At 71.0% G+C, this 57,671-nt stretch carries 47 protein-coding genes (1 of these 47 running past the window's edge); 39 read left to right on the forward strand and 8 right to left on the reverse strand.

Translation table 11 applies throughout. The features are described 5' to 3' along the window. Positions 1-2,338, forward strand: partial view of an amino acid adenylation domain-containing protein gene (locus VLK66_RS14580; RefSeq protein WP_325310168.1) — the 3' portion only. It extends 1,688 nt beyond the left edge of the window; only the last 2,338 of its 4,026 coding nucleotides appear in the window; the start codon falls outside the window, past its left edge; it ends in the stop codon at positions 2,336-2,338. A 506-nt stretch (positions 2,339-2,844) separates the two neighbouring features. Here VLK66_RS14580 and VLK66_RS14585 read toward each other — a convergent pair. The 3 genes from VLK66_RS14585 to VLK66_RS14595 form a co-directional block, all read right to left on the reverse strand. Then, on the reverse strand, positions 2,845-3,564 hold the full coding sequence (locus VLK66_RS14585; protein ID WP_325310169.1) for a hypothetical protein: 720 nt from the start codon (positions 3,562-3,564) through the stop codon (positions 2,845-2,847). 536 nt (positions 3,565-4,100) lie between these two features. Continuing rightward, complete coding sequence (locus tag VLK66_RS14590; RefSeq protein ID WP_325310170.1) at positions 4,101-5,831, reverse strand: lamin tail domain-containing protein; 1,731 nt, start codon at positions 5,829-5,831, stop codon at positions 4,101-4,103. 282 nt (positions 5,832-6,113) lie between these two features. Beyond that, positions 6,114-7,166, reverse strand: coding sequence for a porin (locus tag VLK66_RS14595; RefSeq protein ID WP_325310171.1), 1,053 nt, complete (start codon positions 7,164-7,166; stop codon positions 6,114-6,116). A 129-nt stretch (positions 7,167-7,295) separates the two neighbouring features. Between VLK66_RS14595 and VLK66_RS14600 the strand changes: the two genes are divergently transcribed. Next, positions 7,296-7,850 (forward strand): GNAT family N-acetyltransferase, encoded by a 555-nt coding sequence (locus VLK66_RS14600; RefSeq protein WP_325310172.1) that lies wholly within the window; start codon positions 7,296-7,298, stop codon positions 7,848-7,850. Between the two features lie 140 nt (positions 7,851-7,990). Here VLK66_RS14600 and VLK66_RS14605 read toward each other — a convergent pair whose 3' ends face one another. After that, the gene (locus VLK66_RS14605) at positions 7,991-8,998 is read right to left on the reverse strand and encodes a hypothetical protein (RefSeq protein ID WP_325310173.1); all 1,008 of its coding nucleotides are present in this window, start codon (positions 8,996-8,998) and stop codon (positions 7,991-7,993) included. A gap of 184 nt (positions 8,999-9,182) precedes the next feature. Between VLK66_RS14605 and VLK66_RS14610 the strand changes: the two genes are divergently transcribed. From VLK66_RS14610 to VLK66_RS14645, 8 genes are all read left to right on the forward strand, one after another. Continuing rightward, positions 9,183-11,573: a TonB-dependent receptor gene (locus tag VLK66_RS14610; RefSeq protein ID WP_325310174.1), complete on the forward strand. Its 2,391-nt coding sequence runs from the start codon at positions 9,183-9,185 to the stop codon at positions 11,571-11,573. 156 nt (positions 11,574-11,729) lie between these two features. Next, a complete protein-coding gene (locus VLK66_RS14615; RefSeq protein WP_325310175.1) occupies positions 11,730-13,304 on the forward strand; it encodes an N-6 DNA methylase in 1,575 nt (524 codons plus the stop codon). Positions 13,305-13,315: 11 nt separating this feature from the next. Then, positions 13,316-14,215 (forward strand): XamI family restriction endonuclease, encoded by a 900-nt coding sequence (locus VLK66_RS14620; RefSeq protein ID WP_325310176.1) that lies wholly within the window; start codon positions 13,316-13,318, stop codon positions 14,213-14,215. A gap of 106 nt (positions 14,216-14,321) precedes the next feature. After that, complete coding sequence (locus tag VLK66_RS14625; protein ID WP_325310177.1) at positions 14,322-14,501, forward strand: hypothetical protein; 180 nt, start codon at positions 14,322-14,324, stop codon at positions 14,499-14,501. Positions 14,502-14,657: 156 nt separating this feature from the next. Beyond that, on the forward strand, positions 14,658-15,392 hold the full coding sequence (locus VLK66_RS14630) for a helix-turn-helix transcriptional regulator (protein WP_325310178.1): 735 nt from the start codon (positions 14,658-14,660) through the stop codon (positions 15,390-15,392). 332 nt (positions 15,393-15,724) lie between these two features. Further along, the gene (locus tag VLK66_RS14635) at positions 15,725-18,391 is read left to right on the forward strand and encodes an ATP-binding protein (RefSeq protein ID WP_325310179.1); all 2,667 of its coding nucleotides are present in this window, start codon (positions 15,725-15,727) and stop codon (positions 18,389-18,391) included. 327 nt (positions 18,392-18,718) lie between these two features. Continuing rightward, complete coding sequence (gene ppk1 / locus VLK66_RS14640) at positions 18,719-20,995, forward strand: polyphosphate kinase 1 (protein WP_325310180.1); 2,277 nt, start codon at positions 18,719-18,721, stop codon at positions 20,993-20,995. 440 nt (positions 20,996-21,435) lie between these two features. Beyond that, positions 21,436-23,571: a S9 family peptidase gene (locus VLK66_RS14645; RefSeq protein WP_325310181.1), complete on the forward strand. Its 2,136-nt coding sequence runs from the start codon at positions 21,436-21,438 to the stop codon at positions 23,569-23,571. Positions 23,572-23,899: 328 nt separating this feature from the next. On the opposite strand, the gene VLK66_RS14650 is transcribed toward VLK66_RS14645, so the two are convergent. Continuing rightward, complete coding sequence (locus VLK66_RS14650; protein WP_325310182.1) at positions 23,900-24,259, reverse strand: DUF5655 domain-containing protein; 360 nt, start codon at positions 24,257-24,259, stop codon at positions 23,900-23,902. A 281-nt stretch (positions 24,260-24,540) separates the two neighbouring features. Here VLK66_RS14650 and VLK66_RS14655 point away from each other — a divergent pair, with 281 nt between their 5' ends. The 21 genes from VLK66_RS14655 to VLK66_RS14755 all read left to right on the forward strand — a co-directional run bounded on the left by VLK66_RS14655 (position 24,541) and on the right by VLK66_RS14755 (position 47,446). Next, positions 24,541-26,688 carry a xanthine dehydrogenase family protein molybdopterin-binding subunit gene (locus tag VLK66_RS14655; RefSeq protein WP_325310183.1) on the forward strand — a complete coding sequence of 716 codons (2,148 nt, stop codon included), beginning with the start codon at positions 24,541-24,543 and terminating at the stop codon, positions 26,686-26,688. A 342-nt stretch (positions 26,689-27,030) separates the two neighbouring features. After that, positions 27,031-27,489 (forward strand): (2Fe-2S)-binding protein, encoded by a 459-nt coding sequence (locus VLK66_RS14660; protein ID WP_325310184.1) that lies wholly within the window; start codon positions 27,031-27,033, stop codon positions 27,487-27,489. Further along, a complete protein-coding gene (locus VLK66_RS14665; RefSeq protein WP_325310185.1) occupies positions 27,486-28,310 on the forward strand; it encodes an FAD binding domain-containing protein in 825 nt (274 codons plus the stop codon). The genes VLK66_RS14660 and VLK66_RS14665 overlap by 4 nt, the downstream gene beginning before the upstream one ends. Positions 28,311-28,405: 95 nt before the next feature. Then, complete coding sequence (locus VLK66_RS14670) at positions 28,406-30,646, forward strand: pentapeptide repeat-containing protein (RefSeq protein ID WP_325310186.1); 2,241 nt, start codon at positions 28,406-28,408, stop codon at positions 30,644-30,646. A 79-nt stretch (positions 30,647-30,725) separates the two neighbouring features. Next, a complete protein-coding gene (locus VLK66_RS14675; protein ID WP_325310187.1) occupies positions 30,726-31,421 on the forward strand; it encodes a hypothetical protein in 696 nt (231 codons plus the stop codon). A gap of 199 nt (positions 31,422-31,620) precedes the next feature. Beyond that, positions 31,621-32,436: an SDR family oxidoreductase gene (locus tag VLK66_RS14680; RefSeq protein ID WP_325310188.1), complete on the forward strand. Its 816-nt coding sequence runs from the start codon at positions 31,621-31,623 to the stop codon at positions 32,434-32,436. A gap of 180 nt (positions 32,437-32,616) precedes the next feature. Beyond that, complete coding sequence (locus VLK66_RS14685; RefSeq protein WP_325310189.1) at positions 32,617-32,994, forward strand: Rid family detoxifying hydrolase; 378 nt, start codon at positions 32,617-32,619, stop codon at positions 32,992-32,994. A 26-nt stretch (positions 32,995-33,020) separates the two neighbouring features. Beyond that, a complete protein-coding gene (locus VLK66_RS14690; protein ID WP_325310190.1) occupies positions 33,021-33,560 on the forward strand; it encodes a PhzF family phenazine biosynthesis isomerase in 540 nt (179 codons plus the stop codon). A gap of 117 nt (positions 33,561-33,677) precedes the next feature. Next, positions 33,678-35,048, forward strand: coding sequence for an allantoinase AllB (allB, locus tag VLK66_RS14695; RefSeq protein WP_325310191.1), 1,371 nt, complete (start codon positions 33,678-33,680; stop codon positions 35,046-35,048). A gap of 151 nt (positions 35,049-35,199) precedes the next feature. Continuing rightward, on the forward strand, positions 35,200-35,514 hold the full coding sequence (locus VLK66_RS14700; protein ID WP_325310192.1) for an EthD family reductase: 315 nt from the start codon (positions 35,200-35,202) through the stop codon (positions 35,512-35,514). 90 nt (positions 35,515-35,604) lie between these two features. Beyond that, a complete protein-coding gene (alc, locus tag VLK66_RS14705) occupies positions 35,605-36,612 on the forward strand; it encodes an allantoicase (protein WP_325310193.1) in 1,008 nt (335 codons plus the stop codon). After that, entirely contained in the window at positions 36,609-37,115 is a 507-nt protein-coding gene (uraD, locus tag VLK66_RS14710; protein ID WP_325310194.1) for a 2-oxo-4-hydroxy-4-carboxy-5-ureidoimidazoline decarboxylase, read from the forward strand. Before alc ends, uraD begins: the two co-directional genes overlap by 4 nt. Positions 37,116-37,377: 262 nt before the next feature. Beyond that, positions 37,378-37,722: a hydroxyisourate hydrolase gene (gene uraH, locus VLK66_RS14715; protein ID WP_325310195.1), complete on the forward strand. Its 345-nt coding sequence runs from the start codon at positions 37,378-37,380 to the stop codon at positions 37,720-37,722. A 3-nt stretch (positions 37,723-37,725) separates the two neighbouring features. Then, positions 37,726-38,574, forward strand: coding sequence for a factor-independent urate hydroxylase (gene pucL / locus VLK66_RS14720; protein WP_325310196.1), 849 nt, complete (start codon positions 37,726-37,728; stop codon positions 38,572-38,574). Positions 38,575-38,983: 409 nt separating this feature from the next. Continuing rightward, entirely contained in the window at positions 38,984-39,703 is a 720-nt protein-coding gene (locus VLK66_RS14725; RefSeq protein WP_325310197.1) for an esterase family protein, read from the forward strand. Positions 39,704-40,036: 333 nt separating this feature from the next. Continuing rightward, positions 40,037-41,449, forward strand: a complete 1,413-nt coding sequence (locus tag VLK66_RS14730) for a hypothetical protein (RefSeq protein ID WP_325310198.1) — start codon at positions 40,037-40,039, stop codon at positions 41,447-41,449. Continuing rightward, the gene (locus tag VLK66_RS14735; protein ID WP_325310199.1) at positions 41,446-42,810 is read left to right on the forward strand and encodes a circularly permuted type 2 ATP-grasp protein; all 1,365 of its coding nucleotides are present in this window, start codon (positions 41,446-41,448) and stop codon (positions 42,808-42,810) included. Before VLK66_RS14730 ends, VLK66_RS14735 begins: the two co-directional genes overlap by 4 nt. Positions 42,811-43,183: 373 nt before the next feature. Further along, the gene (locus VLK66_RS14740) at positions 43,184-44,326 is read left to right on the forward strand and encodes a carboxylate-amine ligase (RefSeq protein WP_325310200.1); all 1,143 of its coding nucleotides are present in this window, start codon (positions 43,184-43,186) and stop codon (positions 44,324-44,326) included. A gap of 591 nt (positions 44,327-44,917) precedes the next feature. Then, complete coding sequence (locus tag VLK66_RS14745) at positions 44,918-45,373, forward strand: polyhydroxyalkanoate synthesis regulator DNA-binding domain-containing protein (RefSeq protein WP_325310201.1); 456 nt, start codon at positions 44,918-44,920, stop codon at positions 45,371-45,373. Between the two features lie 51 nt (positions 45,374-45,424). Next, positions 45,425-46,087 carry a phasin family protein gene (locus tag VLK66_RS14750; RefSeq protein WP_325310202.1) on the forward strand — a complete coding sequence of 221 codons (663 nt, stop codon included), beginning with the start codon at positions 45,425-45,427 and terminating at the stop codon, positions 46,085-46,087. Between the two features lie 102 nt (positions 46,088-46,189). Further along, on the forward strand, positions 46,190-47,446 hold the full coding sequence (locus tag VLK66_RS14755; RefSeq protein ID WP_325310203.1) for a patatin-like phospholipase family protein: 1,257 nt from the start codon (positions 46,190-46,192) through the stop codon (positions 47,444-47,446). A gap of 76 nt (positions 47,447-47,522) precedes the next feature. On the opposite strand, the gene VLK66_RS14760 is transcribed toward VLK66_RS14755, so the two are convergent. Continuing rightward, a complete protein-coding gene (locus VLK66_RS14760; protein WP_325310204.1) occupies positions 47,523-47,930 on the reverse strand; it encodes a type II toxin-antitoxin system VapC family toxin in 408 nt (135 codons plus the stop codon). Then, positions 47,927-48,196: a hypothetical protein gene (locus tag VLK66_RS14765; RefSeq protein WP_325310205.1), complete on the reverse strand. Its 270-nt coding sequence runs from the start codon at positions 48,194-48,196 to the stop codon at positions 47,927-47,929. The genes VLK66_RS14760 and VLK66_RS14765 overlap by 4 nt, the downstream gene beginning before the upstream one ends. 220 nt (positions 48,197-48,416) lie before the next feature. Between VLK66_RS14765 and VLK66_RS14770 the strand changes: the two genes are divergently transcribed. From VLK66_RS14770 to VLK66_RS14805, 8 genes are all read left to right on the forward strand, one after another. Further along, positions 48,417-49,589: an acyl-CoA dehydrogenase gene (locus VLK66_RS14770; RefSeq protein WP_325310206.1), complete on the forward strand. Its 1,173-nt coding sequence runs from the start codon at positions 48,417-48,419 to the stop codon at positions 49,587-49,589. 224 nt (positions 49,590-49,813) lie between these two features. Beyond that, the gene (locus VLK66_RS14775) at positions 49,814-50,425 is read left to right on the forward strand and encodes a hypothetical protein (RefSeq protein WP_325310207.1); all 612 of its coding nucleotides are present in this window, start codon (positions 49,814-49,816) and stop codon (positions 50,423-50,425) included. Positions 50,426-50,743: 318 nt separating this feature from the next. Beyond that, positions 50,744-51,025, forward strand: coding sequence for a hypothetical protein (locus VLK66_RS14780; RefSeq protein ID WP_325310208.1), 282 nt, complete (start codon positions 50,744-50,746; stop codon positions 51,023-51,025). 102 nt (positions 51,026-51,127) lie between these two features. Beyond that, a complete protein-coding gene (locus VLK66_RS14785) occupies positions 51,128-51,424 on the forward strand; it encodes a hypothetical protein (protein ID WP_325310209.1) in 297 nt (98 codons plus the stop codon). Positions 51,425-51,625: 201 nt separating this feature from the next. Next, positions 51,626-51,919: a hypothetical protein gene (locus VLK66_RS14790; RefSeq protein ID WP_325310210.1), complete on the forward strand. Its 294-nt coding sequence runs from the start codon at positions 51,626-51,628 to the stop codon at positions 51,917-51,919. A 74-nt stretch (positions 51,920-51,993) separates the two neighbouring features. Next, on the forward strand, positions 51,994-53,766 hold the full coding sequence (locus VLK66_RS14795; RefSeq protein ID WP_325310211.1) for a hypothetical protein: 1,773 nt from the start codon (positions 51,994-51,996) through the stop codon (positions 53,764-53,766). After that, positions 53,763-54,485, forward strand: coding sequence for a nucleotidyltransferase domain-containing protein (locus VLK66_RS14800; protein ID WP_325310212.1), 723 nt, complete (start codon positions 53,763-53,765; stop codon positions 54,483-54,485). Before VLK66_RS14795 ends, VLK66_RS14800 begins: the two co-directional genes overlap by 4 nt. Positions 54,486-54,510: 25 nt before the next feature. Then, the gene (locus VLK66_RS14805; protein ID WP_325310213.1) at positions 54,511-55,023 is read left to right on the forward strand and encodes a hypothetical protein; all 513 of its coding nucleotides are present in this window, start codon (positions 54,511-54,513) and stop codon (positions 55,021-55,023) included. Between the two features lie 85 nt (positions 55,024-55,108). Here VLK66_RS14805 and VLK66_RS14810 read toward each other — a convergent pair whose 3' ends face one another. Beyond that, a complete protein-coding gene (locus VLK66_RS14810) occupies positions 55,109-57,508 on the reverse strand; it encodes a TonB family protein (protein ID WP_325310214.1) in 2,400 nt (799 codons plus the stop codon). Between the last annotated feature and the right edge of the window lie 163 nt (positions 57,509-57,671).

The raw sequence follows: 57,671 nt of genomic DNA on the forward strand, positions 1-57,671 counted from the left end.
GGTGATGAAGGCGGGCGCGGCGTACGTCCCGCTGGATCCGGCGCATCCCTCCGCGCGGCACCACGCCGTGCTCCGCCTCTCCGGCGCGCGGATCGCCCTCGGCGGCGGGGCGGCGCGCGCGTCGTTCGGGGGGAGGGAGGGCGTGCGGGTGATCGACCCCGCATCGCTGGACGGCGGGTGCGACGGCGATCCATTCCCCATCTCCCTCCCCGAAAACCTGGCGTACGTCATCTTCACCTCCGGGTCCACGGGCGGCCCCAAGGGGGTGGAGATCGAGCACCGCTCCGCCGTGGCCATGCTGGAGTGGATGCGCGGGCTGCTGACGGACGAGGAGCGCGCGGGGGTGCTGGGATCGACCTCGGTCACCTTCGACGTCTCCATCGCGGAGATCTGGGGGACGCTTGTCTGGGGCGGCACGCTGGTGCTGGTGGAGAACGCGCTTTCGGTTATCCCCCCCGCCGCCCCGCCCGTCCTGGCCGCCGCGATGGTGCCCACCGCCGCCGCGGAGCTGCTGCGCGAGGAGCGCTTTCCGCCGCACGTGCGGACGGTCCTCCTGGGCGGCGAGCCGGTGCCGCTGCCGCTGGTGCGCGAGCTCCACTCCGTCCCCGCCGTGCAGCGCGTGCTGAATCTGTACGGGCCGACGGAAGACACGACGTACACGACGTGCGCCGTCCTGGACTCGCTGGACGAGCGGGTGTTCGTGGGGAAGCCGATCACCGGTGGCCGGTTGTACGTGCTGGACCTGCTCCTTCGGCACGCGGGGGCGATGATTCCCGGCGAGGTGTGGACAGCCGGCGCCGGTGTGGCGCGCGGCTACGCGGCCCGCCCCGCGCTCACCGCCGAGCGCTTCCGCCCCGACCCGTACGGGGCGCCGGGCTCGCGCATGTACCGCACGCTGGACCGCGGGCGCTGGCGGGAAGACGGACAGCTCGACTACCTGGGCCGCGCCGACGCGCAGGTGAAGGTGCGCGGCTACCGCATCGAGCTGGAGGAGGTGGAGCAGGCGCTCGCCGCGCATCCAGCGGTGGCCGAGGCGGCGGCGACGGCGCGCGGGGAGACGGGCGCGGGGCGGCGGCTGGTCGCCTACGCCGTCTTCGCGGGCGGGGACAAGCCTTCCGCGGCGGAGCTGCGCGCGTGGATGCGCGAGCGGGTGCCGGAGTACATGGTTCCCGCCGCGTTCGTGTGGACGGACGCGCTCCCGCGCACCGGGAGCGGCAAGCTGGACCGCCGCGCGCTCCCCGAGTACGACGGCGAGGGCGCCGTGCCGCAGTCCGAGTACGTCCCGCCGCGCAACGAGGTGGAGGTGCGGCTGGCGGAGATCTGGGCGCAGGTGCTGGACGTGGAGCGCGTGGGCGTGCACGACGACTTCTTCGATCTGGGCGGCCAGTCGATCCTGGCCATGCGCCTGGTGGCCCGCGTCCGCGAGGCGCTGGGGACCGACGTTGCCGTGGCCGAGCTGCTGCAGGCGCCGACGCTGGCCGAGATGGCGCAGGCCGTGGGCGGGCGGCGCGACGCGGTGCGGCTGCCGCTGGTGCCGCTGCAGACCTTCGGCGAGCGCCCGCCGCTCTTCCTGGCGCACCCCGCCGGCGGCCACGTGGTCTGCTACCGCGGCCTGGCGGTGCTGCTGGCCACGGAGCAGCCCGTCTACGCGCTGCAGCCGCTGGGCGTGCAGCGCGGGGAGACGCCGATCGCGGCGATCGAGGAGATGGCGGCGTACTACGTGGCGGCGATCCGGGAGATGCGGCCGCGCGGGCCGTACCGGCTGGGCGGCTGGTCGTTCGGCGGCGTGGTGGCGTGGGAGATGGCGCAGCAGCTGGCCGCCGCGGGCGAGGAGGTGGACGTGCTGGCCCTCTTCGACACCGCGCCGCACACGCCCGAGACGATCCGCATGGACCCCGGCGACCCGGCCGAGGTGGTGTGGCACACGGTCGCCGGCGTGGCGGGATACGGCGCCGCCGCGCGGGTGGACGTGGACGATCTGCGCGCGTACGAGGGGCGCGAGCAGGTGCGGCAGATGATCGTGCGCATGGCCGCGCCGGTGCTGCTGGACGAGTCGCGCGTCGACGACATCCTGGCGCTCACGCGGCTGCGCGCCTCCAACCTCCTCGCGCAGACGGCCTACACGCCGCGGCCGTACCCCGGCGCGCTGACCTACTTCCAGACCACGGGAAGCGAGAACGAGCGCGGCCACTCCGACGGCCACGAGTTCTGGAGCGCGCTGGCGCTGGGCGGCACCGCCACCCACCACGTGGGCGGCACCCACGGCACCATCCTCAACGAGCCCTACGTCAACGCGCTCGCCGAGGTCCTGCTGGAGATGGGAGAAAAGAAGAGCTGACGGATCCTCGAGAGATGGCTCTCCAATCCTCCCCCTCAGACGTCATCCTGAGGCCGGCCACGCCAGAACCGGCGTCCACACAAGATTTTGCAGGCCGAAGGATCTATCGCCGATCCAGCACGTCAACCTCGGAATCGCGCCGTGACTGCATCGCACAAGCATGGGCGCGGTTCCCGGACGGACCGTGCTGCCGCGCCCACAGATCCTTCGGCCTGCAAGGTGTGGTGTTGATTCCAGTTGCGGTGTGGCCGGCCTCAGGATGACGTCGGGGTGGGTGCAGTGCGGGGTGCGCCGGGGCGGATCAAAGGCGGGCTGCCTCCGCAGCACGGAACCGGCTTCCGATCCGAACAGCCTCGCACGGTTTGCGAGGCTTCCCGTGGTTGTTGCTGCGGATTCAGCCGCCGGTGCGGAAGCCAGGTGCCAAGCCGAATCACATCCCCCGACAACAAAACGGCCCGGCCGCCGAAGAGGGCGGCCGGGCCGTCGCGTTCACGCGGTGGCGCCGCTCAGCAGCGGTTCAGGTCGCGCGTGACCGAGGCGATGTTGATGCCGGCGACCTGGGTGTTGAACAAGTCGCTCATGCCGCGGGCGGCGATGTCCACGTGGTTGCCGTAGTAGTCGCTGGCCACGCTGTCCTGGAAGGCGATGACCGACGACTTGCTCACCGCGATCACCGGCTTGCCCACCGTGGCGCTGTCCTTCAGTACGCCGTCCACGCGGGTGTTGGTGGCCAGCGCGTCCTTCATGGCCAGCACCAGGTCGCCCTGCACCGAGATGCGGCGCGCCGCCCACTTGTTCCCGTTGCCGTCCTGCACGATCACCTGCACCGTCGTCCCAGCGGCGTCGGTGAACTTGTACGACGCCTTCAGCACCGTGGCCAGCCCGGTGCCGGTGCGGCTGGTGTTGGTGATCACCCGCTGCAGGTACCTGGTGGTGGTGCCCTTCTCCAGCGCGGGAATGGTCACGTCGGTCGACGCGCCCAGCACCACGGCCATCATCTTGTGCAGCGTCACGCCCGGGTCGCGCCCGCCGCTGAGCGACGCGCGCAGCGTGTTCGACACCGCGGTGTGCGTCTCGTCGCTGGCGGTGGCGCTCTCGCCGCAGGCGGCCAGCACGGCGGGAATGGCCGACGCGGCCACGGCGGTCGCGGCGGCCTTGCCCAGGAACTGGCGGCGGCTGGCGGGGCGGTCCATCACTTCGGGAAGGGAATCGGTCCTCTCGCTCATGGGGTCCTCCATGGGAGTGGGATGTTTGCCGGGAGATGCGGCGCGCACGCCGCGGTTGCCCGGCGCGATCGGAATGCTGCTGCGGATGAACGCGAATCCCGGGTGGGGGATGCCGCCGCGGACCGGGGTCCGGGCGGCTGGAGCCGCGTTGCGTGAAGGGGACTGCGCGCGGGACGGACCGGAGGTGCCCCGCGCCTGGCCAGCGGCGCCTGACCGCGCGCCGATTCCGCCACCGGTAGCACGGTGGGGATGGCAAGTATATCTGCAACCGATTTGAAATCAAGCGTCCTTCCGTTCACCGTGCGAACACGGCCATCCCATTGAAGGAACGCCTGATTCCGGTACGCCGGCGCCATCGAACCCTTTGCGTCCTCCCCTTCTCCCGTCTCGCCTCCACCCCTCACGCACCCGCGACGGCGCGCTCCGGATGCGCATCCCCCGACCTCCCGAAATGTCACACGCGGAGACGCGGAGGCGCGGGGAGCTCCCCGCGCCTGCGCGTCTCCGCGTGAGGCTGTCCTTTTACGTCGCGCCGATCAGAACGCGGTGCCGTTCGCGTGCTTCCCGGGCGACGAGGCCAGGCTGCTGATGCTGGTGTGCAGCACGAAGGTGCCGGTGGCGCTGGCGTCCGGGCTGCGGTTCATCGACACCCCGTCCGTTCCCGCGAGCGACGACGAGTAGGCGAAGCTGTCGATCGTCGTCCCCCCGTTCTTCAGGATCACCGAGTCGCCGCCGTTGGCCAGGCTCAGCGCGCCGGTGGACGATCCCACCGCGTTCGTCACCCCGGCGGGGATGGCGGATGCGGCCGCGTAGACGACAATTGCCTTCCCCGCGGCCAGCGAGGTCCCCGCGGCGAAGGTGTGGCGCACGCCGGTGGCGTCGCTGATCGTCCACCCGCCGATCGAGGCCGCGGTGCCGCCCACGTTCACGATCTCCACGAACTCGCCGTTCACGTCGCTCCCCGCCTCGTTGGCCAGGATCTCGTTGATGATCACCTTCGCCGGCGTCGTGGACGCGGTGATGGTGAACGCCGCGTTGCTCGCGTCGCTCGTCGCGGACCCCGTGTCGGTCACGCGCACCTTCGCGTTCGTGCTGGCCGTCGCCGGCACCGTCCAGGTGAAGCTCCCCGCCGCCGCGCTGGTGCTGGAGGTGACCGCCGTCCACGTTGTGCCGCCATCCAGCGTGTAGTCGATCTTCACGTTGGCGATCCCCGACGCCGTCCAGGTGATGGCGTGGCTGCTCCCGCCCGCCCACGACTCGCCGCCGTTGGGCGAGGTGACGGTGAGCGAGGGCGCGCTGCCGCCGTAGGTGTAGCGGCTGAGCACGGGGTAGTGGTCGGAGGTGGTCGTCCCGTAGCTGGAGATGTAGGAGTCGACGCGGTAGACCTTCACCGAGCCCGCCACGTACGTCGCCGCCAGCTCGTTGGTCTCCAGCTGGTGGTCGATCATGTCCGTGAAGCTCACGGTCGAGGCGATCCCCGCGTTCGTCAGCGCCGTCGTGGGGAAGGAGTAGCGCGCCGCGTCGGCGACGAAGTTGGCGTAGGGGCTGGGCTGGCCGGCGGTGATGGAGGTGTCCACGTCGTCGTTCCAGTCGCCTACCACGATCACCTTCTGCGTGGGATAGGTGGCGTCGAGGTACGACTTCAGCGCGACCGCGGCGTTCTGGCGGCGCTGCCAGCTGGCCACGTCGTTGAACGCCTTCATGTGCAGCACGATGAAGACGATGTCCTCGCTGCCGCCGTTCAGCGTCACGTGCAGCTTCACCTCCAGCGGCGGCCGCCCGGCGAAGTCGTTGTCGTTGGCGGTGAGGATGACTTTCGCGCTCACCAGCGAGGCGGCGGCGGTCTTCCACAGCAGCGCGGGCTTCTGCTCGGTGGCCGTGTACCAGGTGGAGCCGCCGGTGACCGCCGCGTCGTTCGCCAGGATGCCGGTGTAGCCGGAAAGCGTCTTCAGCGCGTTCCACTCGGTGGCGTCCACGATCTCCACCAGCCCCCACACGTCCAGGTCGCTGCCGGTGATCACGTCCTGGGCGTTCTGCAGCTGCAGCGCGTCGTTGCTGGGCCCGTTCGACGCGTCGCCGAACCACTCCAGGTTCCAGTTGCCGATGTCGAGCGTCGCCGCCGTCCCCTGCGCGGGGATGACGACCGCCCGTGGCGCGGAGGGAGCGGGCGAGCGCGCGGGCACGGCAGACGGCGTGTCGCACGCCGCCACCCCGAATGCGAGCAGGGCGCCGAGCGAAAGGAGTTTCGAGCGGGTTGAGCGAAGCATCCTCGCACCTCGTTGGGTGATGAGAAACAGGCCGCGCGGCCGTCCCCCGGGAGGGCGGGGAGGACAGGGGATGCAGGGCCATCGGATGGGAGAGCGAGGATATACTACCGTTCCACCGCGCGTTGCGAAACGATGTCGTGTAACGAGAGGGTGAGGAGACGTGCGGGAGTGCGGGAGTGCGGGAGTGCGGGAGTGCGGGAGTGCGGGAGTGCGGGAGTGCGGGAGTGCGGGAGTGCGCTGTTACTTTCGCACTCTCGCACTCTCGCACTTTCGCACGCTCTCCTAGAACCTGACCGCGAGCGACGTCACCGCGGCCACGTCGCTGCTCTTCGGGGCACCGTGGGCCGGGAAAGTGCCGTCGTCCGCGCCGAAGAGGGCGCGGACCTCGGTGCGCCAGAGCGCCGGGCCGCGCGCCACGTCGATCCCCAGCGAGGCGCCGTTGGTGCGCAGGCCGGGGGTGAGCACGCCGTGGCGGTCGTCGTACCGCTCCACCCGGCCGTTCAGCGCCACCGTGGGCGTCAGCGCGTAGCGGCCGACCAGCGAGGCGCCGTACCACGTGTCGCCGTCCTGCGTTCCCACGTCGACGGTGGGGACGACCAGCAGCGGGCCGGCGGTGATGCGCGCGCTCAGGTCGTTCAGCACGCGCAGGTCCTGGTCGCCCGTGGCGGCGCCCGGCTCGCGCCCGACGAAGTTGGAGTACGAGACGATGACGGCAGGCGAGGCCGTCCAGTCCAGCCGGGCGCCCACCGCCTTGTCGTGGTTGTTCTCGGAGATGTTCTGCCAGCCGTTCACCACCACGAACGTGGCGGCCAGCGAGGGCGTGGCCTGCCAGCTGGCGCGCACGCCGGCCTCGTAGTACACGGAGTAGTCGGCCACCAGCGAGCGCGTGTAGGTCGGCTGGTCCATCGAGATCCATCCCTCGCTGCCGATGTGCGAAAGGAAGATCCCGGCGTCCACCCAGAGCGTGGGCGAAATCGCGACGCCGGCCCACGCCTCCTGCACGAGAGGGAGATAGTTGGGCAGCCCCGCCAGCGAGTCCGGCTCGAACGCGTAGTTCACCTGCACGCTGGTGCCGGCCTGCAGCGCCAGCCGCCCGCGCACCGTGGAGGACTGATACTTCGCCTCCACGTGCGCCAGGTTCAGGTTGAACTCGTCATGCCGCGACGCCTGCGTGGTGAACGGGCGGTCGTGCCCGGCGGGGCGGTTGAAGTCGTACGCGTAATAGCCGTCCACGAACGCGCCGAAGGTCACGTGCGCGGTGGTGTCGCCGGCCTGCGCGAGCGCGGCGGCGGGCAGGGCGAGCGCGGCCAGGCTCGCCAGGATCGGCATCTTCATCGGGAGGATCGGGACCGGGTGGGCCGGCAGGATGGGGATGGAGCGCGGACGGCGCGTATCTTACACGCGCCCCATCTCCGAAAACAGCATCATCTTTCACCCCCGTTCGAGAACAGGAGCGCGCCGGCCATGCAGGAAGGGGAGATCACGCGCACGCCGCGGCTGCTGCTGCGGCGCTTCACCCCCGCCGACGCGGCGGAGATGCACCGCATCTACAGCGACCCGGAGGTGATGCGGTTCATGGGCCCGCCCCCCGCGTCGGTCGAGGAGGAGGCCGCCAATCTCCGGGCGCACGCGCGCAACTACTACGAGCGGCTGGGCTTCGGTCTGTGGGCGGTGGTCGAGGTGGAGACGGGGGAGATGATCGGGCGGTGCGGCCTGCTGCGCTCGGAGATCGCGGGGCGGATGGAGACGGAGATCTCGTACCTGCTCGCGCGCCGCCACTGGGGCCGCGGCCTGGCGGCGGAGGCGGCGGCGGCCGTCCTGGCGCACGGATTCGCCGCGCTCGCCCTCCCCCGCATCGTCGCGGTGATCGACCCGCGCAACACCGCCTCCCGCCGCGTGGCCGAGCGCATCGGCATGACCCACGAGGGCGACGTGCCGTACAAGCAGTTCGGCATCGTCCACCTCTACGCCAAGGAAGCCGGGAAGGACCGCTCCAGCGAAGAGGCCAGGGGCGGCTGAAGCCGCAGCATCCAGCAGGCGCAGGAAAGTGATGTATCCCCCCGGGTATTGCAGTTGAAGCCTCGCGCAGTTTGCGAGGCTTTCCGTAGTTGTTGCCGCGGCGCCGCGGCTTCAGCCGCCTTTGCTGCCGCGCCTCCGCACTACTGTGTAACGATGTTGTCCATCCGCACCACCTCGAAGTCGCTCGCCTTCACGTTGCGCAGCGTGGCCAGGTCGTCGTCGCTCCAGCGCGGGTCGGGCGCGCCGGAGACGTACCACGCGCTGCCGTTGTCGGCCAGCAGCATCCCGTACGTCTTCATCGCGTTCAGGATCACCCGCACGTTCGGCGAGAAGCCCGACACGTCGAACCCCGCCTTCAGCCGCACCCGCATCCCCATGGGCGGAAGACCGGCGTCGGTGCGGCTGCTGGCCCAGTGCCGCGCGGGGGCCACGTACGCGCGGCGCGTGACCGGGCAGGTGAAGCGCAGCGCGTGGCGGATGGCCTTCTGCTCCACCACCTCGTCGTAGCGGACCAGGCCGGGGAAGATGGGAAGCCCCGCCGCGTCCGCCGACGTCCACCCGGCCGGCCGCAGCGCGTTGGACGCCAGGTCGAATACCGCGCCCGAGCCCGCGTGCCAGCTCGCGCCGCCGTTCAGCGGGTGCGCGTCGTACAGCTCGTACAGCTTCCAGTTGTCGCGGTCGATCACCAGCACGTGCCGGTCGCCCGACGAGCTCGCGCCGCCCTCGATCGGCGCGCCGGGCGGCACGGGATACGGGCCGGGATCGCTCTCGTCCGCGTAGTCGAACGTGACCGGCACCCGCGCCTGCGATCCGGCGACGACGACGTAGGGGATGCCGTTCGGCGCGCCGTCGTAGACGGTGCCGAAGTCCGGATGCAGCCCGGTCGCGGCGCTTCCGCACGCGGCGATGAGCGTGGCCGAATTCGCGTCGACGGGATCGCCGGAGACGTCGCGGTTCCACGCGTTGTCCGCCGGGAACGGGCGCTTGCCGTGCAGGCTGGCGTTCGCTCCCAGCTCCGGCACCCCCGCGCCTCCGCCGCCGTTCCCGCCCCCATCGCCGCCGCCCGGCGCGGATGGGCTGCCGCCGGAGCACGCCGCGAACGCCAGGAGCAGGGCGATGGGGAGATGGCGGAGGCGTGGAGCGGTCATCCGGACCGGCGTGGGCTCGGGTGGCGAAGGAAGCGAGGGTGGACGACGGGAATGGGATGGAAGATGCCAGCGCCGGCCGCTGCCCCACAATCCCCGCGTCACACGTTCTCTCCCGCATCGCCGCGCGGCGTTAGGTTTGTGCGCGCCCGGCCTCCGGCAACCGCTTCCCCGGTAGATGATGGCGATGCGACCGATCTCCACCGCTGTCGCGGTTCTCCTCTGCGTGCTCGCGGCGCTGCTCGTGCCCGCGGGGCTGTCCGCGCAGGGGACGGGATCGCTGGCCGGGCGCGTGGTTTCCGCGGCGGGCGAGCCGGTGGGGGACGCGGTGGTGACGGCGCGGGGCGCGGCCGGCGGCGAGCGGCGGGCGCGCTCGGCGGCGGACGGATCGTGGCGGATCGCGCGGCTCGCGGCGGGGCGATGGACGGTGCGGGCCACGCGCGTCGGCCTCGCGTCCGCGGAGCAGGCGGTGGACGTGGCCGCCGGCGCGGAGGCCGCGGTGACGCTGCGGATGGCCGAGGCGGACGTGTCGCTCGCGCCCATCGAGGCTATCAGCCGCCGTGACGCCGAGCGCGAGCGCACCCGCTTCGAGAGCGAGGCCGGCATCACCACGCGCGTCATCACCAGCCAGGACATCAAGCTCCTCCCCGGCCTGGGCGAGGCGGACGTCATGCGCGCGGTCGAGGTGCTCCCCGGCGTCGTCAACACCTCGGACTTCTCCAGCGCCTTCAACGTCCGCGGCGGCTCGGCGGACCAGAATCTCGTCCTCCTCGACGGCTTTCCCATCTTCAACCCCTTCCACCTGGGCGGCCTGTTCTCCGTCTTCAACTCCGACGCGGTGGCGCGCGCCGAGCTCCTTTCCGGCGGCTTCGGCGCGGAGTACGGCGGGCGCGTCTCCTCGGTGCTGAACGTGGAGACGAAGCCCGGCGGCGGGGCCGACGAGTTCGGGGTGGAGATGGGCATCTCCCTGCTGGCCAGCCGCGTGAGCGTGCACGGCAACCTCCCACGCGCCGTTCGCGGCGCGCTGGGCGGAGATGGCGGGGGATGGCTGGTCTCCGCGCGGCGCTCGTACTTCGACGTGGTGCTGCGGCCGGTGACGGACTTCCCCTATTACCTCACCGACCTGCAGGGCTCGGCCACGCTGGGCACGCGCGGCGGCGGCCGCCTGCGCCTGGTGGCCTACACGGGCGAGGACGTGCTCGACCTCTCCGACTTCAATCCCCCCGGGCAGGGCGACGATTCCACCAGCGTGCTGCGCATCCGCTGGAACTGGGGGAACGCGGTGGCCGGCGCACGGCTGGAGCAGCCGCTGGGCGCGTGGGTGACGACCGTGTCGCTCGGCATCACCCACTACGCCGAGGCGCTGGGCTTCACCGACTTTCCCGACACGCGCTTCTCGTCGCACATCGGCCAGCTCACCGCGCGCGCCGACGCCGCGCGGCCAATCGGTCAGCGGCTGACGGTGAAGGCGGGGGGCGAGGTGACGCGGATGGGGTACCACAACACCGGCGAGGCGGGCGGCACCACCTTCTTCTCCGGCCGCCGCAGCGGGGTGATGACGGGTGCCTTCGCGCAGCTGCGCTGGCAGCCGGACAGCGCGTGGATACTGGAGCCCGGCCTCCGCGCGGACGCCTGGCGCTCGGGCGCGAGCACCCGCATGTACGCGTCGCCGCGCTTCGCGGTGAAGCGCTTCTTCGGCGCCGGGCGCGACGGCGCGGTGAAGCTGGCGGTGGGCCGCTACGTGCAGTTCGTGCACTCGCTGCGCGACGAGCAGCTCCCGGTGAGCAACGACTACTGGGTGACGAGCGACGAGAACGTCCCGGCGGTCGTGAGCGACCAGGGGCAGCTGGGCGTGGAGAAGTACTGGGGGCAGCGCTGGTACGCGTCGGCCGAGGCGTACTATCGCCGGTACCTGGGGGTCACGGACCTGAACGCGGCGGACGATCCCAACGATTCCACCGACGACCTGCTGACGGGGCGCGGCTACTCGTACGGCGCCGACCTGATGGTGCGGCGCACGCAGGGGCGGCTTACGGGGTGGATGACGCTGTCGCTGCTGAAGGCGAGCCGCACCTTTCCCGATCCGCTGCACCTGGACCTGGAGGGCCGCCCGCGGACGCAGACCTTCGCGCCCGTGTTCGACCGCCGCGTGGACCTGGACGTGGTCGGCGAGTATCGGCTGCCGGGAAGGATCGAGGCGGGGCTGCGGCTGAACTTCGGGACGGGGATCCCGTTCACGCGGCCCACGGCGGCGTACGTGGGGTTCGAGACCGACCCCATCAGCGGCGGCTACCGCGTTCCCCGCCCCGTGGGCGACGACCCGGAGACGCCCGTCTTCATCGTCCCCGGCCAGCGCAACGCGCAGCGGTACCCGGCCTACTCGCGCCTGGACCTCACCTTCCGCCGCACGTACACGCACCGCTGGGGCACGCTCACCCCGTACCTGCAGGTGCTGAACGCCACCAACCGCAAGAACGTGCTGTTCTACTTCTACAACTTCGACCACACCCCCGCGACAAGAAGCGGCGTCAGCATGTTCCCGGTGCTCCCGACGATCGGCGTGGAGGCGGCGTTTTAGCGGCCGACTGTGACGTATGTGGCAAGTCAGCTGGAGGGTGGCAGATCCCCGCGCGCAAGTGTATACTTCGGGTAATCATCGGTAACGGTTTTCCTCGGCCTCGAGACGCGAACAGCTGATATGACGTTGTCCGCCTCCCGCACGATTTCGGAATCGATGCTGGCCGGCATCGCGGGCTTGCTGGGGGCAGCCGACGTGGCTGGTTTCTCCGGGGCCGAGCGAGATCTGGTGGCTGCAGCAGATCCGACGCTGGATTTTTGGGGCGACGATCTCCGAGAGCAGATCATCCGCGGTGAAGACCCGCTGGGAAGCGCCTTCTCGCGGTTGCGCACGCCCGCGGAACGCCGTCCGCTGGGAGCGACGTATACGCCACAGCCGCTGGTCCGCTGGATGCTGGACTGGTCTGCTGCGGATGAGCATCCAACTCGCGTAGTCGACCCGGGCGTCGGCTCCGCCCGCTTCCTGCTGGAAGCAGGACGCAGGTTTCCACATGCTCATCTGATCGGCATCGAAATCGATCCACTCGCAGCGTTGATTGCGCGCGCGAATCTCGCAGTGGCCGGTCTCGCGAGCCGTGCACAGGTCCTTGTTTGCGACTACAGAGCGTTACGCCTGCCTTCTGTGAACGGGGCGACCCTGTTCGTTGGAAATCCCCCTTATGTGCGGCATCACCTCATCGGGCAGCAGTGGAAGAGCTGGCTTACCGACAACGCCCGGGCGTTGAAGCTGAACGCCAGCCAGCTGGCGGGCCTGCACGTCCACTTCTTTTTGGCCACAGCGCTGCACGCCCGTCCGGGCGACACAGGAACATTCATCACGGCCGCTGAGTGGCTCGATGTGAACTACGGGCGGCTCGTTCGCGAATTGTTCGTAGGCCCTCTGGGGGGTCGGGATCTGGTTGTGTTGGAACCTACGGCGCAACCGTTCCCCGACGCTGCCACTACCGCGGCGGTGACTACCTTCACTGTCGGAAGCCGCAGTCGTTCGATCAATGTCAGCCGTGCGACAGCAATCGACGATCTAAGCCCAATTGGAGAAGGGCAACCGGTTCACCGTGACCGGTTCGCAACGGCGGACCGTTGGAGTCATCTTACACGGGCCCCTCGCGAACTTCCTGCTGATTTCGTAGAACTGGGCGAGCTTTGCCGCGTTCACCGCGGCTCGGTAACTGGGGCGAACAAGGTTTGGATAGCAGGCGACCATAGCACCGGACTCCCAACCTCGGTGTTGTTTCCTTCCATAACGCGCGCCAAAGAACTGTTCAGCGCAGGAAACATCTTGGACGATAACAGCCGGTTGCGCTGCGTGATCGACCTGCCGGTAGAACTCGACGTATTTGATGCTTCCACACGAGTTGCAGTCGAGCGCTTCCTGAAGCGGGCGAAGTACTTAGGTGCTGATCGTGGGTACATTGCGACCCATCGGAAGGCCTGGTGGTCAATCGGCCTGCGGCAACCCCCTCCCGTGATGGCGACTTACATGGCCCGGCGTCCTCCTGCATTCGTACGAAATCGGGCTGCTGCACGATACATCAACATCGCGCATGGCCTTTATCCACGTGAGGCGATGCCGGAAGCTGTGTTGATGAACCTTGTGCGGTACCTTCGAACCGCTACATGCACGTCGGAGGGACGGACGTATTCGGGGGGGCTTACCAAATTCGAGCCGCGTGAGATGGAAAGGATCCTCGTCCCGCATCCGGAGATGCTCGCCGCCGGAGACTTCGGATGATTCCTGGACCAATGTATTCCGAAGTAGAACTCGATCAGCAACGCCGAGTCGCGATAGACCATTTCCGCCGCGAACGATTAGAGGAGCCTCTGGAGGATTACCTCGAGCACGTTGATAACTACCTCGGATCATTTGAAGACCTTTTGGAGGCAACGGTGGATCTGACCAGCATTGCTCCTGCTGCGTTGGAGTTGCTTACCGATCCCGAAATGCTAGAGGCGTTCCGGTATCTTGCCGGACCTCCAATCTCGACGGACGATCTCAAAACGGTTGCTGAGGCAACTTCGGTCACCGCGAACCGCTTCAGGAAAGATCCCGGACTCGTTCGGCGCGTCGTTGACGTCGTACAGATTGCCTTGGACCGTAGACGCTTTCCTTGGGTGACAGAAGAACGTGAGCCAACGGAAGCGGAACGGCAGGCCGCAGTACTCGCTTCCGCCGCACTGATGGCCACACGACGAATGGAAACGGCCCGGCGACATACCGGGAAGGGGCGTCAAGAGCAACGCGTCGAGGATGCGCTGCTCGCCGGCGGATGGAAGAAGGTCGCAGCACGGACGGTGAAGGTGATCTCCGATGCACCGGAGGCGGGGCACTTCTGCCGCGAGAGTATGCTGGGCTCACGCAAAGCAGATTTTATCATCCGCCTCTGGGATCAAAGAGTGATGCCGATCGAGTGCAAGGTTTCCAACAGCGCCACAAACTCGGTGAAGCGACTGAACAACGATGCCGCCGCAAAGGCGGTGAGTTGGCGGCAGGATTTTGGACAAACCCAGATCGTACCGGCAGCTGTGCTTAGCGGCGTGTACAAACTCCATAACCTCCTGGACGCCCAAGCACGCGGGCTTAGTCTGTTCTGGGAGCACGACCTCGCAAAACTCGTAGAGTGGACGGAGTCGGCCCGCCGTTAGATGACGAGAGATAGATGCCGCGCAACGGGCGGCAGCGATGTCCGCGGCACGGGTTCTGCCATCGCAACGCGTTGAACGCGTTGAACTTGAGCCCAAGGAGGAGGCGATGGCGCGCGAACGGGAGCTGATCGAGCCGCACAAGGGGGACAAGCGCTACGTCCGGCGCGACGAGCAGGGGCGCTTCACCAACGACCAGGTGGACGTGGGCCGCTCGCTGGCCGCCGACCGCCGGCAGCACTCCGAGCACAAGGCCCCGCGCGGGCAGGGCGACCGCGGCGACCACTGACCGGGGCCGGGACGGGACGGGGATGGCGATGTGTGGCGCCGCGGCGGACCTCCGCCGCGGCGCCTTGCATTGTGCCCCGGCGCGGCCCGGCGATTGCGTTGGATCGGGCCCCAAGTTCCTGTGCTACAACGCAATCCCGTGAACGGAGACGACAGGATGCCCATGCGACTTCTTCCCCAGCGGCTCGTCGGCCAGACCATCCGCGGGATCCGCAATCGCCTGGGGATGAGCCAGGCGGACTTCGCCAGCGCCGTGGGCGCGGCGAACGCGGCGGAGGTGGCGCGGTGGGAGAAGGGCCAGGTACAGCCGGACTACGGCACGCTGGCCAAGATTGCCACCATGGGCGTGGTGGACGTGCTGGTCTTCCACGACGGCGCGTCGGCCGCCGAGACGCCGCAGATCACCCCCGGCGAGGCCAACGAGCTGCGCGACATCCTGATGCGCATGGAGTCGCTGCTGGACGACGCGCGCCGCCTGGTGGACCGCGCCTCGAACCGCACCGCGCTCGAGGCGCTGGAGGCGGCCACCGGCAGCGTCCCCGCCATCACCCAGCTGCCGGACGCGGTGGTGCTGGACGCCGAGGTGCGGCTGGAGACGAAGCCGCGCTCGCGCACCGCGTCCGCCAGCCGCCGCTCCGCCTCGCGCGCGACGCCCTCCGCCACGCCGCGCAAGCGCTCGTCCTCGACCGGGAAGAGCGGGAGCACGGCGGGCACCGGCACCACGGCGAGCGGATCGTCCGCGGGCGAGACGTCCGGCAGCGGATCGTCCTCGCGCGGATCGTCGCGCTCGGGAAGCGGGTCGTCGTCGCGCGGGCGGTCGGGCTCGTCGCGGGGCCAGAAGTCGCCGGGCGGGACGGGTAGCGGGTCGTCGGGTGGGAGCGCGCCGGCCTGATCCGGCGCGGGAGCCGGATCTCCAGCATTCACGAAGAGAAGCAGAGCAGCGGAGGAACTCCTCCGCCGCTCTGCTTCTTCGCGTGAGATCCGTCCGTCGAGAATGCGGCGTTACGGCGGATGTAACGGGGCATGGCACCACCCCGCGGCTGCATCATCATCCCCCGATCCTCATCTCCATCCCAACCGACCGCGTAACCCCCGGCCCCTGCGGCGTTTCCGCATCTCCCCATCTCCCGTCTCCCTCGCTCCCCATCCGTTTGCGCGGCGGTCCGGCGAGTGCACTGACGGTGGCGCAAAATGGATCGGGAACCTGCATCCGCACGGGAATCGATGTCGCAGCCGAAGTTCGTGGGGCGGGACGCGGAGATGGAGCGGCTGGGCGCGCTCTGGCGCGACGCCGCGGCGGGGCGGGCGCGCGTCTGCTTCGTCACCGGCGAGGCGGGCGCGGGCAAGTCGTCGCTGCTGCACAGCTTTGCCGCCGCGGCGCAGCGGGCGGACGCCAGGATGGTGGTGGCCAGCGCCAACTGCGATGCGCAGACCGGCCAGAGCGATCCGTATCTCCCCTTCCTGACCCTGCTGGAGCAGCTCACCGGCGACCCCGAGGCGGGCGGCGTGCAGTCGGCCGCCACGGGCGAGAACGCGCGCCGGCTGCGCTCGCTGGTCGGCCTGTCGATGCGCACCCTGCTGGAGCACGCGCCGGACCTGGTGGGCACCTTCGTTCCCGGCGCCGGGCTGCTGGTGAAGGCGGGGAAGTACGCCGCGGACCAGGCCGGGCTGCTCTCGCGGCTGGAGGAGAAGGTGACGTCGCGCGGTGGCGCGGGAGGCGCGCCGGCCGAGGCGGTGGACCGCGACCGCATCTTCCGGCAGTACACGGGAATGCTGCGCGCGCTCTCGGCCCAGTGCCCGCTGCTGCTGGTGCTCGACGACCTGCACTGGGCCGACGGCGCCTCGATCGACCTGCTCTTCCACCTGGGCCGCGCGCTGGAGAACGAGCGTATTCTCCTGGTCGGCTCCTATCGCCCCAACGACGTGTCCATCGGCCGCGACGGCCGCCGCCACCCGCTGGAGGCGCCGCTGGCCGAGCTGAAGCGCTACCTGGGCGACGCGTGGATCGACCTGGACCGCGCAGGGTGCGAGCAGCGCCGCGCCTTCGTGCACGCGCTGGTGGACGCCGAGCCCAACCGGCTGGACGCCGAGTTCCGCGAGGGGCTGCTGCGCCACACCGCCGGCCACCCGCTGTTCGCGGTGGAAGTCCTCCGCACGCTGCAGGAGCGCGGCGACCTGGCGCACGACGCCGAGGGGTGCTGGCGCGCCGCCGGGCCCATCGACTGGGACGTCCTTCCCGCGCGGGTGGAGGGGGTGATCGAGGAGCGCATCGGGCGATTGACGGACGAGCTGCGCGAGGTGCTGACGGTGGCCTCGGTCGAGGGGACCAGCTTCACCACGCAGGTGGTGGCCCGGCTGCGGGAGATGGGTGAGCGCCAGCTGCTCCGCCTCCTTTCCGGCGAGCTGGAGAAGCGCCACCGGCTGGTGGTCGAGGGCACTACGGAGCGCGTGGGGGCGCGGTGGGTGAGCCAGTTCGCCTTCTCGCACGTGGCCTTCCAGCAGTACCTCTACCACGACCTGTCGGCCCGCGAGCGGATGCTGCTGCACGCCGAGACGGCCGAGGTGCTGGAGGAGCTGTACGCCGGGCACACCGACCGCGTGGCCCTCCAGCTCGCGCGCCACCACGAGCTGGCGGGCGACCCCGCGCGCGCCGTGGACCACCGCCTGCGGGCCGCGTCGCGCGCGCTGGCGGTGGGCGCGTACGCCGAGGCGCGGGCGCTGCTGGAGCGCTCGCGCGAGCTGCTGGCCCAGGTGCCCGCCGGCCCCGAGCGCGACCGGCGCGAGCTGGAGGTGCTCACCCGCCTGTGCAACGTGCTGAACGCGACCGAAGGGTGGGACTCGCCGGGGCTGCCGGAGATCTTCTCCCGCTCGCGTGAGCTGTGCGAGGAATTGGGCGAGCGGGCGCAGCTGTCGCGCGTGCTCTTCGGGCTCTGGGCCTATCACCTCGTGCAGCTCCAGCTGCAGCCCGCGCTGGCGGTGGCGCGCGAGTACTTCGACCTGGCCGACGCGCTGGCCGACCACGACACCGTCCTCCAGGCGCACGCGGTGATGGGCGACACCCTTTTCTGGCTGGGCCGCCCCGCCGAGGCGCGCGACTACGCCGAGGCGGCCATGCTCCTGTACGCGCCGCACCTGCGCGACGAGCACCAGGCGCGCTTCGGGCTGGACCCGCGCATGATCCCGCTGATGCTCCTGGCCCTCTCCGACGCGCTGCTGGGCCGGGCCGGGCGCGCGGCCGCCTGGGGCGCGGAGTGCGTGCGCGTGGCCGACGAGGCGGCGCACCCCTTCAGCCGCGCCTTCGCCCTGTACGCCGCGGCGCTGCTGGCGTGGCTTATGGGAGATGGGGATGCGGCACGGGCGCACGCCGCCGCGCTGCAGGAGACGAGCGAGCGCTTCGGGTTCGCGTACTACCGCGGCCAGGCCGGGGTGCTGCGCGGGTGGGGGATGGGGATGGAGGGAAGCGTCGAGGACGGGCTGCAGGCCATGCGGCGCGGCTTCGAGGAGGCGGCGGCCAACGGCGGGCGCGGCGACCACTCGCTGTACTGCCTGATGCGCGCCGAGGTGCTGCGCCGCGCCGGCCGCGCCGCCGAGGCGCTGCGCGTGGTGGACTGCGGGCTGGCCGTGGCCCGCGAGTGCGGCGAGGCGGCGTTCGAGCCCGAGCTCCTGCGCGTCCGCGGCGAGGCGCTGGCCGAGGCGTTTCCCGAGCACGTGACCGACGCCGCCGCGTACCTGGAGCGCGCGATCGCCCGCGCCCGCGCGCAGGGCACGCCGCTGCTGGAGCACCGCGCCGCCGCCGGCCTCGCCCGCCTCCGCGCCACCGTCTTCGCCGCGCCGCCGCCCGACGAGCCCTTCTCCGCCCCGCCATCGCTCCGCGTCCCCGTGCTGGCGTGAGGGGGAGAAGGAACCGAGCAGGAACTCGGCGATCTCCGCGTCTCCTCGACGGTGACTTCTCACGCGGAGACGCGGAGTCGCGGAGAACTCCGTGGCGTGACGAATCCTCCGCATCTCCGCGTCTCCGCGTGAGATCAACGATGTAGCGGCAGGGCGGCGATGAAAGTCGTACCGACCCGGCGGATCCGGAACGCGCCGGGGCCGGCGGAAAGCGGAAGATGTACGCTCCGGGGGAGAACGCCGTTACATTGGAACGGTTTACATCCGCGGGGCCGCCGCGTACCTGTAGGGCGGTCCGCCCCGTTCCCCGGAATCCCACCGCACCGCATGCGCGCCGAGCACAGCCTTCCCTCCACCAACGGCGACACGCCGAAGCCGCAGCCGCCGGCCACCGCCCCGCGCCGTACCCGCGGCGTCCGCGCGGTCCCCCGCGTCCCCGACGCGCCCGCCGCCATCCCCTGCGCGGTGCGCCCCCGAGCGGTACCGCGCGGCGCGCCGCTGGACGACAAGTCGCTGTACTTCAACCGCGAGCTCAGCCTTCTCGACTTCAACTGGCGCGTCTTCGCCCAGGCGCTGGACACGCGCACGCCGCTGCTGGAGCGCGTGCGCTTCCTGGCCATCGCCAGCAGCAATCTGGACGAGTTCTTCCAGAAGCGCGTGGGCGGATTGAAGCGGCAGGTGGCGGCCGGGGTGCAGGTGCTCTCCATCGACGGACGCACGCCGGCCGAGCAGCTGGAGCTGATCGGCGCCGCCGCGCTGGAGATGCAGGCCGCGCTCTCCGACACCTGGGAAACGGCGCTGAAGCCGCTGCTGCGCGCCGACGCCGGCGTGCACGTGTGCTCCTACGCCGAGCTGGCCCCGCATCAGCGGCGGGCGCTGGACGAGCACTTCCGCGAGCAGATCTACCCGGTGCTCACCCCGCTGGCGGTGGACCCCGGGCACCCGTTTCCCTTCATCTCCAACCTCTCCCTTTCCCTGGCCGTGCTGATGCGCCACGCCGCGCGCAGCACCTACCACTTCGCCCGCATCAAGGTCCCCGCGCAGCACGGCCGGTGGATCCCCGTCCCGGGCTCGGACGAGCGCTTCCACTTCGTGCCCGTGGAGCAGGTGATCCAGGCGAACGTGGCCTCGCTCTTCCGGGGGATGGAGATCGTGAACGTCCACCCCTTCCGCGTGACGCGCAGCGCCGACGTGGACCGCGGCGACGACGAGAGCGAGGACCTGCTGGCGCTGATCAGCGAGGAGCTGCGCGAGCGCCGCTTCGCCCCCGTCGTGCGCCTGGAGGTGGACCGGGCGATGCCGAAGGAGGTGCGGCAGCTGCTGGTGCGCGAGCTGGAGCTGCAGGACGACGACGTGTACGAGAGCGGGGGGATGATCGCGCACGCCGACACCGCCTTCTTCGCCGACCTCGACCTCCCCGCGCACCGCTTCGAGGCGTGGGAGCCGGTGGTCCCCGAGCCGCTGCAGCACGAGGGCGAGACCGAGGAGGAGCGGAACATCTTCTCCATCATCCGCCGCGGCGACGTGCTGGTGCACCACCCGTACGACTCGTTCCCCGCCAGCGTGCAGCGGCTGCTGGAAGAGGCGGCGGTGGACCCGCGCGTGGTGGCCATCAAGATGACGCTGTACCGCACCGGCGGCGAAGCCAGCCCGGTGGTGAAGGCGCTGATCGCCGCGGCCGAGCGGGGGAAGCAGGTGGCGGTGCTGGTGGAGCTGACCGCGCGCTTCGACGAGGAGAACAACATCCGCGGGGCGGAGATCCTGGAAGACGCCGGCGTGCACGTCACCTACGGGCTCGTCGGCCTGAAGACGCACAGCAAGGTCACGCTGATCGTGCGCGACGAGGGCGGCCCGCCGCGCACCTACTGCCACATCGGGACGGGGAACTACCACGCCCGAACGTCGAAGCTGTACAGCGACCTGGGGCTTCTCACCTGCCACGACGAGATCGGCGACGACCTGGTGAACCTGTTCCACTTCCTCACCGGGTACGCGCCGGACCAGCAGTACACGCGCCTGGTGGTCGCCCCGCGCGACATGCGGCGGGTGTTCGAGGAGCGCATCGAGCGCGAGGTGCAGCACCAGCGGCGGTACCAGAACGGCCGCATCATCGCCAAGTTCAACGCCTTGGACGACCCCGGCATCATCCGCGAGCTGTACCGCGCCAGCCGCGAGGGGGTGAAGATCGACCTGATCGTGCGCGGCCACAGCCGGCTGCGTCCCGGCCTTCCCGGCTACAGCGAGAACATCCGCGTGGTCAGCCTGATCGGGCGCTTCCTGGAGCACGACCGCATCTACCACTTCGGCAACAACGGCGACCCCGAGGTGTTCATCGGCAGCGCCGACTGGCGCGAGCGCAACCTGAACGAGCGGGTGGAGACGATCGTCCCCGTGATGGACAGCGTGCTGCGCGAGCGCCTCGTGCGCCTGCTGGAGAACGCGCTCACCGACAACCGCCTCGCCTGGGACCTGCAGCCCGACGGCCACTGGAAGCCCCGCCACTGCGCCGAGGACGAAACCGAGGTGAACTACCACGACCTGCTGATGCGCGACGCCCTGGAGCGCAGCCGCAAGGGCGCGCGGCCGTGGGAGGTGATGCTGTAGCTGCAGGGACAGGTTACAGGGGACAGGGAATAGGGAACGGCAACTCCGGATGAGCCCGGCGCTGCTGGGGGCCTCACCCGGGGAGCCCTCACCCGAAAAAGAGAGATGGAGAAGACAAAACCGCCGTCTTCTCCATCTCTCTTTTTCGACCTCTCCCGACAGCAGGAGAGGTGAACTGTAACAGAAACGGCAGCTCCGCGCGGGGAACCAGCCATGCGTTGAGTTCTCCCCTCCCCCGCGGAACGGGCGGAGCGGCCGGGGGAGGGGCCAGCCAGGCGGGCAGGATGCCATCGCAAAGCTGCGATGCTTCTCCTCGGGGCCGTCACTTCGCCCACCGGGAATGGCCGTTCATCCCTCCCGATTTGCGCCGGACGTCCATCCGTCCCATGCTAACCATCCAGCACTCCGCAAACAGCGTTTCCCTTGGCCCCACGATCCCGATGCATTCCATCCCAATCGCACGCACCGCCGTCCTGCTGGCGTCGGCGCTCGCGCTGGCCGCCGTGCCCGTGCGGGCGCAGGAGCGGCGCCCGCTCACGCCGCTCGATCTGTATCACCTGCGCACCGCGTCGCAGACCGCGCTCTCGCCGGACGGGCGCAGCGTGGCGTACGTGGTGCTGCAGGCGGACTCGGCCACCAAGAAGTACCGCCGCGAGCTGTGGCTGGCGCGCACCGACGGCAGCGGGGCGCGGCGGCTGACCTGGCTGAACGTATCCGCCTCCGCGCCGGCGTTCTCGCCCGACGGGCGGCAGCTGGCGTTCGTCAGCGCGCGCGAGAGCAACCCGCCGCAGATCTGGGTCCTGCCGCTGGCCGAGGGCGGCGAGGCGTGGCCGCTCACCTCGCTGGAGCACGGCGCCGGCAGCCCCGCCTGGAGCCCGCGCGGCGACCGCATCGCATTCATCTCCAGCCTCAAGCCCTTGGAGCTCGACTCCGCCGCAGCGAAGGCGGACACTGCCAAGGGCGACGCCGCCACCATCCAGCACATCGACCGCGACCGCGCCGCCGCGCTGCGCGCCATCCGCGCGCGGCTGCGGGACGACGCCAAGGACGACGACCCGCAGGTGGTCAGCCGCCTGGGCTACCTCACCGAGACCTCCATCCAGAGCGGCGACGAGTGGGGGCAGCTCTACGTGGTGGACGCGCGCTCCGGCGCCACGCCGAAGCGGCTCACGTCCAACCCGTGGAACACCGGCGAGGCGCAGTGGTCGCCGGACGGGCGCTGGATCGTGGCCACCTCCACCCAGCCGCGCGGCGACTATCACCCCGACTACGAGCTGGAGGGGCAGGTGATCCTCGTCCCCGCGGACGGCGGGGCGGCCACGCGCCTGCACGAGACCGGCTACCAGGAGGGCGCGCCGCGCTTCTCGCCGGACGGGAGATGGATCGCCTACCAGCGGCAGTCCACCGCCAGGCCCTACTACACCGCCGTGAACACCGAGCTGGTGGTGATGCATCCCGACGGCACCGGCCGCACCTCCATCTCCGCCCCCATGGACCGCTCGGTGGCCGCGCACCGCTGGGCGGCGGGGGGATGGCTCTACTTCACCGTTCCGTCCGACGGCGCCATCTCGCTCTACCGCGTACGCCCGGGCCAGGGCGCGCCGCAGCGCATCGTGAGCGGCCCGCGCGGCGTGCTCTCGTTCGACGTGGCCGGGCCGACGATCGCGTGGACGCAGATGAGCCCCGCGCGGCCCAGCGACGTGTACGCCGCGGCGCTGGACGGCGGCGGCGAGCGGCGGCTGACCACGCTGAACGACTCGCTCCTGTCGCGCGTCTACGTGGCCGACTACGAGGAGATCCGCTATCCCTCGTTCGACGGCAAGCCGGTGCAGGGGTGGTTCCTGCGCCCCATCGGCTGGCGCGCGGGGATGCGCCCGCCGCTGGCGGTGGAGATGCACGGCGGCCCGCACGTCATGTGGGGCCCGGGCGAGGCGAGCATGTGGCTGGAGTACCAGTCGCTGGCGGGCGCGGGCTACACCGTGTTCTTCTCCAACCCGCGCGGCTCGGAAGGCTACGGGCAGGCGTGGCTGCAGGCCATCCACGAGAACTGGGGAACGCCCCCCGCGCGCGACATCCTGACCGGCGCCGACAGCGTGCTAGCCCGCGGGCTGGCCGACCCGGCCAAACAGGTGGTGACGGGCGGGAGCTACGCGGGGTACATGACCGCGTGGCTGATCGCGAAGGAGGTGCCGGAGCGCTTCCGGGCGGCGGTGGCGCAGCGCGGCGTGTACGACCTGACCATCTGGTGGGGGTCGGCCAACACCTGGCAGCTGTTCGAGGGCGAGTTCGGCGGGCGGCCGTGGGAGCAGCCGGAGCTGGCGCGCGCGCAGAGCCCGCTGACCTACGTCGCCAACGTGCGCACGCCGCTGCTGATGCTGCACGGCGCGCAGGACAACCGCGTGGGCGTGGCCAGCGCCGAGGCGTTCTATCGCGGGCTGAAGGAGGAGAACCGCGAGGTGGAGATGGTGCTCTATCCGCGCGAGGGCCACGAGGTCACCCGCAGCGGCGAGCCCGAGCACCGCATCGACCACATGCTCCGCATCATCGACTGGTTCGAGCGCCACGTGACGCACTGACGGGAGCCCTCACCGGATGGCCCTCACCCGCGCTGCACCGCCAATGAATTGGCGGGCAACAACAGCACCAAGTCCCTCCGGGACTGCTTCCAGGCATTGGGGTGGCGAGCCACCCTCGGCGCGGCCATCATCAGCGGCCGCGCCCGGGCCTCTCCCGCGGGGATGTGGAGGCCGCAGTCCCGGAGGGACTTTGTGCTTTTGTTGCCCCGGAATTCCATTCCGGGGAGCGGGGGAGCCATCCACTGACTGCAACGGCAGCCCCGCGCGACCGAAGCCGCCCGCGGATATCGTCCTCGCCACGCACCCACCGTCTCCCGCTCCGCGCAGCTCAATCCGCCGGTTTCGACAACCCGTACGCCTCGCCCAGCCACCCCGCCAGCTCCGCATCCACCTCCTCCGGCGCGTTGAGCAGGATCTCGTTGTGGAAGCGGCTGCGCGAGACCTGCTCCAGCTTGCGGACGCGCGGGCTCTCGATCGGCGCGGAGGTGCGGACGTTCAGCAGGATGCCGGCGCGGCGCGGGTGCACCCCGGCGAACGCGGTGCCGCCCTCGCCTGCGGTCAGGTGGATGGACGTCTTCTTCGCGTCCTGCCCGATGGGGCCCAGGCCCGCCAGCACGTCGATCAGCCGGTCGTAGATTCGCTGGACGACGGGGTCCTTCCCGGCAATGAGGGAATCGACCGTGAACATGGGGCCTCCATTGTGGGCGTTCGCCGCGGCACGCCCACAGCATAATCCGGCGCGCGGCCATCGCCAACCCGGACGCCCGTCCCGGGGAGTTGACCGCGGGGCGTGGGCGCCGTTATCTGTTCCCGTCACGACTCATCGCACGCGCCGCCCGCCGCGCCGGTCATCTCCGCGCGGCCGTCCGGCCATCCTCCCGGCAGAGGTCCGATCTTGCGACGTCCCCCGTTCCGCCGTCCGTCCATCTCCATCTCCCCCAACGCCGTTCCCGAGACGCGGAGGCGCGCGTGATCGCGCGCGCGGTCGGCTCCAACGTGCCGCGGAAGGACGGCCGGGCCAAGGTCACCGGCGCCGCCAAGTACATCGACGACCTCAGTTTTCCGGGGATGCTGCACGGGCGCACCATCCGCTCCACCGTGCCGCGCGGCACCATCCGCAGCGTGACGCTCGGCTTTGGCGAGGACGACGGCTTCACGGTGGTGGACCGCCGCGACGTGCCGGGGATGAACGCGGTGGCCATGATCGAGCTGGACCAGCCGTTCCTGGCCGAGGGCGAGGTCCGCCACCTGGCCGAGCCCATCCTTCTCCTGGCGCACGAGGACCGGGAGAAGCTGCTGGCCGCCACGGTGGAGATCGAGTACGACACCGCGCCCCCGCTGCTGGACCCGCACGCATCCCCCCGCGTCTTCAAGCACATCCGCATCGACAAGGGCGACGTGGACGCGGCGTTCGCGGACGCGGAGATCGTTGTCGAGGGCGAGTACCGGACCGGCGCGCAGGAGCACGTCTACATCGAGCCCAACGGGATGATCGCGGTGCCCGAGGAGGACGGCGGGATCACCGTCTACGGCTCGCTGCAGTGCCCCTATTACGTGCACAAGGCGCTGAAGGCGCTGCTGGCGCTCCCCGACGAGCGCGTGCGCATCGTGCAGACGGAGACCGGCGGCGGCTTCGGCGGCAAGGAGGAGTACCCGTCGCTGATCGCCGGCCACGCCGCGCTGCTGGCCATGAAGTCCGGCCGCCCGGTGAAGATCGTGTACGACCGCGTGGAGGACATGGTGGCGACGACGAAGCGCCATCCCTCCATCGTCCGCCACCGCACGGCGGTGACGCGAGAGGGGCGGCTGCTGGCGATGGACATCGACGTGCTGCTGGACGGCGGCGCGTACTGCACGCTCTCGCCCGTGGTCCTTTCCCGCGGCTGCATCCACGCGGCCGGGCCGTACCGCTGCGACCACGTGCGCATCGACGGGCGGGCGGTGATGACCCACAGCCCGCCCAACGGCGCCTTCCGCGGCTTCGGCGCCCCGCAGACGCAGTTCGCCACCGAGGTGCACATGGAGCGCATCGCCGAGGCGCTGGGGATGGACCCGGTGGCCCTCCGCGAGCTGAACGCGCTCCGCCCCGGCGACACCACCGCGACCGGCCAGGTGATGCAGGGCGACTGCTCGGCGATCGAGGTGCTGAATGAGACGGTGCGCCGCTCCGACTTCCACCGCCGGCGCGCGGAGTACGCGGGAACGAACCGGGGGATCGGGCTCGCGCTCTTCTTCCACGGCTCCGGCTTCACCGGCAGCGGCGAGGTGATGCTGCAGTCGCGCGCGGCGCTGGAGACCACGGAGCGCGGCGTGCGCGTGCTGGTGGCCAGCACCGAGATCGGGCAGGGGACGCGCACCATGCACGCGCAGATCGTGGCCGACGCGCTCGGCATCCCCTACGCCGATGTGGAGCCCGCGCAGCCCGACACCTTCGTGGTCCCCGACAGCGGCCCGACCGTGGCCTCGCGCACCTGCATGGTGGTGGGCGGCATCCTGCAGCGCTGCGGCGAGGACCTGCGCGCGCAGCTGGGCGACCTTCATCCCGCCGAGCACTTCCGCCGCTTCGGCCCGGTGCGCATCGTCCGCGAGTACGAGAAGCCGGGCGACGTGACCTGGAGCGACGAGACCTACCGCGGCGACGCCTACCCCACCTTCGGCTGGGGATGCGCGGCGGTGGAGGTGGAGCTGGACCCCGACACCTTCGAGGTCCGCGCCCGCGAGATCGTGACCGCGCAGGACGTGGGGAAGGCCATCCACCCCATGCTGGTGCGGGGGCAGATCGAGGGCGGCACCGCGCAGGCGCTGGGGTGGGCGCTGAACGAGAACGTGGTCACGCGCGACGGGGCGATGGCGAATCCGACCCTCACCAACTACACCATCCCCACCACGCTCGACACGCCGCGGATGGAGATCGTGGTGATGGAGAACCCCAGCAAGCACGGCCCCTTCGGCGCCAAGGGCGTGGGCGAGATGCCGATGGACGGCCCCGCTGCCGCCGTGGTGAACGCCATCCGCCACCTGGGGCTGGACGTGCGCCAGATCCCCGCCATCCCCGAGATGGTGATGGACGCCCCGCGCATCGAGACGGCCGGCGTCGCGGAGCCTGTCGCGGCGTGAGCGGCGGGATTCGCAGGAGAAGCATCGCCGCGTCTCCGCGGCCTCGCGGCCCTCTCCCCCGTCGTTCCGGGCGCGACTCCGTCGCATCCCGCAACGCCGACCCCTCCCCCCAAACAGCCTGGGGGAGGGGTGGTGCGGGCCCGGCCTCTCGATCGATCCTCTATCCTTGCTCTACCCGGAGACCCGCGTGACCACACCGTCGCATCGGCCGCACCGCAATGAAGTCCGCGAAGGCGGACTGCGTGCCGTTGTAGCCGCGACTTCAGTCGCATTTTCGCAACAAACACCATCGTCCCCACCCTCGTCCCGCCGCGGCTTCACCCTCGCCGGAGGGCGGCGCTGATGCGGTTCACGCTGAACGGCGCGCCGGCGGAGGTCGACGCGCACCCGATGGCGCGGCTGCTGGACGTGCTGCGCGAGGAGTGCGGCCTTACCGGCACCAAGGAAGGGTGCGGCGAAGGCGAGTGCGGCGCCTGCACCGTGCTGGTCGCCGGCGAGCCCGTGTGCTCGTGCCTGGTGCCCTTCGCGCAGGTGGCCGACGCGGAGGTGGTGACGATCGAGGGGCTGGGCGGCGAGCACCCGCTGCAGCGCGCCTTCGCATCGCTGGGCGGCGCGCAGTGCGGCATCTGCACGCCGGGGATGATCATGATGGCGATGAAGCTGCCGCCCAACCCCACCCTCGACGACGTGCGGCTCGGGCTGGCGGGCAATCTCTGCCGCTGCACCGGCTACGAGGCCATCTACCGCGCCGTGCTCGACGCCGCTACGGAGACGGCGGAGACGGCGGAGGCCCGCACATGAAGACCGCCGTCACCCCGCTGGCGCTGCTGCAGCCCGGGACGCTGGACGACGCGCTGGCGATGCTGCGCGACGAGGGGCCGCTGGTGCCGCTGGCCGGCTGCACCGACGTGTACGTGACGCTGAACTTCGGCACCCAGCCGGCCGCGCGCTTCCTGAACCTGTGGGGGCTGGACGAGCTGCGCGGGATCGGGGAGATGGACGGCGGCCTGCGCGTGGGCGCGCTGGCCACGCACACCGACCTGCAGCGCTCGCCGCTGGTCCGCGAGCGCCTCCCCTTCCTTGTCGAGGCGTGCGGCCAGGTGGGCGGCGTGCAGATCCAGAACCGCGGCACGCTGGCCGGCAACGTCGCCAACGCCAGCCCCGCGGGCGACACGCTCCCCGTGCTCGCCGTCGCCGATGCCGTCGTCGTGCTGCGCAGCGCGGAGGGCGAGCGGCGGGTGCCGTTCAACGGCTTCTACACGGGATACCGGGCCACGGTGATGCGCCCCGACGAGCTGATCGTGGCGATCGAGATCCCGCGCATCGACGGCGATCAGTGGTTCCGGAAGGTGGGGACGCGCGCCGCGCAGGCCATCAGCAAGGTGGTGATGGCCGCCGTCCGCGGCGACCGCCCCCGCGTGGCGCTGGGCAGCGTCGCGCCGACGGTGGTGCGCCTCCCCGGCGTCGAGGAGGCCCTCGCCCGCGGCGCGCCGATCGAGGAGGCGCAGCGCATCCTGATGCAGGAAGTCACCCCCATCGACGACATCCGCTCCACCGCCGGCTACCGCAAGCGCGTCGCGGCGAATTTGCTGGCGCGGTGGTGGGCATCAGCCGCGATGTAGTGCTGGGAGATCGATCCTCCGGATTGTATGGTGAAAGCGTGGTTTGATCGAGATTTCTTCAGTGAGGAACGATACATCGAACCGCAGAGGCCATCATGACGCCCGAGGAACTCGAGTCCAGGCTTCGTGCCGGGACGCGGATCGACTGCAAGCAGCCGGACGGAACCAGGGGCAGTATCGCGGCGGAGAAGTTCCTGGAGCTCGTGGACTGGCCCGAGCACCGGGTGCGCGTCGCGATCGAGGTCGAAAACGCGACCATCGCCGGCCCGCTGCGCCTGCAGAACATCCGCTTCTCCCGCGTCGTCTTCAAGAACTGCGACTTCACCGACCTGGTGGAGCTTTCCGAGTCCGTGTTCGCGGGTGACCTGCAGTTCAGCGGGTGCCGTCTGGCCCGCGGGCTCTACCTCACGGCCTCCCGCGTCCGGTACGATCTCTCCCTCGCCGATGCCGACGTCACGGATCCGGACCTCTCCAATCTGCGGGTGGACGGCTCCGTCCGGTCCGAGAGCGCCACGTTCCGGAACAAGTTTCTCGACTCGCTCCAGTTCAGCGGCCTCCGGTGCGGGAACCTGTTTCTGCAGGACGCGAAGTTCGAAGGTCCCGCGGAGTTCCGGCAGGCCCGGATTCTTGGACGGTGCAGCTTCGAATCGGTGCACTTCGCCGGCCTGGCCGATTTCGCATCGGTTTCCGTGGAGGGACATGCCGAGTTCTCCACCGGGAACCCCACCGGGCCGCAGCCCAGGGCGCGGACGAGGTTCGATGGCCCGGCCGTGTTCTCGCACGCCGCGTTTCGAAGCTCGGTGGACTTCAGGGACGTCACCTTCGCCGACACCGTGGAGTTCAGGGCCGCCTCCTTCGGCGGCGACGCGTCGTTCGTGCTGTCGGACTTCGACGGCCGGACCTTCTTCTCCTCGGCCACCTTCGAAACCAACGCCTTCTTCCAGAGCTCCCGCTTCGCCAGGCTGGCCACCTTCTACGGGATCTCGGTGCGCTCCGACCTGGTCGTTTCGCCGCTGGAAGGCGAAAGACAGACCTGCTTTGCGGCCATCTGCCGCTTCATCAAGGCCGCGGTGCACGGCGAGGCGTGGTTCTCGGGCGTGCTCTTCGGCGACAAGGCCAAGTTCACCCACTTCTTCTGCGAGGGAGCCGCGTACTTCAACCCCCGGAACGAACTTCCGGTCTCCTTCCAGGGCCCCGCCGACTTCTCGCGGTCGCGGTTCGGGCGGTTCGTCGAGATGGGACGGGCGGAGTTCCACGACCGCGCCACCTTCGACGGAATCGTCGTGGAGTCGAAGATGGATTTCGTGGAGTCGGTCGAAACCGAACAGGGGACGGTCGAGCTCGGCGCGAAGTTCATGGCCGCCGCGGTGTTCGCCGGCGCCGAGATCCGCGGCGACCTTTTCCTGTCCGGGGCGTCGTTCGCCGCCGCGGCGAACTTCGAGGGCGTCCGGGTGGGCGGGGCCGCGGATTTCTCGGCGCTCGAGCGGGGCGTGGTGTTCGGGGGAGAGGCGTGCTTCGAGAACGCGCAGTTCGCCGGCGACCTGAAGTTCACCGGCGCGCGTTTCCGCGGCGACGCGCGCTTCAGCTGCGCGCGCGCCACGCGGCAGGTGCATTTCCGGGAGGCGATCTTCGAGGCGGGGCTGGACCTGCGGGACGCCTTCTTCCACGAGGTGTTCTTCCGGGCGGAGCTGCGGGAGCACTGCCCCCGGGATGCCCCCCCGCAGTTCGCCAGCCATCCGCGGATCGAGGGGTTCAGCTACGACAGGATCTCGGTCGCGTGGCGCGATCTGTTCAACCGGCGGCTGCCGCACGTGGGCCAGCCCTACACGCACCTCGAGAAGACGCTTCGCGCGAACGGCGAGGACAAGGCGGCCGACCAGGTGTACGCGGAGTCGCGGCGGCACGAGACCGCCTCGTACCGCCGCAGCAGCTGGCTGCGGTTCGTCCTCTTCTGGATCTACGGAGTGACCGCCGGCTACGGCGTGAGGCGCGTCCGGCTGGCGGCGACCATGGTGATCCTCGTCGCGCTGGGCGCGTTCATCTTCCAGCTTCCGCGCTCGGTGGCCCAGAAGCAGGTGGGACGCGACGCGGTGATCGTGGAGGAGGGGCTCGATCTGCCGACGGCCATCGGGTTCAGCATGCACCAGTTCCTGCCGATCGAGATCGCTTCGGGCTCGCAGTGGGAGCCCGGCGACGACCAGATCGAGATCCTGGGCCGCAGGCTGCCGTTCACCTTCAAGGCGTACGCGTCGCTGCAGAAAGTGCTGGGTTTCCTGCTGGTGCCCCTGGGCGTCGCCGCCGTGGCCGGAATCCTCTATCGCCGCGCGACGAAATGACGGCGCCTTCCACCCCGACGCCGCGGCCGCTCTCACGCCGGCCCGCGGTGTCCGGCCGACCGCGATCCGGATCTCCCGCATGAAGATCATCTGCCCCGAATGCCGCGTTCCGGTCGCGGCCGAGGACGTCAATCTCGGCACCGGGCTGGCCAAGTGCCGCACGTGCAACAACGTGTTCCGCTTCACCGACGTCGCGCCGGAGCTCGCGGCGCCCGCGGCGCGGGCACGCATCCCGGTGGAGAAGCCGCGCAGCGTGGTCACCTCCGAGTTCGGCGGCGAGCTGACGCTGGAGTACCGGTGGTTCTCGTGGAAGTACCTCTTCCTCGCGTTCTTCTGCCTGTTCTGGGACGGGTTCCTGGTGGTCTGGTACGCGATCGCCGTGCGCAGCGGCAACCCGGTCCTGATGCTGTTCCCGCTGCTGCACGTGGCGGTGGGGATCGGCCTGACCTACGCCACCCTCGCAGGGTTCGTGAACACCACGACCGTGCGGATCGACGCCGGCCGCATCCGCGTGCGGCACCATCCGCTGCCGTGGGGGCGCACGGTGGAGCTGGGCGTGGTCGAGGTGAAGCAGCTGTTCTGCCAGGAGAAGATCTCGCGCGGCCGCAACGGCGTGTCGTACACGTACGACCTCGTCGCCCTGCTCCACGACGGCACGCGCCGCAAGGTGCTCGGCGGCCTGGACTACCCCGAGCTGCCGCTGTACCTGGAGCAGAACGCCGAGTCGTGGCTGAAGATCCGCGACGAGCCGGTGGTCGGCGAGCTGGCGCGGTGAACCGAAGTGCGGAAGTGCGGGGAGTGCGGGAGTGCGGGGAGTGCGGGAGTGCGGGAGTGCGCTGGCTCTGGAGCGGCCGGCGCACTTTTGCGTTTTCGGGAGATGCGGGGGCGGCGGCGCATCCAGGCCTCCGGACGCGGTAGCCAATCCGGTGGCGGCGGGATATCCTCTCGCGAGGGGGGATGACGGGCTGGCGGGGATGGAGACCAGGGGGAGGTGGACGATGGAGCTGGGGCTGCGGGGGAAGGTCGCGCTGGTGACGGGCGCGTCGGCGGGGCTGGGGCTGGCGATTGCGCGCGAGCTGGCCGCGGAGGGCGCGCGCGTGGCGATGGTCGCGCGCCGCGAGGACGTGCTGCGCGCCGCCGCGGACGAGATCGCCTCCGCCACCGGCGCCGACGTGCTCCCCATTGCCGGCGAGGTGGGGCGCGAGGGAGAGGCCGAGCGCTTCGTCCGCGAGGCGGAGGCGGCTCTGGGGCCGATGGACATCCTCGTCGCCAACGCGGGCGGGCCGCCGTCGACCACCTTCGCGACCACGACCGACGAGCAGTACCGCGCCGCCATCGATCTTAACCTGCTCGGCTCCATCCGGCTCGCGCAGGCCGCCGTGCCGGGGATGCGCGCGCGGCGCTGGGGACGCGTCATCTTCCTGACCTCGATGTCCGCCAAGCAGCCGCTGCCGGGGCTGATCCTGTCGAACACCGCGCGGGCCGGGATGCTCGGGTTCGCCAAGACGCTGGCGACCGAGGTGGCGGGCGACGGGGTACTGGTGAACAGCGTGCTCCCGGGCCACTTCGACACCGCGCGCGCCGCCGAGCTGGCCCGCATGCGCGCCGAGCGCGACGGCCGCAGCGTGGACGACCTGCTGCGCACCCGCGCCGCCGGCATCCCCGTGGGCCGCAGCGGTGACCCGCGCGAGATGGCAGCGGTAGTCGCCTTCCTCGCCTCCGACCGCGCGAGCTTCGTCACCGGCACGGCCATCCAGGTCGACGGCGGCCAGCTCTCCGGCCTGTTCTGATCCGATCGGCGGAGAGAACCGGTCGGTTGATAGATCCTCCTGCGCCGATGACATCCCGAGGTGAGGCGACACCGGTGCGGGACCGGCGCGTGGATGCCGCCCAGCAGTCCCGCAGGGACTTTGTGCTTTTGTTGCCGCGAAATCATTCGCCTTTTTCCAGCACTTCGAGCGGAGGATGGGATGCCCAGAGAAACCTTCAGCAGCGACAAGCTTCCGCCGACCGCCGGGCCGTTCTCGCCGGCGGTGCGTGGCGCGGGCGACTCCATCTACCTGAGCGGGCAGGTGGGGACGGATGCGGCCGGGAAGCTGGTCGGCGGCGGCGTGGAAGCGCAGACCAGGCAGGCGCTGGAGAACCTGCGGGCGGTGCTCGAGGCCGCAGGGCGCACCTTGGACGACGTCGTCCGCGTCGGCGTGTACCTCACCGACATGGGCAACTTCGCCGCGATGAACGAGGTGTACGCGCGGTTCTTCGCCCAGCCGTATCCCGCTCGCACCACCATCGGGGTGGCGGCGCTGCCGCTGGGCGCCGCGGTGGAGATCGACCTGGTGGCGAAGTGAATCCATCCCCATCCGCGGACAGGCCCATGGCGCACCGCTTCGTCATCGCCGACGTGTTCACCGACCGCGCGTTCGGCGGCAACCAGCTGGCCGTCTTCCCCGACGGCCGCGGCATTTCCGACCGCGCCATGCAGTCGCTGGCGCGCGAGTTCAACTTCTCCGAGACCACCTTCGTCCTCCCGCCGCGCCAGCCGGGGCACGCATACCAGCTCCGCATCTTCACCCCCGCCACCGAGCTTTCCTTCGCCGGGCACCCCACGGTCGGCACCGCGGCGGTGCTGGCGCGGCTGGGCGTGGTCGAGCTGCGGGGCGGCGCCGCGTCGATCGTCTGCGAACTGGGCGTCGGCCCCGTCGCCGTCGACGGGCATGGTGAAAATGCGAGTGAACTCGCGGCTACAACGGCACGCAGTCCGCCTTCGCGGACATCAGATCCGCGCGCACCTCGCCTCTCGTCTTCTTCCTCCACTCCGCTGGACCGGTCGAGGTTCGTCGTGCCCGCCAACACGACGCTGATCGCGACTGCCCGTCTCCGCGCTGGTGACGGTCGTCGCGACGGGGCGGGGTGAGCGACTCCGCGCTTGCGGCGGACCGCTTCGTCCGGCAGTTTCGCGGGGCGGACGCCCGGGTCCCGGGCACCTGCTTCGCCGCGCAGACGCCGATCGCCCTCTCCACCCGTTGACTCGTTGAGCGACGCTCCCACCCAGCTCGTCTTCCGCTCCGCGCACGTGGTGACGCCCGAGGGCGCCCGCGCGGCCGCCGTGTGGGTGAAGGACGGCCGCATCGCCGCCGTGCGCGAGTTCGGCGACGTGCCGGCGGGGGTGGAGACCGTGGAGTGCGGCGACGAGGTGCTGATGCCGGGGCTGGTGGACACGCACGTCCACGTGAACGAGCCCGGCCGCACCGAGTGGGAGGGATGGGATACGGCCACCCGCGCCGCCGCGGCCGGCGGGGTCACCACGCTGGTGGAGATGCCGCTGAACAGCATCCCTGCCGTGACCGATGCGTCGGCACTCGCGGCCAAGATCGCGGCCGCGGACGGCCACGTGCACGTGGACACCGGCTTCTGGGGCGGCGTGGTTCCCGGCAACGCGGGCGAGCTGCGGGGGATGTGGAACGCGGGCGTGCTCGGCTTCAAGTGCTTCCTCTCCCCCAGCGGCGTGGACGAGTTCACGCACGTGGGCGAGGCCGACCTCCGCGCCGCGCTCCCCATCCTGCGCGAGCTCGGCGCGCCGCTGCTGGTGCACGCGGAGTCGCCGCACGTGCTGGACGAAGCCGCGGCGGGGGTGGGGGATGCGGATCCGTCGCGCTATGCCACCTACCTCGCGTCGCGGCCGCCCGAGGCGGAGATCGAGGCGGTGGAGATGATGGTGCGGCTGGCGCGCGAGACCGGCGCGCGCATCCACATCGTGCACGTCTCCGCGGCCGAGGCGCTGCAGCCCATCCACGCCGCGCGCGAGGAGGGGCTGGCCGTCAGCTGCGAGACCTGCCCGCACTACCTCCACTTCGCCGCCGAGGACGTGCCCGACGGCGCCACGGAGATGAAGTGCGCGCCGCCCATCCGCGGCGCGGGGAACCGCGAGGACCTGTGGACGGCGCTCGGCGCGGGGTGGATCGACCTGGTCGCCACCGACCACTCGCCCTGCCCGCCGGAGATGAAGCTGCGCGAGCAGGGCGACTTCGTGCGCGCCTGGGGCGGCATCGCGTCGCTGCAGCTGGGGCTGGCCGCCGTCTGGCGCGGCGCGCGGGAACGCGGCTACACTCCCGGACACATCGCGCACTGGATGTCGGCGGGGCCGGCGCGGCTGGCGGGGCTGCACGCGCGCAAGGGCGCCATCGCCCCCGGCCACGACGCCGACCTGGTGGTGCTGGACCCCGACGCCGAGTTCCTGGTGGAGCCCGGCCGGCTCTTCCATCGCCACAAGCTCTCGCCGTACGTGGGCTCCGTGCTCCCCGGCGTGGTGGAGCAGACGTGGCTGCGCGGCGTGCGCATCCACGACCGCGGCGAGCTCGCCGGCCCGCCGTCCGGCCGCCTTCTCCTTCGCCATCGGGTGTGAGATGCACGGGCAGCCGCTCGTCGCCGCGATGCCGGAGAGCAGTCCGCGAAGGCGGACTTCGGGCCGTTGTTGCCGCGAATTCATTCGCCTTCGGGGCCAGGGAGATGCGAAGAGCAGCCGGGCGGCGATCATCCTTGGGTGAGAGAGAGCAATGGCAAAGATGGTCGTGATCTACCGGACGCCGAAGGACCCCCAGGCGTTCGATGCGCACTACTTCGACGTGCACGTGCCGCTCGCGAAGCGGCTCCCCGGGCTGCGGAAGTACGAGGTGAGCCGGCGGCCGATCCTCACGCCCGCCGGCGACCCCGAGCCGTACCTGGTCGGGACCCTCTACTTCGACGACCTGGAGGCCATCCGCCGCGCCTTCGCGACGCCCGAGGGGCAGGCCTGCGCCACGGACCGGCGCGTGCTGGCGCCCGAAGACGGCGACGTGCAGATGTACCTGTTCGACACCGCCGAGGTGTAGCGGCAGCCACCGCGCCCGGGTGCCGATCAGCAATTTCGTGAAGGCGATGGACGCCTCATCCGTATCCCTGTCTCCCGCTGTTTGCCGTAGATGACCGACTTTACCGAGATGGTGGACCTGGCGTCCGAGCGGCTGGGCGCCGCGGTGGTGGCCGCCAACGACGAGTTCTTCGCGCCCAAGGAGGCCATGCTGAAGCAGGCCGAGCCCGAGTGGCGCGAGGACGCGTACACCGAGCGCGGCAAGTGGATGGACGGCTGGGAAACGCGCCGCCGCCGCGACGACGACGGCCACGACTGGGCCATCGTCCGCCTGGGCGTTCCCGGCGTGGTGCGCGGCGTGGTGGTGGACACGCGCTGGTTCCGCGGCAACTACCCCGAGCACTGCTCGGTCGACGGGTGCGCCCTCCCCGGCATCCCCTCGCCTGAGGAGCTGGAGGCGGCGGAGTGGGTGGAGCTGCTGCCGAAGTCGGAGCTCGAGGGGAACGCGCCCAACCTCTTCGAGCTCGTCCGCTCCCCCCGCGTGACGCACCTGCGGCTGAACATCTTCCCCGACGGCGGGGTGGCCCGCTTCCGCGCGCACGGCGTGGCGCAGCCGCAGCTCACCGCGTTCGTCCTGCGCGGCGGCGAGATCGACCTGGCGGCGATGGAGAACGGGGGATGGGTGGAGGAGGTCAGCGACCGCTTCTACGGACATCCGCAGAACCTGATCCTCCCCGGCCGCTCGCTGTTCATGGGCGACGGATGGGAGACGCAGCGCCGCCGCGGCCCGGGCCACGACTGGAGCATCGTGCGCCTGGCCGCGCCGGGCACCATCCACCGCGTGGAGATCGACACCGACCACTTCAAGGGCAACGTCCCCGACCGCTGCATGCTCGAGGGGATCCACGCATCCGGCGTCCGCGAGGCGGGCAACCTCGCCGAGGCCACGGGATGGCGCCCGATCCTCCCCGAAACGAAGCTGCAGCCGCACGCGCGGCACCGCTGGGAGGCGGAGGTGGCGGACGCGGGGCCCGTGACGCACGTGCGCCTCAGCATCTTCCCCGACGGCGGGGTCGCGCGGCTGCGGGTGTTCGGCACGCTGGAGCGGCCGTCGTCGTGACGCTCGCCGAGCTGAACGCGCTGCCGGAGGACGAGGCCGCCGCCGCGCTCCTCGGCTGCTGCGGCTCGCCGCGGTGGGCGCGGGAGATGGCGATGCGGCGCCCGTTCGCGGACTTGGGCGCGGTGCTCGGCGCGGCGGACGAGGCGTGGTGGGCGCTGGAGGCGGCGGACTGGGACGATGCCTTCGCCGCGCACCCCCGCATCGGCGAGCGCAAGGCGGCGCCGGCGCAGGGCGCGCAGGCCGCCGCGTGGTCCGCGCAGGAGCAGTCCGCCGCCGCCGCCGCGGGAGACGACGTCGCCACCGCGCTGGCGGAGGGAAACCGCGCGTACGAGCAGCGCTTCGGCCGCATCTACATCGTCTGCGCCACGGGGAAGACGGCCGGGGAGATGCTCGCCATCCTCCGCTCCCGCCTCGGCAACGATGCGGACGCGGAACTGCGCGTCGCCGCCGGCGAGCAGGCGAAGATCACGCGGCTGCGGCTGGAGAAGCTGCTGGCGGGGTGAGCTGGAGCGGTGACGGTGCGCGGCAGGTGTGGAGATTGGCTGCGGTGTGCGAGCCGGCATCGCGCCCTCTACGGCCGGCCGAGACCGTCCACCTCTCCCGTACCGGGAGAGGTAGCCATCCACCATCCCCGCGGAGATCCTGCCTCAGCGCACCCGGGCCGGGGAGCGAGTCCGCGAAGGCGGACTTCGGGCCGTTGTTGCCGCGAATTCATTCGCCTTCCCGGGGCAGGCGAGCGCCTGATACCATCTACCGAACAACCACATGAGCGCGATCACGACGCACGTGCTGGACACCATGCGCGGGCTGCCGGCGATGGGGATCGCCGTGCTGCTGGAGCGCGCGGACGCCGAGGGGCAGATGCAGACCGTCGCGAGCGGCGTCACCAACAGCGACGGGCGCATCCTCGACCTCCTCCCCGTGGACCAGGCGCTGGAGCCGGGGACGTACCGCCTGAGCTTCGACACGGGCGCGTACTTCACCGCCACGGCGGTGGAAGGCTTCTACCCCGAAGTCTCCATCGTCTTCTCGGCGCGCGAGGGCGAGGCGCACTACCACGTGCCGCTGCTGCTCAGTCCGTACGGCTACTCCACCTACCGCGGGAGCTGACCGATGCCCGCCGCGCTGGGCCCCAGCAACTACGGCAAGTCCCGCGTCCGCCTGTTCCGCGTCACCCGCGACGGCGAACGCCACGACGTGGCGGACCTCACCGTCGACGTGGCGTTCGAGGGGAAGTACCGCGACGTGCACCTGCAGGGCGACAACGCCGCCGTGCTGCCGACCGACACCATGCGCAACACCGTCTACGCGCTGGCGAAGCAGCACCCGGTGACGCCGGTGGAGGGCTTCGGCCGCGCGCTGGCGGAGCACTTCCTGGGCGCGACGGAGGAGTGCGACCGCGTGCGCATCCGCATCGCCACGCACGGGTGGGAGCGCATCGCCGTGGGCGGGCGGCCGCATCGGCACAGCTTCGTGCGCGGCAGCGGCGAGCGGCGGATGGCCTACGTCTTCGCCGACCGCGATTCCGTGCGGTTCGAGGCGGGGATCGAGGACCTGGAGGTGCTGAAGACCACGCAGTCGGCCTTCGAGGGATACATCAAGGACCGCTACACCACGCTCCCGGAGACCAGGGACCGCATCTTCGCGACGATCGTCTCCGCGCGCTGGAAGTACGCGAGCGCGCCGGCCGATTTCGACGCCGCCTTCGCCGCCGTCCGCACGGCGATGCTGGAGACCTTCGCCGAGCACGAGTCGAAGTCCGTGCAGCAGACGCTGTACGCGATGGGCGCCGCCGCGCTGGACGCGGCGCCGGAGATCCCCGAGATCCGTCTCTCCCTCCCCAACCGCCACCACCTGCTGTTCGACATCGGCCGGTTCGGGCTGGAGAACCGGAACGAGGTGTTCGTCCCCACGCCGGAGCCGTTCGGCCTGATCGAGGCCACGGTGGTGCGGACGGAATAGCCCGGCCCGAGCCTTCCCCTCCCCCGCCAATGGAATTGGCGGGCAACAACAGCACAAAGTCCCTGCGGGACTGCGCCCCCGGCATCCTGCCGGTCACCGGCCCGGTGAAATCCGCCGAATGAGTTGAAGGTGGCAGGCCACGCCGAAGCCCCGTCCCTCTCCCAGGCGGTTTGGGGAGAGGGACAGGCTGGCCGGCGACGCGGCGGGAGTCGCGCCGGCCGGCCAGGGAGAGGACCCGCGGCGCCGCGGACGCGCGGCATCGTCCGAATCGTGGAGGCGCCCCATCCGTGGGCGCCTCTTTCGCTTTCCAGCCCGATGCATAGGTTGGCGGGCCTGTGGATTGCATCCGGCGCGCACCAATCCGCCGGTGGCTGCCCGCGCGCGCGACCCTTCCGGAGATGGTAAGACGGTGAACCGAGAGTACCACCGCTGGTACAGCCCGTCGCTCGGCCGCGACATGGAGATGCTGGTGTTCGGCTGGGGCGGCGCCCGGCTGCTGGTGTATCCCACCTCGATGGGGCGCTACTTCGAGTGGGAAGACCGCGGGATGATGGACGCGCTGGGCGACCAGATCCGCGGCGGGCACCTGCAGGTATTCTGCGTGGACAGCGTGGACGCCGAGAGCTGGTACGCCAGGTGGAAGCACCCGCACGACCGCGCGGTGCGCCAGGGGCAGTACGAGGACTACATCCTGCGCGAGGTGCTCCCCTTCTCGTCGTCGCGCAACGGCAACTCCTACCTGATCGCCGCCGGCGCCAGCTTCGGCGCCTACCACGCCGTGAACATCGGCCTGCGCAACCCGTGGGTGTTCAACCGCGTGCTGGGGATGAGCGGCCTGTACGACATCCGCGAGCAGACCGACGGCTACTACGACGACACCATCGCCGCGCAGAACCCGTCGCACTACATCAGCACCATCGACGACCACGGGCGGCTGGAGGCCCTGCGCCGGATGGACGTCATCCTCGCCACCGGCCACGACGACTCGTTCGTGGAGAACAACCGCTACCTCTCCCGCATCCTGTGGGAGAAGGGGATCGGCAACGCGCTCCGCCTGTGGGACGGCTGGGCGCACGACTGGCCGTGGTGGAAGGACATGGTCCGCGCATACATCGGCGGGCACGACTGAGGGGACAGGGGACAGGGAAGGCGGTGCGGAGACGGAGTTACGCGCAAGCCGCGGCGCTGCTGCCCTCTCCGGCCGGCCGAGGCCGTCCACCTCTCCCGTACCGGGAGAAGTAGCTCGGCGGGCATCCGGCACGCCCGAAGCATCAGCGTGCGAAGAGAGGTTGCAGGGCTCGCGGATGGTGCGGCAGCCCCCCTCGCCCGGTACGGGAGAGGGCGAGCGCCCTGAGGCGCGGGGAGAGGGCGGCGCGGGTCTTTTCGGAGACGCGCCTGCGCACGCGTGGGAAGGCAGTTCAACCGGTTTCTCTCGAAGTAAAAACGATTCGAGCACGGGGGGATGAAGATGACGCTGAAGGTGGGCTTGATCGTGGGGCGCGAGTGGTCGTTCCCCCCCGCGTTCATCGAGGAGGTGAACCGCCGCGACCAGGGCGTGACCGCCGAATACGTGAAGCTGGGCGCGCCGCGCATGGACGACCCTTGCGAGTACGCCGTCATCATCGACCGCATCTCGCACGAGGTGCCGTTCTACCGCACCTACCTGAAGCAGGCGGCGCTCGCCGGGTGCGCGGTGGTGAACAACCCCTTCATGTGGACGGCCGACGACAAGTTCTTCGGCGCCGCGCTGGCCACCTCGCTCGGCATCGCCCACCCCAAGACGGTGGTGCTGCCGAACAAGGAGTACATCCCCGGCATCGTGCACGAGGAGTCGCTGCGCAACCTGCAGTATCCGCTGGACTGGCAGGGGATCGTCGAGTACGTCGGCCTTCCCTGCATCCTCAAGGACGCGCACGGCGGGGGATGGAAGGACGTGTACGTCTGCCGCAGCCTGGAGGAGCTGATCCACCACTACGACACCAGCGGCCTGCTGACGATGATCGTGCAGGAGTTCATCGAGTGGGACCAGTTCATCCGCTGCATCTGCATCGGCCAGGACAAGGTGATGCCGATCAAGTACGACCCCAAGGAGCGGAAGTACCACGTCGAGCACGAGCACCTGACGCCCGAGCTGGGCCAGCGCGTGATCGCCGACTCGCTGAAGCTGGTGCGGGCGCTGGGATACGACATGAACTCGATGGAGTGGGCGGTGCGCGACGGCATCCCCTACGCCATCGACTTCATGAACCCCGCGCCGGATATGGACATCTACTCGCTGACGCCGCACTACTTCGAGTGGGCGATCAGCGCCATGGCCGACATGGCCATCGACCTGGCGAAGAACCCGCGCCGCCAGGTGCGCGACCTGCGCTGGGACGCGCTCTTCACCCACTCGCGCGAGGGCGGCGGCGGGGCGAGCACCGCGCAGGACACCGGCCCCGGCGGCGGCACCGCGTTCGGCCCCGGCTTCATGGGCGGCGGCGGCCGCGGCGAGGGCGGCGGCACGGACCCCGGCTCCGGCTCACCCTCCAGTGGGTCGGGCGATCCTTCCGGCGCCCCTTCGGGCGGTGGCGAGGGTGGCGGCTCGAACGCCCCCGGCGGGTCCTCACACGACGCGCAGGGCGGCAGCTCGCCGATCCAGGGCGCCCCGAACAGCGTGGTCGACGCCTCGCCGGCGGCGGACCTGGAGCCCGCGGCCGACGCATCGCAGCCGCCGCACGGGGGCGACGAGCGCGGCGGAGTGACGGCGGACGGCGGGGGGCCGGCCGGGTCGAAGGAAGGCGGGAACGGTCGATCGGCGGCGGGCGAAGGCGGGCGGGCGGGGGAGGACACTTCGCCGGACGCGGCGTCGCGCTCGGCGCAGGAGCAGGCGTGAGCGCGGAGGCCCTGCGCCGGGCGATCGACGCCTGGCACGGGCTGCTGGGCGACGAGGGGCTCGCCGCGGACAGCGCCGAGCGGATGGAGCAGGAGCACCGCTCGCTGGGGATGTACTTCGGCGAGCGCGCGCTCTGCACCGTGCTGCGCCCGCGCTTCTTCACGCCGGGTCAGTGGGCGGGGATCCGGCGCGGCGTGGAGACGCTGATGGGCGCCTTCCGCCGCGCCCACGAGGCGGCCATGCGCGATCCGGCGCTGCTCGCCCGGTTCCATCTCCTGGACTGGGAGCGCGAGCTGGTCGCGCAGGACCCGGGCTTCCGCTCGCCATGCCCCACCAGCCGCCTGGACGCCTTCTTCGACCCCGACGACGGGTCGCTGCGCTTCACCGAGTACAACGCCGAGACGCCGGCCGGGCCCGCGTACATGGACAACCTCAGCGAGGTGTTCCTGGCGCTCCCCGTCACCGGCAAGTTCCTGCGCACGCATGCCGTCTACCCGCTTCCCGCGCGGCATGGGGTGCTGCACGCGCTGCTGGGCGCATACGCCGAGTGGAGCGGCCGGCGCGAACTGCCGCGCATCGGCATCCTGGACTGGGCCGAGGTGCCCACCTACAGCGAGTTCGTCTTCTTCCGCGACTACTTCCGCCAGCACGGCATCGCCTGCGAGATCGCCGACCCGCGCACCCTGGAGTACCGCGAGGGAAAGCTGATGGCGGGCGACTTCCACATCACCCTCATCTACAAGCGCGTGCTGATCGACGAGCTGGTGCTGCGGATGGGGATGGACAACCCCGTGGTCCGCGCGGTCCGCGACGGCGCCGTGTGCATGGTGAACCCCTTCCGCTGCAAGGTGCTGTACAAGAAGGCCTCGCTCGCCGTGCTCGGCGACGAGCGCAACGCGCACCTGTTCTCGCCCGACGAGATGCGCGCGATCGAGGCGCACGTGCCGTGGACGCGCATCGTGGAGGCGCGGCGCACGCGCTTCCATGGCGACGAGATCGACCTGCTGGAGTGGGCGGAGGGGAACCGCGAGCGGCTGGTGCTGAAGCCGAACGACGACTACGGCGGGCGCGGCATCGTCCTGGGCTGGCTGGTGTCCGACGACGAGTGGCGGGCGGCGCTGAAGACGGCCACGGAAACGCCGTACGTGCTGCAGGAGCGCATCCATCTCCCCGTCGAGCCGTTCCCCAGCTGGGTGGACGGGAAGGTGGAGATCTACGACCGGATGGTGGACGTGGCGCCGTTCGTCACCCGCACCGCCACGATCGACGGCGCGCTCACCCGCATCGCCACCGACCCGCTGCTGAACGTGACCGCCGGCGGCGGCTCGTCCGTCGCCACGATGCTGGTGGAGGCGCGGTAGGCGCGGCGACGCGGCAGGCATCTTCGCCGCGCCGCGCGAACGTCGATTCCGCGAGAACCTTCGGCGTGGTGCGATCGGCATCCTGCCCGCCAGGTTGGCCCCCTCCCCGGCCCCTCCGCCCGCTCCGCGGGGGAGGGGAGAACTCATCGAGGAGGCACCACCGGCTCGGAGCCGCCACGATGGCGCGGCGCGAGTCCGCGAAGGCGGACTTCGGGCGGTTGTTGCCGCGAATTCATTCGCCTTCCCCACCCCGGCTCGATCCCCATCACCCCCGCGGTAAACAATTTGCGGCTGGCGCGGGGTGGGACGGCTGCGCATCATCCCCAGATACGATTTTCGTTCATCTCCATCGCCATCCGGGAGAGGACCCGCCATGCAGGCTCCGTCGCTGACGCTTGGGATCGAGGAAGAGTACCAGATCATCGACCCGGAGACGCGCGAGCTGCGCTCGTACATCACCGAGATTCTGGACCACGACCACCTGATCCTGGGCGAGATCAAGCCCGAGCTGCACCAGAGCATCGTGGAGGTGGGGAGCCCCGTCTGCCAGACGCCCACGGAGCTGCGCGGCGAGCTGAACCGGCTGCGGCGGATGGTGATGGACCTGGCCGCGCGGAAGGGGCTGAAGGTGGTGGCGGCGGGCACGCACCCGTTCAGCAGCTGGATGACGCAGGAGATCACGCCGCTGGAGCGCTACCTGGGCGTGAAGCAGGACATGCAGGACCTTGCACAGCAGCTGCTGATCTTCGGCACGCACGTGCACGTGGGGATCGAGGACCGCGAGTTCATGATCGACGCCCTGAACGTGGCGCGCTACTTCCTTCCCCACATCCTCTGCCTGTGCAGCTCCAGCCCGTTCTGGATGGGGCGCAACACCGGCCTGAAGAGCTACCGCAGCGTCATCTTCCGCAACTTCCCGCGCACCGGCGTGCCGCGCGTGCTGCGCGACTGGCGCGAGTTCGAGTCGCTCAGCAACACGCTGGTGGAGACCGGGTGCATCCCCGACGGCAGCAAGATCTACTGGGACGTGCGGCCGCACCACAAGTTCCCCACGCTGGAGTTCCGCTTCCTGGACGTGTGCACGCGCGTGGACGAGGCCGTCTGCGTGGCCGCGCTGCTCCAGGCCATCGTGCTGAAGCTGTGGAAGCTGCGGCGCGACAACATGACCTTCCGCGTGTACGCGCACGACCTGATCGAGGAGAACAAGTGGCGCGCCGTGCGCTACGGCTTCGACGGCAAGCTGATCGACTTCGGCAAGAAGGCCGAGTGCCCGGCGCGCGACCTGATCCGCGAGATGCTGGAGTGGTTCCTGGACGACGTGGTGGACGAGCTGGGAAGCCGCGGTGCCATCGAGTACGCCTTCCGCATCATGGACGAGGGATCGAGCGCCGACCGCCAGCTCCGCGTCTACCAGGAGACGGGAAGCCTGCAGGCCGTGGTCGACCACCTGATCGCGGAAACCGAGGAAGGCGTGTACTCGGCCGCGGAGCGCGAGCACGCCCACATGGGTGCGTGAACGCGCCCGGCAGCACATCGGGCTCTGGACAGAAGCAGAGGCAGCAGAGGACGGGGGTTCTCTGCTGCCTCCGCGTTTGCGTCTGGAGCAAGGCTCCGGTGTCGTCTGGCGCCGCGGCCCTCTCCCCCCGCCCCCTCCCCCAAAACCGACTGGGGGAGGGGGAGACCTCATCGAGAGAAGAGATTTCGGCGCGGCGGGATGGCACCTTGCCCGCCTGGCTGGCCCCCCTCCCTGGCCCCTCCGCCCGCTCCGCGGGGGTGGGGAGAACTCAGCGCCGGAGCGAGGTCGTCGCGTCACGGAAGCATGGCTGAGATGGAGTTTCGGCACGTGGGGATGCTGGAGAGCCACCTCCTCCCGGAACGGGAGGGGGTCGCGCCCTCCGGCGCGGGGGGAGGGCGCGAGGCATCCGAAGCGCGCCACCCGGTTCAGCGTGATGGAGTCGCACTCCCGCACTCCCGCACTCCCGCACTTGGCACTTGGCACTTGGCACTTGGCACTTCCCGATGAATTGCGCACCGCGTTACGATGCTTGACGGCCATGACGCACCGCGTTATCATCCATCCAGCGCGGCGCGAACCCGAGGGGAGACAATGGCGCGAGTGATCAAGCGGTACGGCAACCGGAAGCTCTACGACGTGCAGGCCAGCGAGTACGTGTCGCTGGAGCAGGTCGCCGGCATCATCCGCGGCGGCGAGACGGTGGAGGTGGTGGACAACGTGACGGGCGAGGACATCACCGCCCAGACCCTCACGCAGGTGGTGCTGGAAGAGGGCAAGCGCGGGCGCGGGCTGCTGGGCGCCGAGCTGCTGCACGACCTGCTCCGGAAGAGCGGGAAGGCGATCGAGTCCGGCGTGGGCCAGGTGCGCCACGGCGTGGACGAGCTGGTGAGCGCCTCGCTGGGGCGCGTGACGCGGGTGCTGCAGGGCCCGCAGACGCAGGAGCTGAAGCAGCTCCGGCAGCAGCTGGCCCAGCTCGAGGCCACGCTGAACCGCGTGCTGGAAGAGCAGGAAGACGCCCGGCGCGACGACGAAACGCCGCGGGGCTGAGGGTTTTCCGATGGCTGACGTGGGACCACACCGGGGACGGAGACGACACCGATGAGCACGAACGGCACGAAGGGCGGCGCGGGGATCCTGCGCCTGGGCGACCTGCCGAAGAACGTGGCCGACCGCGTGGTGAAGCTGCCCAGGGAGATCGCCGAGGGCGTGACCACGCGCGGCCGCGACGTGTGGCTGGCCGGGCTGGGCGCGCTGGCGGCGGCCGAGGACCGCGGCAGCGCCTTCTACGGCTCGCTGGTGAAGCAGGGCGAGGAGCTGGTGAAGCGCGGCGAGACCGTGGAGACGCGCGGCAAGGCGCGCTGGTCGGAGCTGAAGGACGACGTCGGCACCCGCCAGGAGGCGGTGGTGGAGAAGGTGGAGAGCACGATCGTCGACCCCGTCGTGGACGCGCTGCGCAAGCTGGGCGTGCCCACCCGCGCCGAGGTGCAGACGCTTTCCACGCAGGTCGAGTCGCTCACCGAGCGCGTGAACCTGCTGATCGCAAAGCTGGAGCGCCGCCACGGCACCGTGTTCTCGGTGGTCTTCCGCGCGGGCGAGTGGGCGGTGGAGAAGAGCGGGACCACCGCGCCGCTCAGCGTGCACGCTTCCGAGGCCGATGCGCTGGAGGCCGCGCGCCTGCTGGCCGTGGAGAGCCGCCCCTGCGAGGTGGTGATCCACCGCGAGGACGGCAGCGTGCAGAACACCGTGGTGTACGACGCGTAAGCCGGTGCACGGCTTCTGCAACAGCCCCGACGGGTGCGGGCGCGCGGAGACTTTCTCCGCGCCCTCGCACCCTTTTTCACGCCCGCGGTGTACGCTACACGCATGAGCAACAACCACGAAGGCGCCGGCGAGGCCGGCGATCGGCCGCGGATCGGCGTGGCCCTGGCGGGCGGGGTGCTGGAGGGCGGCTTCTACGAGGTGGGCGTGCTCTGCGCCCTGCAGGACGCCATCCGCGGACTGGACTTCACCCGCGCGGACGTGTACGTGGGCGTGAGCTCGGGCGCGGTCATCACCTCGCTGCTGGCCAACGGTATCCCCCCGCGCACGCTTTCCCGCGCCATCCTCTCGCTCGCCGGGCCCGACCTCAACCTGGATCCCAACATCCTCTTCACCCCCGCGGTGCGCGAGTACGCCCGCCGCGTGGCGAAAGTCCCCGGCCTGGTGGGGCGATGGGTGAAGCGGCGCATCGAGCGGCCGCTGGACATGTCCATCATCGGGTCGCTGCTGGAGCTGGGCGCGCTCACGCCGGTGGGGATCTTCGACAGCGCGCCGATGGAGCGCTACCTGTCGCGCGTGTTCTCCAGCGGCGGGCGCAGCAACGACTTCCGTCGGCTGAAGGGCGCGCTCCGCGTGGTCGCGGTGAAGCTGGACACCTCGGAGCTGGTGACCTTCGGCGGGCCGGGGTACGACCACATCCCCATCTCCCGCGCGGTGCAGGCAAGTCTGGCGCTCCCCGGCTTCTACTGCCCGGTTGAGATCGAGGGCGAGCCGTACATCGACGGGGTGGCGCGGCGGACGCTGAACGCCAGCGTGGCGCTGGAAGAGGGCGCGGACCTGCTCTTCTGCGTGAACCCCATCGTCCCGGTGGACGTGCACGCGGACGGGTCGGACGGCTCGAACGGGAACGGCAACGGGAAGAAGACGAAGAGCCTGTCGGACTACGGGCTGCCGGCGGTGCTCTCGCAGACCTTCCGCACCGCGATCCACTCGCGGATGGGGACGGGGTTCCGCAGCTACGCCCACACCTATCCCGGCGCGGATGTGATCCTGGTGGAGCCGGAGCTGGGCGACCACCGGATGTTCTTCTCCAACATCTTCAGCGTGACCAACCGCCGCGACGTGTGCGAGCACGCGTACGCCCGCACGCTGGCCTACCTGCGCGCGAACGAGGTGGAGATCGCGGAGAAGCTGGCGCGCAGCGGAATGTCGCTGCGCCGCGAGGTGCTGGACGACCCGCGTCGCACCCTGTTCTCCGCGGACGAACGCCCGCCCCGCGACGGCGTGGTGGGCGAGATCCGCGATGCGCTCGACCGCCTGGGCGAGGTGCTGGAGCGCCTGGAGCGCCGCCCGGCCGCATAGCGCGCCCGACCGACCGAACACGACGAAGCCCCGGACGAGAGCATCGGCCGGGGCTTCGTCCTGTTCAGCTATCCTTTCACGGGACTACATCGAAATGCCCGCGCGGGGTGCGATACGCATGGAAATGCCGGTCCAGCGTGAAGACGCGCCGGATGTCCAGCGTCTCCGCGGCGGCCACGAGGGAGGCATCCGCGAAATCCATCGGAGAGTCCGCGTACTGCCGCATCAACGCGCGGACCCGGTCCAGCTCGCCGGGGTCCGGGGGATGCAGCCGGACGATGCCGTCCGCATAGAGATTCCACAACTCCTCCTGCGCGGCCAGCCCACCGGCATGGAAGAGGAAATACATGGCCTCGGTGAAACAGGGCCACGTCGTCACGAAGGTCGTGGAACCGATCCGATCGAGAACCGCGACCGACCGCATGTGCCAGCTGTCGTTGCGGTCGATCAGGGCGACGAGCGGCCCGGTATCGCACAGGGTCACAGGCGTCCCTCGCGCTTCTTGGCGACGAGATAGTCGGTGAACGCGTTGCCCGAAGGTCGCGACAGCGCTTCGATCCCGCCGCTCGCGATCCGGCCGACGCGCCCCGCCAGACGCTGGCTGATGGGCACCTGCGACTCGGCCGGCGTATCGCTTTCCTGCTGGGGAAGCTGCGCGGCGATCCATCCCGCGGGCGTGGTGCCGGCGGCGGCCGCGGCTTCTTCGACCTGCTGGTAGATGTCGTCCGGGAGTTCGACCATTCTGCTCATCGAATCACCTCCTGTCTGTCCAAATCTACCAAAGCGCGCCGTTTACGTCCATGCGCGCATGCGGCCGCTAAAACGCGTCGCGGCGGCTCCCCGCGATCCGGTCTCCATCATCCCCCCGTCCTCTCGTCCTTTCGCGCGCGAGGTGCTAACTTGTGCGCGTTCCATCGCTTCGGCGCGCGCCGGGGCGGACGGGGAGAAACGATTCCGCATCCAGAGCTGAATGATGGCTACCGTTGACCTTGCCGCCGGCGGCGCCCCGCTGACCGTGCTGAGCGAAGACGAGCAGATGTTCCGCGACCTGGTTCGCCAGTTCGCGGAAGACGAGGTGCGCCCCCGCGTGCACGCCATGGACGAGGCGCAGAAGATGGACCCCGCGCTCATCCCGCAGTTCTTCGAGCTGGGGCTGATGGGGATCGAAGTGCCCGAGGAGTTCGGCGGCACCGGCAGCTCGTTCTTCACCGCCGCGCTGGTGGTGGAGGAGCTTTCCCGCGTGGACGCCAGCGTGGGCGTGCTGGTGGACGTGCAGAACACGCTGGTGAACAACGCTTTCCTGCGCTGGGGCTCGGACGAGCTGAAGACGAAGTATCTCCCCCAGCTCTGCGCGGAGAAGGTGGGCGCCTACGCGCTTTCCGAGGCCGGCTCCGGCTCCGACGCCTTCGCGCTGGCCACGCGCGCGACGAAGGTGGACGGCGGCTTCCGGCTCACCGGGCGCAAGCTGTGGATCACCAACGGCGCCGAGGCCGAGGTGTTCATCGTCTTCGCCAACGTGGATCCGTCGGCCGGGTACCGCGGCATCACCGCGTTCATCGTGGAGAAGGGCTTCGACGGCTTCTCGGTAGGGAAGAAGGAGGACAAGCTCGGCATCCGCGCCTCGTCCACCACCGAGCTGATCCTGGAGGACGTCTTCGTCCCCGCCGGGAACGTGCTGGGCGAGGTGGGGAAGGGGTACAAGACCGCGATCGAGACGCTGAACGAGGGCCGCATCGGCATCGGCGCGCAGATGATCGGGATCGGCACGGGCGCGCTGGAGGCGACCATCAGGTACGTGCAGGAGCGCGAGCAGTTCGGGAAGAAGATCGGCGACTTCCAGGGCGTGCAGTTCCAGATCGCCCAGATGGCCGTGGAGCTCGAGGCGGCGCGGCTGATGGTGTACAACGCCGCGCGGCTGAAGGACGCGGGGCAGCCGTTCCTGCAGGAGGCGGCCATGGCCAAGCTCTTCAGCAGCCAGGTGGCCCAGCGCATCGCGTCGACGTGCATCGACCTGTACGGCGGCTACGGCTTCACCCGCGAGTACCCGGTGGAGAAGTTCTACCGCGACAGCAAGATCGGCACGATCTACGAGGGCACCAGCAACATGCAGCTGAACACCATCGCCAAGAACCTGATGAAGTAGGCTCCACGCGACGGATCGGATGGCGACGCCCCGGCCGGGGACCTCCCGGCTGGGGCTTTCGTTCATCCAGGATCGCGAAGAATGCCGGTCCCGCTCCGATTCCCGCGGGACAACGCCGGATGCGGCGGCGCGCGACTTTTCCGACGTGCCGGGGACGATTACGTTACGGACCCGCCCGCTCTTTCCCCCCCGACATTTCCGCCCCTTCCTCGGAGATCCTTCACATGGCGCCTCCAGTCCAGGTCGTCGCCTTCACCGACCGCGCGTCCACGCGGGTGACCTATCGTCCCGGAACCACCGACCTGGCCGGCGGCGTGGGCGGGATCTGCATCTCGATGGTGCTGATGTGGCTGCGCAAGTCGTTGGAAACCGGCGGGCAGGTCACCGCCCAGCACCTCCGCGACGGCCTGCATGTGGCCACGCTGCGCGAGGGTGCGTACCTGCGGAACGCGCGGGCCGACCGCCGCGCGCGGGCCGCGGGGCTGCCGCTGTTCGGCGCGATCCGAGACCTGTTCGCCTCGTACGGCCTGGTGATGCACGAGCGCCACAAGGAAGACAACGCGCTCCACTCGTTCTTCTATCCCGTCATGGAGATGTCGCTGGCTCCCGGTCATTACGCCTTCTGGATGACACGCCCGGGGTATTCGGGGCACGCCATGGGGCTGGTGCTCGACGAGGATGGCCCGTGCTTCTGGTTCGAGCCCAACGGCGGCGTGTACCGATGGAACGACCTGAACGAGCTGCTCGACTGGCTCCCGGACAAGCTGGATACCTTCAGCTTCAGCGCGGGCTACAGGGGAGGAGCCTACCACTTCGCGCGCGTCACCCTCGGCTGAGGGCGGACGTGCCAAGGCTGTTCATCGACGCGGCGGCATAGCGCACCAGCTCCCAGACCGTGGACTCCACGGACGAGGGTGCGAGACAGGCCCCCGACCGGAATCTCCCGGCGGGGGCTTCGCTCGTTTAAGAGCGCGAACGATACACTGCGATCCTTGACCGATCTCCGATGCCGCGATTAATCTGCCGATCCCCCTACCGTACGGCGCCTGTTTGTGCGATCGATCGCGTCGCCGGCGGCGAGCCGTCGTGCCGTTCCCGCGGGGGAAGCCGCCTCCGCGGGTGATGTCCATCCCCCCAAGCCGGGAGAGCCAGCGATGGAGAAGACGCGCCTCAGCCTGGACGAGCTGGAAGTCCAGTCGTTCGCCACGACCAGCGAAGTCGGCCGGCAGCGCGGCACGGTGCGCGGCCACGACGCCCCCACCGACCAGGTGGAGTGCCCCACCGCCGACGTGAACTGGAACACCTGCTGGGAGAGCTGCGCGGACACCAACTGCTGCGGCGGGGGCGGCGGGCCGTCGGGCGACTGCACGGTGGACTGCTGGTCGGACTGGTGCTCGTGGGATTGCTACTGGACCTGGTACATCAGCTGGTGCTGAGCGGCCCCGCGGCCGGCGGGTGCACGCCCGCCGGCCGCCCTCATGCGCGGGGGAGCCGCCTCCGCGCCGACGTGACCCCACCCCCGCCCGGAGTACCCCGCGATGCAGAAGACCCGCCTCAGGCTGGACGACCTGGAGATCCAGTCGTTCGCGACCACCGGCGACACCGCGCAGCAGCGCGGCACCGTCCGCGGCCACGACGCGCCGACGGACCCGGTGGAATGCCCCACCGCGGACCCGAACTGGAACACCTGCTGGGAAACCTGTGCCGACACCTGCGGCAACACCTGCGGCTGCGGCGGCGGGGGCGGAGATTCGACCGGCTGCGGCGGCTTCTCGGACTGGGCGTGCACGGGCAACTGCTCCACGACCTGGTACGTCAGCCTCTGCTGGTACTGAATCCGTTCGGCGGCCCCGCGGACCCGGAGGGATGCGGCGGGTCGAACCGGGAATGCACAGGCAGCTGCTCCACCACGGGGTACGTCACCCCTCTGCGGGTGAGCGTGCGCCACCCGGCGGAGTTGGCCCCGCCGGGTGGCGCCGCGGGGGGAGCGTCCCCACGGCACCATCATCCCCATCCCCACTCCGGAGAGCCGTCGGATGGAGAAGAAGCGCCTGACGCTGGACGAGCTGGAAGTGCAGTCGTTCTCCACCACCCGCGCCGCTGCCGGGCAGCGCGGCACCGTGCGCGGCCACGACGCCCCCACCGACCAGGTGGAGTGCCCCACGGCCGACGTGAACTGGAACACCTGCTGGGGAAGCTGCGGCTGCGGAAGCGGCGGCAACACCGACGACTGCACGGTGATCTGCGAGAGCGACGCCTGCAGCGCGATGGACTGCTCGTTCGGCTGCCCCTGGGAAACCCGGGGAAGCTGGTACGCCACCTACTGCTGAGGGCCCGCGGATCTTCCGCGGCCGGCGGAGCCCGCTCCGCCGGCCGCGCCACCGGCTCTCCACCCTCGATCGCCTTGCCCCTCTACGACGCCCTTCCCGCGCCCACCGAGGCCGAGCTGCTGGCCGCCTCCGGCTATCCGCACCTGCCGGTGCGGGTGCGCCACCGCGCGCCGCTCGCCTGGCATCCGCTGCGCGATGGCGAGGAGACCGCGCGCTACGCCTACATCGCCGCGGACGGCGAGCCGCGCTTCGAGTGCATCCGCTTCCACCTGAGGCCCGGGCACGAGGCGGCGCCGGACAAGGCCTTTCTCTGGCGGGCGATCGACCGGAACGGCGGAGGGAGATGGGGATTGGACGACGTGGATCTCGTACCGTACCGCCTTCCGCGCATCCTCGCGGCCGCCGCGGCGGGCGAGCGCGTCTTCGTGGTCGAGGGGGAGAAGGACGTGCACGCGCTGGAGATGCTGGGGCTGATCGCCACCTGCAATCCGCTCGGGGCGATGCAGTGGACGAATCGCCACGCCGAGGCGCTGCGGGGCGCGGAGGCAATCGTCATCCCCGACCACGACCGCGCGGGGATGGTGCACGCCGGGCGGGTGATGACGACGCTGCGGGGCCGCGCCCGCTCCGCCGCGCTCCTCCTTCTCCCCGGCCTGGAGCGCGGCGAGGACGTGAGCGACTGGATCGCGCGCGGCGGAAGTGCGGCGGAGCTGAACCGCCTCGCCGGCGCCGCACCGCGCGATCCATCGCCGGCCGGGCTGGCGGCGCTGCTGAACCTGCCGATGGATGTCGATCCGCTCGCCACGTCGCCCGAGGACGTGCGGGCACTGCTGGTCGGGGCCGCGCCGGATGGCGGTATCCCCGCTCCGCACCCCGGCTTCCGCCGCTCCGCCGCCGCGTTCGCGCGGCTGGGCGCCGCAATCCGCCCGCCCGCGCCGCTGCGGGACTCGGGGCTCCCCGACGCGCATCCCACCTGGCGCGCGGTCGCCGCTGCCGTGCGGGATGCGGATGGGGACGCCGCCGCGATGCTGGACGACGCGTCGCTGCTGGACCGCGCGTCGTACGAGCTGGGCCTGCTCTCCGGCCTGCTGCGCGCGGCGATGGCCGGGGAGCCGCCGTCCGAGCCCATCGACGCGACGGCCACGGACACGGCGTTCGTCACCGCGCCCGCGGTGCGGCTGGTACGCACGCGGTGGGACTGGGACGCGTTCATCGGCGATCCCGATCTCCCCGAGCCGCCTGAGCCCGGCCCCGCCTGGGTGTTCCATCTCCCTCCCTCCGGCGCGGTGCAGATGCGGCGGCTGCACCCGCTTCCCGCGATGGTGCTGGAGCTCTGCGCCCGGCCGCACACCCGCGCGCAGGCCGCCGCGGCGGTCGCGGAGCGCGTGGAGGGCGATCCCGCGCGCATCGCGGCGCTGGTGCACGCGCAGATCGGCGAGCTGCACGCCTCCGGTTTCCTGCGCCCGGCCGTGGCCGAGCGCGCGGAAGGGACGATCGGGGAGATGAAGCGTCTCCTGCTCGCGGACGAGGCACCGCAGTCGGGCGCGCGCAGCCTCGTGGGGATGCTCGCGCGCGCGGTCGGCGGCACGCGCGAGGCTGCGGACGACGCGACGGAGGCGGGGGGAGATTCGTATCCCGTTCACCTCCTCGACGTCTCCGTGAACATGCTGGAGCAGCTGCTGGCGAGCGCCCGGCTGCGCGGCGCGTTCGCCGCCGAACTGGACGGCTACTGGGCCGGCGGCGACGTCCATGCGCGCGTCCGCTCGCTCGCGCCGCTGCTGGACGCGCTGGCCCGCGCGCTGGGGAATCGCGAGCAGGCGCTCGCCCCGTACGTGATCGCCGAATGAGCACCGTCGACGCGCCGCCCGTGGAGATCCGCCTCCCCCCCATCCCCCGCGACGCGCACACCGCCGCTGCCGAGGCCATGCTGCGCCGCCTGGCCGCCGCCTTCCCGGACGCGGGGCTGGGCATCACCGGCTCGCTGGCCACGGGCACTCACGGGCCCGGGAGCGACATCGATCTGGTGATGACGGATGCCTCGTTCCGGCGCGAGGTGCAGTTCGCCAGCGCGTCGGAAGGCATTCCCGTCGCCGTCGTCTGCCTGCGCCCGCGCTTCGATGCGGACCGCGAGCGGCGCTGGATGCTCCAGTCCGGCGGCGACGTGCGCATCGTCTCCATGGTCCGCTCCGCCTTCGTCGCGCGCGATCCGGGGGGCTCGCTGGCGGAGATGCAGCGCACGGTGGAGCGGCTGGACGCCGAGCGCCGGACGCGGCGCGACGAGCTGGTGGCCGTGCGCCGCGAGGATGCGGCGTCACTCGTCCGCGCCCTCCGCGGCGGCACCCCCGCCAGCGACGAGCACGTGCAGCTGCAGCTCTTCGACGCCGTGGTGGATGGCTGGTACCTGAAGCACGGCCTGGCGATGGACACGCGCCGGGAAAGCGAGCGGATGCTCGAGACGATCGCCGCGCGCGACGCCGCGCTGTTCGAGCTTCTGCGCCGCGCCGTCCCGCTCACCCACACGTCCATGGCGCCGCTCCTCCGCGCCGTGGACCTGGTTTTCGGGTAGTCCGGCCGAAGCTCGCCCGACAGAAATGCGACTGGCCCGGCTCATTGCCGGGCCTTTCTATTCACCTCGCTTGTCACACGCCGGGTTCCGAGTTCTTGTTGAAGCGGACGAGGGCAAGCTCAGAGCAACGGTCATCAAGACCACTCAGGATTCATATCCCATGAGCACTCCAGCTTTTACGCAGGTCGATCCGGCGCCATGGCCGAGTGGCTACGGCAACGTGATCGCCACGGTCGATGTTCCCATCGAGGAGCTTGCGGAGCGGCACGGGCTTGCGCTCTTCAGCGGCAGCGACAACCTGGACGCGTACCGCGCGGCGGCGGTGCGGCTTCGTTCCGGCCGGCGGCTCGGCTTGGTGCGTCATGACGGAGATCCCGCGCCGGGGACTGAGTTGCACGCCGACGCGGGCGACGACGTTCTCGACGCGCTGCGGGAATTTCTGGACGCGTTCGATCTCTCCGCCGACGACCTGCTGTGGGTGCGCGACGACGTTCCGCAGGACCACCTCCGGCCAGCCGAGAAGACCGCCGAAGCCTGACGTCGAGCTCCTCGCGAGAATGAACGAGAGCCCCCGGCCGGAAATCCCGGCCGGGGGCTCTCTTTATCTCCATCTCCCGAAGCTCTTACTGCTCCAGGCTCCAGGTGATCGGCATGGTCACCTGCACGCGCACGGCCTGGCCCTTCACCGTGGCGGGGCGGAAGCGGGCACGGCGCAGCACGCCTTGCGTGGGGGCGTTGAACCCCTGGTTCGGCGAGTTGAGGATGCGGATGCTGGATCCGTCCACGCGCCCGTCGGGGCCCACCACGAAGGTGGCCGTCACGCGTCCGGAGACGCGGTTGTGCGCCAGCTGCGAGGGGTAGCGGTCGCGGAGCGCGCGCTGCAGCTCGGGCGCGTTGGTCAGCCGCGGACGCTCCTCCACCACGTCTTCGTCGTAGACCTCGCTGGTCGACCGCGCGGCGGCGGCCTCCTCGCGCGGCGCGGGGGCGGGCGGCGGGGCGGGAGCCGGCGCGGGCGGCGGCGCAACGGCCACCTGCTGCGGCCGCGGCTGGGCGGGCGCGGGCTGCTGCGCCGGCGCCTGTGCGGCCGGCGGAGCCTGCGTCTGCGCGGCCGGCTGCTGCGGCTGCTGGACGAGCGCGGCCTGCCGGGCCTTCTCCTCGTCCTGCTTCCGGCGCTCGTCCTCCTGCTGCTTCTTCTTCGCGGCGTCGAGCGCGGCCTGCTGCTGCGCGGTCGGCGCCTTCGCGGCCGAGTCGGCGGCGGCGGGCGCGGCATCCGTGGCCCCGGCGGCCGCGGGCTGGGCGGCGGCTGCCCCGTTCGGCACCACGGCGCCGGGGGCGAGCTGGTTCGCCGCGGCGAGCGTGGTCGCCGGGCCGACGGCCGGGCTGGGGGTGCGGCGCGTCGCGATCCAGGCCACCGAGCCGAGCACCAGGATGCCGAGCAGGAACCCGGCGGCCATCGCCGGCGGCGCGCGGAAAGCGCCCGCCGCGCGCTTCTTCCGCTCTCCGCCGCCGATCAGCTTCAGCTCGCGCATCGGCGCCGCCGGCTCCACGGCTACCGGGGCGGCCGCGGGGATGGGAGCGATGGCGACGGATGCGCTCTCCGCGACCGGCGTCGGCGCGGGGATCGGTGGCGGCGCGGCGATCGCGGGGATGGGGATCGCGGCCGCGGCAACGGCAGCAATCACCGGTGCAGCGACGGGTGCCGGCGCCTCGTCCTCTACCTTCGTCGCGGCGATGGGCGGCGCGACGGGCTTCGGCGCGGGCGGTGTCACGATGGCGGCCGGCACCGCGGGCGCGGGCGTCTTAGCCAGCTGCGGGGGATAGTACAGCGGGAGGTCGCTGTCCGGCGTCTTCGCCGCGGCGCCGCGGCGGGGTGCCTTCGACGGAGCGGCGGGCGGCGCGGCGGCCGCACTCGCGACCGGTGTCTCGGTCACCGGAGCGGCGGCCTCGGGCTCCGCGGGCGCGGACTCAACTGCGATCGGCGCGGCGGCGGCATCCGCGGCGATGGCTGCAGTGGCAACCGCACCCGCGGCGGCCGCGATCACGGGCGCGGCGGCGGAGGGTTCGGGCTGCGGCTCTTCAGCGGGCGATTCCGCGACGGGCTCCGGCGCGGCCGCGGCCTGCGGCTCGGGCTCGGTGATGATCTTCGGGACGGAGATCATCTGCGGCGCGGGCGCCTGGCGGAGCGCGGCGGCAAAGCTGCTGCCGTCGGCGAAGCGCTCGGCGGGGTCGATGCGCAGCGCCTGCATCACCGCGTCCATCACGTGCGGCGGCACGGCGGCGGCCACTTCCCGCGGCGCCTCGATCTCCACCTTCCCGCCGTCGGCCAGGGCGCGGCGCGCGGCATCGTCCAGCGGCAGCGCGCCCGTCATCAGCTCGAAGCCGATCATCCCCAGGCTGAACACGTCGCTGGCGGGGGCCAGGCGCGCGCTCCCGTTGGCCAGCATCTCGGGCGAGGCGTAGGCGCGCATCTCCGGCGCGGCCACGGCCAGCGACTCGCGCCGCACCAGCTGCGGCACGCCGAAGCCGGTCAGCTTCACCCGCACGTGCCGCTCGGCCTCGCCGCGCACCATGTACAGGCTGGCGGGGCGCAGATCGCGGTGCACCAGCCCGGCGGCGTGCCCGGCGGCCAGCCCCTCGGCGGCGTCGCCCAGCAGGCGCAGCCCCAGCGCGATGGGCGGCTTGCCGCGCTGCGCCAGCACGCCGGCCAGGCTCTGCCCGCGCACCAGCTCCGTCACCACGAAGTCCAGGTCCAGCTCGGCGTCGCCGCCCATCTCGTGGACGGTGGCGACGTTGGCGTGGCGGATGGCGGTCGCGGCGGCCACCTCGCGCGCCACCAGCTGCCGGAAGCGCTCGCGGGCCTCGGGGCTGCGCGGCGCGTTCAGCACCTTCACCGCCACCTCGGCACCGGTCCGCGAGTCGCGCGCGCGGTACACCAGGCCGGCGCGCCCCGGGCCGATCAGCTCGTCGACGGTGTAGCGGCCGGCCAGCGTGCGCCCGATGAGCAGTTTTTCTAGCCCCACCATGGCTGGACTTCCGACGGAAGAGGGGTCGGGAAAGCTCCACCGCGGCCCTGCCGGCGCCGCGCATCCCCGGGAACGGCATGGGATTGCGCGAGATGGCCGGACGGCGCGGAGAGCGCGGAGACACGACGACCCGGGCCGTGAGCGCCCGGGCGAAAAGCCCGCG

It is taken from the genome of Longimicrobium sp., assembly GCF_035474595.1.
Taxonomy (GTDB): Bacteria; Gemmatimonadota; Gemmatimonadetes; order Longimicrobiales; family Longimicrobiaceae; genus Longimicrobium.

Bases quoted from the DNA above. Each gene is read 5' to 3' on its own strand.
- VLK66_RS14670 (WP_325310186.1), top strand. From the start codon at position 28,406: ATGACGCCCGAGGAACTCGAGTCCAGGCTTCGTGCCGGGACGCGGATC.
- VLK66_RS14635 (WP_325310179.1), top strand. From the start codon at position 15,725: ATGTCGCAGCCGAAGTTCGTGGGGCGGGACGCGGAGATGGAGCGGCTG.
- VLK66_RS14600 (WP_325310172.1), top strand. From the start codon at position 7,296: ATGCAGGAAGGGGAGATCACGCGCACGCCGCGGCTGCTGCTGCGGCGC.
- VLK66_RS14645 (WP_325310181.1), top strand. From the start codon at position 21,436: ATGCATTCCATCCCAATCGCACGCACCGCCGTCCTGCTGGCGTCGGCG.
- VLK66_RS14785 (WP_325310209.1), top strand. From the start codon at position 51,128: ATGCAGAAGACCCGCCTCAGGCTGGACGACCTGGAGATCCAGTCGTTC.
- VLK66_RS14590 (WP_325310170.1), bottom strand. From the start codon at position 5,831: ATGCTTCGCTCAACCCGCTCGAAACTCCTTTCGCTCGGCGCCCTGCTC.
- VLK66_RS14770 (WP_325310206.1), top strand. From the start codon at position 48,417: ATGATGGCTACCGTTGACCTTGCCGCCGGCGGCGCCCCGCTGACCGTG.
- VLK66_RS14765 (WP_325310205.1), bottom strand. From the start codon at position 48,196: ATGAGCAGAATGGTCGAACTCCCGGACGACATCTACCAGCAGGTCGAA.
- VLK66_RS14700 (WP_325310192.1), top strand. From the start codon at position 35,200: ATGGCAAAGATGGTCGTGATCTACCGGACGCCGAAGGACCCCCAGGCG.
- VLK66_RS14780 (WP_325310208.1), top strand. From the start codon at position 50,744: ATGGAGAAGACGCGCCTCAGCCTGGACGAGCTGGAAGTCCAGTCGTTC.
- VLK66_RS14675 (WP_325310187.1), top strand. From the start codon at position 30,726: ATGAAGATCATCTGCCCCGAATGCCGCGTTCCGGTCGCGGCCGAGGAC.
- VLK66_RS14665 (WP_325310185.1), top strand. From the start codon at position 27,486: ATGAAGACCGCCGTCACCCCGCTGGCGCTGCTGCAGCCCGGGACGCTG.
- VLK66_RS14745 (WP_325310201.1), top strand. From the start codon at position 44,918: ATGGCGCGAGTGATCAAGCGGTACGGCAACCGGAAGCTCTACGACGTG.
- pucL (WP_325310196.1), top strand. From the start codon at position 37,726: ATGCCCGCCGCGCTGGGCCCCAGCAACTACGGCAAGTCCCGCGTCCGC.
- VLK66_RS14810 (WP_325310214.1), bottom strand. From the start codon at position 57,508: ATGGTGGGGCTAGAAAAACTGCTCATCGGGCGCACGCTGGCCGGCCGC.
- VLK66_RS14630 (WP_325310178.1), top strand. From the start codon at position 14,658: ATGCCCATGCGACTTCTTCCCCAGCGGCTCGTCGGCCAGACCATCCGC.
- VLK66_RS14755 (WP_325310203.1), top strand. From the start codon at position 46,190: ATGAGCAACAACCACGAAGGCGCCGGCGAGGCCGGCGATCGGCCGCGG.
- VLK66_RS14730 (WP_325310198.1), top strand. From the start codon at position 40,037: ATGAAGATGACGCTGAAGGTGGGCTTGATCGTGGGGCGCGAGTGGTCG.
- VLK66_RS14660 (WP_325310184.1), top strand. From the start codon at position 27,031: ATGCGGTTCACGCTGAACGGCGCGCCGGCGGAGGTCGACGCGCACCCG.
- VLK66_RS14805 (WP_325310213.1), top strand. From the start codon at position 54,511: ATGCGACTGGCCCGGCTCATTGCCGGGCCTTTCTATTCACCTCGCTTG.
- uraH (WP_325310195.1), top strand. From the start codon at position 37,378: ATGAGCGCGATCACGACGCACGTGCTGGACACCATGCGCGGGCTGCCG.
- VLK66_RS14740 (WP_325310200.1), top strand. From the start codon at position 43,184: ATGCAGGCTCCGTCGCTGACGCTTGGGATCGAGGAAGAGTACCAGATC.
- VLK66_RS14615 (WP_325310175.1), top strand. From the start codon at position 11,730: ATGCTGGCCGGCATCGCGGGCTTGCTGGGGGCAGCCGACGTGGCTGGT.
- VLK66_RS14790 (WP_325310210.1), top strand. From the start codon at position 51,626: ATGGAGAAGAAGCGCCTGACGCTGGACGAGCTGGAAGTGCAGTCGTTC.
- VLK66_RS14690 (WP_325310190.1), top strand. From the start codon at position 33,021: ATGGCGCACCGCTTCGTCATCGCCGACGTGTTCACCGACCGCGCGTTC.
- VLK66_RS14625 (WP_325310177.1), top strand. From the start codon at position 14,322: ATGGCGCGCGAACGGGAGCTGATCGAGCCGCACAAGGGGGACAAGCGC.
- VLK66_RS14775 (WP_325310207.1), top strand. From the start codon at position 49,814: ATGGCGCCTCCAGTCCAGGTCGTCGCCTTCACCGACCGCGCGTCCACG.
- VLK66_RS14800 (WP_325310212.1), top strand. From the start codon at position 53,763: ATGAGCACCGTCGACGCGCCGCCCGTGGAGATCCGCCTCCCCCCCATC.
- VLK66_RS14585 (WP_325310169.1), bottom strand. From the start codon at position 3,564: ATGAGCGAGAGGACCGATTCCCTTCCCGAAGTGATGGACCGCCCCGCC.
- VLK66_RS14620 (WP_325310176.1), top strand. From the start codon at position 13,316: ATGTATTCCGAAGTAGAACTCGATCAGCAACGCCGAGTCGCGATAGAC.
- VLK66_RS14680 (WP_325310188.1), top strand. From the start codon at position 31,621: ATGGAGACCAGGGGGAGGTGGACGATGGAGCTGGGGCTGCGGGGGAAG.
- alc (WP_325310193.1), top strand. From the start codon at position 35,605: ATGACCGACTTTACCGAGATGGTGGACCTGGCGTCCGAGCGGCTGGGC.
- VLK66_RS14595 (WP_325310171.1), bottom strand. From the start codon at position 7,166: ATGAAGATGCCGATCCTGGCGAGCCTGGCCGCGCTCGCCCTGCCCGCC.
- ppk1 (WP_325310180.1), top strand. From the start codon at position 18,719: ATGCGCGCCGAGCACAGCCTTCCCTCCACCAACGGCGACACGCCGAAG.
- VLK66_RS14650 (WP_325310182.1), bottom strand. From the start codon at position 24,259: ATGTTCACGGTCGATTCCCTCATTGCCGGGAAGGACCCCGTCGTCCAG.
- VLK66_RS14610 (WP_325310174.1), top strand. From the start codon at position 9,183: ATGCGACCGATCTCCACCGCTGTCGCGGTTCTCCTCTGCGTGCTCGCG.
- VLK66_RS14605 (WP_325310173.1), bottom strand. From the start codon at position 8,998: ATGACCGCTCCACGCCTCCGCCATCTCCCCATCGCCCTGCTCCTGGCG.
- VLK66_RS14750 (WP_325310202.1), top strand. From the start codon at position 45,425: ATGAGCACGAACGGCACGAAGGGCGGCGCGGGGATCCTGCGCCTGGGC.
- VLK66_RS14685 (WP_325310189.1), top strand. From the start codon at position 32,617: ATGCCCAGAGAAACCTTCAGCAGCGACAAGCTTCCGCCGACCGCCGGG.